Origin of the sequence: Streptomyces sp. NPDC059080, assembly GCF_042739975.1 — a bacterium.
Taxonomy (GTDB): Bacteria; Actinomycetota; Actinomycetes; order Streptomycetales; family Streptomycetaceae; genus Streptomyces; species Streptomyces benahoarensis.
Genome location: NZ_JBHYGX010000013.1, coordinates 1 through 49,760 on the forward strand (window position 1 = coordinate 1; position 49,760 = coordinate 49,760).

Annotated in this window: 43 protein-coding genes and 1 pseudogene; 11 read left to right on the top strand and 33 right to left on the bottom strand. The window is 72.7% G+C overall.

Features of this window, described 5'->3' with window-relative positions; translation table 11 throughout:
• Both ACFWWQ_RS13270 and ACFWWQ_RS13275 read right to left on the bottom strand, forming a co-directional pair.
• Nucleotides 1-1,555, bottom strand: a pseudogene (locus tag ACFWWQ_RS13270) (serine/threonine protein kinase); the annotation flags it as partial.
• A gap of 197 nt (nucleotides 1,556-1,752) precedes the next feature.
• Nucleotides 1,753-3,837, bottom strand: coding sequence for a protein kinase (locus tag ACFWWQ_RS13275; protein ID WP_384594849.1), 2,085 nt, complete (start codon nucleotides 3,835-3,837; stop codon nucleotides 1,753-1,755).
• Between the two features lie 188 nt (nucleotides 3,838-4,025).
• On the opposite strand from ACFWWQ_RS13275, the gene ACFWWQ_RS13280 reads away from it, so the two are divergent.
• A complete protein-coding gene (locus tag ACFWWQ_RS13280) occupies nucleotides 4,026-5,498 on the top strand; it encodes a serine hydrolase domain-containing protein (protein WP_384594852.1) in 1,473 nt (490 codons plus the stop codon).
• Here the strand turns inward: ACFWWQ_RS13280 and ACFWWQ_RS13285 are convergent.
• Nucleotides 5,435-7,141, bottom strand: a complete 1,707-nt coding sequence (locus ACFWWQ_RS13285; protein ID WP_384594855.1) for a glycerol-3-phosphate dehydrogenase/oxidase — start codon at nucleotides 7,139-7,141, stop codon at nucleotides 5,435-5,437. The genes ACFWWQ_RS13280 and ACFWWQ_RS13285 overlap by 64 nt on opposite strands.
• A gap of 192 nt (nucleotides 7,142-7,333) precedes the next feature.
• Here ACFWWQ_RS13285 and ACFWWQ_RS13290 point away from each other — a divergent pair, with 192 nt between their 5' ends.
• Entirely contained in the window at nucleotides 7,334-8,581 is a 1,248-nt protein-coding gene (locus ACFWWQ_RS13290) for a nucleotide sugar dehydrogenase (protein ID WP_384594858.1), read from the top strand.
• Nucleotides 8,582-8,725: 144 nt separating this feature from the next.
• Here ACFWWQ_RS13290 and ACFWWQ_RS13295 read toward each other — a convergent pair whose 3' ends face one another.
• The 4 genes from ACFWWQ_RS13295 to ACFWWQ_RS13310 form a co-directional block, all read right to left on the bottom strand.
• Complete coding sequence (locus tag ACFWWQ_RS13295) at nucleotides 8,726-9,838, bottom strand: GuaB3 family IMP dehydrogenase-related protein (protein ID WP_384594861.1); 1,113 nt, start codon at nucleotides 9,836-9,838, stop codon at nucleotides 8,726-8,728.
• Between the two features lie 289 nt (nucleotides 9,839-10,127).
• The gene (gene guaB / locus ACFWWQ_RS13300; protein WP_384594864.1) at nucleotides 10,128-11,630 is read right to left on the bottom strand and encodes an IMP dehydrogenase; all 1,503 of its coding nucleotides are present in this window, start codon (nucleotides 11,628-11,630) and stop codon (nucleotides 10,128-10,130) included.
• Nucleotides 11,631-11,784: 154 nt separating this feature from the next.
• A complete protein-coding gene (locus ACFWWQ_RS13305; RefSeq protein WP_285229389.1) occupies nucleotides 11,785-12,360 on the bottom strand; it encodes a sigma-70 family RNA polymerase sigma factor in 576 nt (191 codons plus the stop codon).
• Nucleotides 12,361-12,859: 499 nt separating this feature from the next.
• Complete coding sequence (locus ACFWWQ_RS13310) at nucleotides 12,860-13,471, bottom strand: response regulator transcription factor (RefSeq protein ID WP_003948568.1); 612 nt, start codon at nucleotides 13,469-13,471, stop codon at nucleotides 12,860-12,862.
• A 397-nt stretch (nucleotides 13,472-13,868) separates the two neighbouring features.
• Here ACFWWQ_RS13310 and ACFWWQ_RS13315 point away from each other — a divergent pair, with 397 nt between their 5' ends.
• Complete coding sequence (locus ACFWWQ_RS13315) at nucleotides 13,869-14,201, top strand: WhiB family transcriptional regulator (RefSeq protein ID WP_143941442.1); 333 nt, start codon at nucleotides 13,869-13,871, stop codon at nucleotides 14,199-14,201.
• 170 nt (nucleotides 14,202-14,371) lie between these two features.
• Here ACFWWQ_RS13315 and ACFWWQ_RS13320 read toward each other — a convergent pair whose 3' ends face one another.
• Complete coding sequence (locus ACFWWQ_RS13320) at nucleotides 14,372-15,283, bottom strand: LysR family transcriptional regulator (RefSeq protein WP_384594869.1); 912 nt, start codon at nucleotides 15,281-15,283, stop codon at nucleotides 14,372-14,374.
• A 218-nt stretch (nucleotides 15,284-15,501) separates the two neighbouring features.
• On the opposite strand from ACFWWQ_RS13320, the gene ACFWWQ_RS13325 reads away from it, so the two are divergent.
• Nucleotides 15,502-16,275 (top strand): SDR family NAD(P)-dependent oxidoreductase, encoded by a 774-nt coding sequence (locus ACFWWQ_RS13325; RefSeq protein ID WP_384594873.1) that lies wholly within the window; start codon nucleotides 15,502-15,504, stop codon nucleotides 16,273-16,275.
• A 141-nt stretch (nucleotides 16,276-16,416) separates the two neighbouring features.
• Here ACFWWQ_RS13325 and ACFWWQ_RS13330 read toward each other — a convergent pair whose 3' ends face one another.
• The 3 genes from ACFWWQ_RS13330 to ACFWWQ_RS13340 form a co-directional block, all read right to left on the bottom strand.
• A complete protein-coding gene (locus ACFWWQ_RS13330) occupies nucleotides 16,417-16,653 on the bottom strand; it encodes a DUF397 domain-containing protein (protein WP_384594876.1) in 237 nt (78 codons plus the stop codon).
• A 99-nt stretch (nucleotides 16,654-16,752) separates the two neighbouring features.
• Complete coding sequence (locus ACFWWQ_RS13335; RefSeq protein ID WP_384594879.1) at nucleotides 16,753-16,989, bottom strand: DUF397 domain-containing protein; 237 nt, start codon at nucleotides 16,987-16,989, stop codon at nucleotides 16,753-16,755.
• The gene (locus tag ACFWWQ_RS13340) at nucleotides 16,979-17,800 is read right to left on the bottom strand and encodes a helix-turn-helix transcriptional regulator (RefSeq protein ID WP_384594882.1); all 822 of its coding nucleotides are present in this window, start codon (nucleotides 17,798-17,800) and stop codon (nucleotides 16,979-16,981) included. The genes ACFWWQ_RS13335 and ACFWWQ_RS13340 overlap by 11 nt, the downstream gene beginning before the upstream one ends.
• 653 nt (nucleotides 17,801-18,453) lie before the next feature.
• Between ACFWWQ_RS13340 and ACFWWQ_RS13345 the strand changes: the two genes are divergently transcribed.
• Nucleotides 18,454-18,807, top strand: coding sequence for a hypothetical protein (locus tag ACFWWQ_RS13345; protein WP_384594885.1), 354 nt, complete (start codon nucleotides 18,454-18,456; stop codon nucleotides 18,805-18,807).
• Between the two features lie 94 nt (nucleotides 18,808-18,901).
• Here the strand turns inward: ACFWWQ_RS13345 and groL are convergent, their stop codons facing one another.
• Both groL and groES read right to left on the bottom strand, forming a co-directional pair.
• Nucleotides 18,902-20,527 (bottom strand): chaperonin GroEL, encoded by a 1,626-nt coding sequence (gene groL / locus ACFWWQ_RS13350; RefSeq protein WP_384594888.1) that lies wholly within the window; start codon nucleotides 20,525-20,527, stop codon nucleotides 18,902-18,904.
• A 103-nt stretch (nucleotides 20,528-20,630) separates the two neighbouring features.
• Nucleotides 20,631-20,939 carry a co-chaperone GroES gene (groES, locus tag ACFWWQ_RS13355; RefSeq protein WP_353592368.1) on the bottom strand — a complete coding sequence of 103 codons (309 nt, stop codon included), beginning with the start codon at nucleotides 20,937-20,939 and terminating at the stop codon, nucleotides 20,631-20,633.
• A gap of 441 nt (nucleotides 20,940-21,380) precedes the next feature.
• Between groES and ACFWWQ_RS13360 the strand changes: the two genes are divergently transcribed.
• Complete coding sequence (locus ACFWWQ_RS13360; protein ID WP_384595170.1) at nucleotides 21,381-22,817, top strand: FtsW/RodA/SpoVE family cell cycle protein; 1,437 nt, start codon at nucleotides 21,381-21,383, stop codon at nucleotides 22,815-22,817.
• A gap of 144 nt (nucleotides 22,818-22,961) precedes the next feature.
• Here the strand turns inward: ACFWWQ_RS13360 and ACFWWQ_RS13365 are convergent, their stop codons facing one another.
• From ACFWWQ_RS13365 to ACFWWQ_RS13375, 3 genes are all read right to left on the bottom strand, one after another.
• Nucleotides 22,962-23,855, bottom strand: a complete 894-nt coding sequence (locus ACFWWQ_RS13365; RefSeq protein WP_384594891.1) for a polysaccharide deacetylase family protein — start codon at nucleotides 23,853-23,855, stop codon at nucleotides 22,962-22,964.
• A 283-nt stretch (nucleotides 23,856-24,138) separates the two neighbouring features.
• Nucleotides 24,139-26,373 carry an N-6 DNA methylase gene (locus ACFWWQ_RS13370; RefSeq protein ID WP_384594894.1) on the bottom strand — a complete coding sequence of 745 codons (2,235 nt, stop codon included), beginning with the start codon at nucleotides 26,371-26,373 and terminating at the stop codon, nucleotides 24,139-24,141.
• A 16-nt stretch (nucleotides 26,374-26,389) separates the two neighbouring features.
• Nucleotides 26,390-27,052 carry a hypothetical protein gene (locus tag ACFWWQ_RS13375; RefSeq protein WP_384594897.1) on the bottom strand — a complete coding sequence of 221 codons (663 nt, stop codon included), beginning with the start codon at nucleotides 27,050-27,052 and terminating at the stop codon, nucleotides 26,390-26,392.
• A 329-nt stretch (nucleotides 27,053-27,381) separates the two neighbouring features.
• Between ACFWWQ_RS13375 and ACFWWQ_RS13380 the strand changes: the two genes are divergently transcribed.
• Nucleotides 27,382-28,611 (top strand): methyltransferase domain-containing protein, encoded by a 1,230-nt coding sequence (locus tag ACFWWQ_RS13380; RefSeq protein WP_384594900.1) that lies wholly within the window; start codon nucleotides 27,382-27,384, stop codon nucleotides 28,609-28,611.
• Nucleotides 28,612-28,741: 130 nt separating this feature from the next.
• Here ACFWWQ_RS13380 and tsaD read toward each other — a convergent pair whose 3' ends face one another.
• The 3 genes from tsaD to tsaB are packed head-to-tail and all read right to left on the bottom strand — an operon-like array spanning nucleotide 28,742 to nucleotide 31,153.
• Entirely contained in the window at nucleotides 28,742-29,911 is a 1,170-nt protein-coding gene (gene tsaD / locus ACFWWQ_RS13385) for a tRNA (adenosine(37)-N6)-threonylcarbamoyltransferase complex transferase subunit TsaD (protein ID WP_384594903.1), read from the bottom strand.
• Complete coding sequence (gene rimI, locus ACFWWQ_RS13390) at nucleotides 29,904-30,449, bottom strand: ribosomal protein S18-alanine N-acetyltransferase (RefSeq protein ID WP_384595173.1); 546 nt, start codon at nucleotides 30,447-30,449, stop codon at nucleotides 29,904-29,906. The genes tsaD and rimI overlap by 8 nt, the downstream gene beginning before the upstream one ends.
• A gap of 44 nt (nucleotides 30,450-30,493) precedes the next feature.
• Nucleotides 30,494-31,153 (bottom strand): tRNA (adenosine(37)-N6)-threonylcarbamoyltransferase complex dimerization subunit type 1 TsaB, encoded by a 660-nt coding sequence (gene tsaB, locus ACFWWQ_RS13395; RefSeq protein ID WP_384594906.1) that lies wholly within the window; start codon nucleotides 31,151-31,153, stop codon nucleotides 30,494-30,496.
• A 212-nt stretch (nucleotides 31,154-31,365) separates the two neighbouring features.
• Here tsaB and ACFWWQ_RS13400 point away from each other — a divergent pair, with 212 nt between their 5' ends.
• Nucleotides 31,366-31,935, top strand: coding sequence for a hypothetical protein (locus ACFWWQ_RS13400; RefSeq protein WP_384594909.1), 570 nt, complete (start codon nucleotides 31,366-31,368; stop codon nucleotides 31,933-31,935).
• Nucleotides 31,936-32,146: 211 nt separating this feature from the next.
• Here ACFWWQ_RS13400 and ACFWWQ_RS13405 read toward each other — a convergent pair whose 3' ends face one another.
• The 8 genes from ACFWWQ_RS13405 to ACFWWQ_RS13440 all read right to left on the bottom strand — a co-directional run bounded on the left by ACFWWQ_RS13405 (nucleotide 32,147) and on the right by ACFWWQ_RS13440 (nucleotide 39,931).
• Complete coding sequence (locus tag ACFWWQ_RS13405) at nucleotides 32,147-32,356, bottom strand: hypothetical protein (protein WP_384594912.1); 210 nt, start codon at nucleotides 32,354-32,356, stop codon at nucleotides 32,147-32,149.
• Nucleotides 32,357-32,537: 181 nt separating this feature from the next.
• Entirely contained in the window at nucleotides 32,538-33,068 is a 531-nt protein-coding gene (gene tsaE / locus ACFWWQ_RS13410; protein WP_384594915.1) for a tRNA (adenosine(37)-N6)-threonylcarbamoyltransferase complex ATPase subunit type 1 TsaE, read from the bottom strand.
• A gap of 26 nt (nucleotides 33,069-33,094) precedes the next feature.
• Complete coding sequence (locus ACFWWQ_RS13415; RefSeq protein ID WP_384594918.1) at nucleotides 33,095-34,372, bottom strand: alpha/beta fold hydrolase; 1,278 nt, start codon at nucleotides 34,370-34,372, stop codon at nucleotides 33,095-33,097.
• A complete protein-coding gene (gene alr, locus ACFWWQ_RS13420) occupies nucleotides 34,369-35,562 on the bottom strand; it encodes an alanine racemase (protein WP_384594921.1) in 1,194 nt (397 codons plus the stop codon). Before alr ends, ACFWWQ_RS13415 begins: the two co-directional genes overlap by 4 nt.
• 140 nt (nucleotides 35,563-35,702) lie before the next feature.
• Nucleotides 35,703-37,166 (bottom strand): NAD(P)H-hydrate dehydratase, encoded by a 1,464-nt coding sequence (locus ACFWWQ_RS13425; protein ID WP_384594924.1) that lies wholly within the window; start codon nucleotides 37,164-37,166, stop codon nucleotides 35,703-35,705.
• 72 nt (nucleotides 37,167-37,238) lie between these two features.
• A complete protein-coding gene (locus ACFWWQ_RS13430) occupies nucleotides 37,239-37,607 on the bottom strand; it encodes a holo-ACP synthase (RefSeq protein ID WP_384594927.1) in 369 nt (122 codons plus the stop codon).
• A gap of 49 nt (nucleotides 37,608-37,656) precedes the next feature.
• Nucleotides 37,657-39,504 (bottom strand): glutamine--fructose-6-phosphate transaminase (isomerizing), encoded by a 1,848-nt coding sequence (glmS, locus tag ACFWWQ_RS13435; RefSeq protein ID WP_384594930.1) that lies wholly within the window; start codon nucleotides 39,502-39,504, stop codon nucleotides 37,657-37,659.
• A gap of 178 nt (nucleotides 39,505-39,682) precedes the next feature.
• Nucleotides 39,683-39,931, bottom strand: coding sequence for a hypothetical protein (locus tag ACFWWQ_RS13440; RefSeq protein ID WP_384594933.1), 249 nt, complete (start codon nucleotides 39,929-39,931; stop codon nucleotides 39,683-39,685).
• Nucleotides 39,932-40,118: 187 nt separating this feature from the next.
• Between ACFWWQ_RS13440 and coaA the strand changes: the two genes are divergently transcribed.
• Nucleotides 40,119-41,108: a type I pantothenate kinase gene (gene coaA, locus ACFWWQ_RS13445; protein WP_384594936.1), complete on the top strand. Its 990-nt coding sequence runs from the start codon at nucleotides 40,119-40,121 to the stop codon at nucleotides 41,106-41,108.
• A 347-nt stretch (nucleotides 41,109-41,455) separates the two neighbouring features.
• Nucleotides 41,456-42,469 carry an esterase/lipase family protein gene (locus tag ACFWWQ_RS13450; RefSeq protein ID WP_384594939.1) on the top strand — a complete coding sequence of 338 codons (1,014 nt, stop codon included), beginning with the start codon at nucleotides 41,456-41,458 and terminating at the stop codon, nucleotides 42,467-42,469.
• A gap of 71 nt (nucleotides 42,470-42,540) precedes the next feature.
• Here the strand turns inward: ACFWWQ_RS13450 and glmM are convergent, their stop codons facing one another.
• From glmM to ACFWWQ_RS13470, 4 genes are all read right to left on the bottom strand, one after another.
• A complete protein-coding gene (gene glmM, locus ACFWWQ_RS13455) occupies nucleotides 42,541-43,914 on the bottom strand; it encodes a phosphoglucosamine mutase (protein WP_384594942.1) in 1,374 nt (457 codons plus the stop codon).
• A 161-nt stretch (nucleotides 43,915-44,075) separates the two neighbouring features.
• Nucleotides 44,076-44,588, bottom strand: a complete 513-nt coding sequence (rpsI, locus tag ACFWWQ_RS13460) for a 30S ribosomal protein S9 (protein ID WP_143940054.1) — start codon at nucleotides 44,586-44,588, stop codon at nucleotides 44,076-44,078.
• A gap of 41 nt (nucleotides 44,589-44,629) precedes the next feature.
• Complete coding sequence (gene rplM, locus ACFWWQ_RS13465; RefSeq protein ID WP_030283422.1) at nucleotides 44,630-45,073, bottom strand: 50S ribosomal protein L13; 444 nt, start codon at nucleotides 45,071-45,073, stop codon at nucleotides 44,630-44,632.
• A 392-nt stretch (nucleotides 45,074-45,465) separates the two neighbouring features.
• Nucleotides 45,466-47,094, bottom strand: coding sequence for an ABC-F family ATP-binding cassette domain-containing protein (locus ACFWWQ_RS13470; protein WP_384594947.1), 1,629 nt, complete (start codon nucleotides 47,092-47,094; stop codon nucleotides 45,466-45,468).
• A gap of 98 nt (nucleotides 47,095-47,192) precedes the next feature.
• Between ACFWWQ_RS13470 and ACFWWQ_RS13475 the strand changes: the two genes are divergently transcribed.
• Nucleotides 47,193-48,032 carry a hypothetical protein gene (locus ACFWWQ_RS13475; protein ID WP_384594950.1) on the top strand — a complete coding sequence of 280 codons (840 nt, stop codon included), beginning with the start codon at nucleotides 47,193-47,195 and terminating at the stop codon, nucleotides 48,030-48,032.
• A 126-nt stretch (nucleotides 48,033-48,158) separates the two neighbouring features.
• Here ACFWWQ_RS13475 and truA read toward each other — a convergent pair whose 3' ends face one another.
• Together truA and rplQ are read right to left on the bottom strand one after the other, a co-directional pair.
• Entirely contained in the window at nucleotides 48,159-49,010 is an 852-nt protein-coding gene (gene truA / locus ACFWWQ_RS13480; RefSeq protein ID WP_384594953.1) for a tRNA pseudouridine(38-40) synthase TruA, read from the bottom strand.
• A gap of 81 nt (nucleotides 49,011-49,091) precedes the next feature.
• A complete protein-coding gene (gene rplQ / locus ACFWWQ_RS13485; protein WP_384594956.1) occupies nucleotides 49,092-49,574 on the bottom strand; it encodes a 50S ribosomal protein L17 in 483 nt (160 codons plus the stop codon).
• Between the last annotated feature and the right edge of the window lie 186 nt (nucleotides 49,575-49,760).

Genomic DNA, 49,760 nt, shown 5'->3' on the forward strand with positions numbered 1-49,760 from the left:
GTCTCACCCCCCCGGCCCCCCGGGGGGGCGCCGGGGGGGGGGGGGGGGGGCCCGGCCCGGGGGGGGGGGGGGGCGGGGCGGGGCGGGGGGGGGGCCCCCCCCCCCCCGCCGCCGCGCGGGATTTCCGCCCGGACGGCTTCGGCGCCGGGGCGGGCCGCACGGACGGCGCCGCGCCGGAGCGGGCGGCGCCCCGGCGCGTCCGCTCCTTGCGGACCAGTTCACCGCGGCGCCGGACCACCGGCAGCCGCCGCGGATCGGCGCCCGCGCCGCGCGCGGGGAGGGTGACGAGCCCACTGTCCAGCTCGGGTTCGGTCGCCCCGCGGGTCACCTCGCGCAGTACGGCGAGGAGGGGGCCCGCCGCGGGCCGGGCGGCCGGGTCCGGGCCGAGCAGCGCCTCGACGGCGGGCCGCAGCGGGCCGCAGGCCCCGGCCGCCGCCGGGCGGTGTGCGCACACCAACCGGGCCAGCTCCGCCGCGCTCTCCTCCGGGTACGGCGGATGGCCCTGCACACAGCGGAAGAGCAGCGCGCCGAGCGCCCACAGGTCGGTGCCCGTCCCTACCTCGCGCCCGGAACCGGCACCGGCCGGAGCCGCCTGCTCCGGCGCCCACCGCTCGGTGACCGGCCCGACGAGCGCCAGCCGCATCTCCCGCACCCGCTCAGCGGCGAGCCCGCCGCTACCGGGACCGGACCCCGTAGGGGCAGGGACCGTAGGGGCGGAACCCGTACGGTCAGGGTCCGTCGGCGCCGCACCCGTAGGGGCTGGGACCGCCCGGACCACCGGGGCGGAACCCGTAGGGGCAGGGACCGTAGGCGAGGAACCCGTAGGGGCCGGGCCGCCCACCGCCACACCCGTGGGAGCCGTGCCGACGGGCTCCGCGACGGCGTCCGGCGCCTCGGCCGCCTCGGCCGTCTGCGCCGCCCCCGGCTCCCGCGCCGGAGCCGGAACCCGCACCGCGACCGGCATGGATTCCGTCCCGCACAGCGCCTCCTGGGCCGCGCCCGCCGCCAGACCGCTCAGCAGGGCGCGGCCGTCATCGCAGATCAGGACCGTATGCGCGGTGATGTTGCGGTGCACCCAGCCCCGTGCGTGCAGGGCGCGCAGCGCGGTGAGGACGTCCGCGCCGATCTCGGCGGCCCGCTGCGGCGCCAGCGGCCCGTCGGCGAGCAGCGCGGCGAGCGGGCGGGCGGCGATCAGCTCACCGGCGATCCACAGGGAACCCTCCGCCACGAAGACATCGAAGACCTGGTCGAACAGCGGATGGTCCGGCAGCTCCGCGGCCCGGGTCGCCGCCAGGAACGCGCGGCGCGCCAGCGGGTCCCGCGGATCGCGCGCCGCCTCCCGCGCCGCCCCGGCCCGCCCGGGACCGGGCCACCCGCCCGGCGCCGCGTCGGCGAACTCCGCCTCCACCACCTCCGGCAGCGGCACCTGACGCAGCAGCACCTCCTGCGAGCTGTACGTGTCGAAGGCGCGCAGCACCATGGCGCCGTCGTCACCCCCGGGCCGCAGCGGCAGGCGGTAACGCTCCGCGAGCACCCGCCCCGCGTACCGCTCCACGACGCCTCCCCTGCGTGTATGTGCCGCGCCCTCACCGCACCGGCGCCGCATACCCCCACGGGCGCCCTCCGGGCCACCCGCTCCGGACCCCGCGGGCCCGAACAGCCTTGTGAATCTCACGATACGTGCCCGGAGCGGGGGCTGCGGCCCGCTCCGGGCGAACGCTCACGGTCCGAGGAGCAGGACTCCCCGGGCCGTCAGTCCTTGACGGCGAACGTCGCGAACGCCGTGTCCCGCAGCTTCCGGCACTCCTCGCCCGACCAGGCGTCCGCCTTGCAGGTGATCATGATCGCGTAGCCGTGGCTGCCGTCCACGCGGAAGCCGCGGTCGAGCACCCGCACGTGCTGCCCGTGCGAGGTGCGGGTGAACGACCAGTCGGCGACCGTCGGGTAGTCCCGCCAGTCCACGGACTTGATGCCGATCAAGTGGTAGTCGGGCGTCGAGCTGCGCACCGCCGGCTCCTGCTGCCGCCAGGAGGCCGCCGCATCCTTGCCGGGCGAGGCGTTGAAGTCGATCTGAAGGCGCGGGAAACCGTCGCCGTCCTTGCTGAAGATGGCGCCGGAGTTCTGCCCCGAGGTGCCGGTACGGTGCCAGCCCTTGGGCATCGCCACCCGGAAGTGGAAGTCACCGTTGGCGACGTTCGCGTACCCGGCGGGCGGCTCGTCCTTCTTGCCGCCCTTGTCCTTGCCGTCGCCCTTCTTGCCGTCGCCTCCGGCGTCGGGCGTCGACGGTGCGTCACCGGACGGGGTGCCCCGGTCGCCGTCCGGCGCCCCGCCGCCGCGCGAGGCGTGCGTCTGCGCCGCGGTCGCCTCGATGTCCTTGCCCGCCGCGGCGCTGTTGCCCGGGTCTCCGCCGGACAGCGCGAACCCGAGGACCGCGGCCACGACGGCGAGGGCCACGACGACCGCGATGATGACGAGGGTGCGGCGCGGCACCACATCGGTGACCGAGGCCCGCGGCGGCCGCCCGCCACCCGAACCGGAGCCGGGACCCGAACCCGAGCCGGAGCGGGAGCGGGCCGCGGACGCCGCCGACGCCGCTGAGGAGGCGGCCGACGCCGCAGCCGCCCGCACGGTCTTCAGGGCGTCCCGCATCCGCTCCTTGGCCGCCTCGCTGTCGAAGCCGGGCCGGGCGGAGCCCGCCGCCTTCGCGGACGCGCCGCCCCCGGCCGCCGCACCGCTCCGCGGCTTCTCCGGAGCCGGAGCCGGGGCCGCAGCCTGAGCCGCAGCCGAACCCGGCGCCTGAGAAGCAGCCCCGGCCCCGGCCGCACCGGCACCCGCCTTCGGCGCCGGCCTGGGCGCCGCCTTCGGCTTCCGCTGCCGGGACTTGGCGGGCCTGGGCGCGGGCTTCGGCTTCGCCGCCGGACGCGGCTCCGCCGCTTCCTCGGGCACCACCGGCAGCGCCATCGCGCGCGTCGCGTCGAGCGGCGGCTCGGTCTTCTCCGGCGCATGGACGACCTTCTCCAGCAGCGCCCGCGCCCCGCCGTCGTCGAGCCGCCCGCCCGGGTCCTTGACCAGCAGCCCGAAGATGACGTCCGTCAGCGCCCCGGCGTGCTTCGGCGGCTCCAGCGGCTCGGTCATCACCGCCGTCAGCGTCGCGATGGCCGAGCCCTTGTCGTACGGCGGCACGCCCTCGACGCAGGCATACAGCAGACCGCCCAGGGACCACAGGTCGGCGGGCGGGCCCGGCTTGTGGCCGCGGGCGCGCTCCGGCGAGATGTACGAGGGGGCGCCGACGAGCATGCCGGTGGACGTCACCGACGGGTCGCCCTCGACCTGGGCGATACCGAAGTCGGTCAGCACGACCCGGCCGTCGTCCGACATCAGGACGTTGGACGGCTTCACATCGCGGTGCAGGATGCCCTCGCGGTGCGCGGCGCGCAGCACGTCGAGGACGGCGAGGCCCACCTCGGCGGCGCGGCGCGTGGTGAGCGGACCGTCGTCGCGCACCAGTTCGGCGAGGGAGCGGCCCTCGACCAGCTCCATGACGATCCACGGCCGGTCGTCCTCGTCGACCACGTCGTAGACCGTCACCGCGCCGTTGTTGCGGATCCGCGCGATCGCCTTGGCCTCCCGCAGCGTACGGGTGATCAGACGGCGCTTCTCGTCCTCCTCCACGCCGCCGGGGAAGCGCAGCTCCTTGACCGCGACCGTGCGGCCCAGCACCTCGTCACGCGCCCGCCAGACGGTGCCCATGCCGCCGCGGCCGAGGACTCCGGCGAGCCGGTACCGGCCGGCGAGCAGCCTGCCCTCCTTGCCGTCCATCTCGACCTCGTCGCCCACTGAATCCCCTCTGCAATCCAGCCGAGTTGGCGGCCCCGATTCCCATCGGCGCCAAACTGGCCCAACTCGGACAACCCACCCTGGCAGAGCCTTCATTCTCTCTCATCCGCGAGGGTGCGGAAGGCCCGGGGCCGTGACGTACAGTGCCGCGCGCACCCGCCATGACGGACCGGAGGACGGGAGTCCCGATGACGACGCGACGGCCGCGCCCCGCCCCCAGGGGCGTGCCCCGGCGCCCGCCCGCGCCTCCCGCGCGCCGCCACCCGCCCGCCGCGCGCCCCCTCCTGGCGGTACTGCTCGCCCTGTCCTGCCTGACGATCGGCGGCTGCGCGGCACCGCACCCCGCACCGGACCCGGCCCCGGTGCGACGGCCGCCCGACACCACCACCACCGCGTTGCGCGGCCTGGTCGCCGCGGGCGCGCCGGGCGCCGCCTCCCTGGTCACCCGGGACGGGAAGTTCGCCGCCTCGCGCTTCTCCGCCGCCGGGGTCGCCGATCTGCGCACCCGGCGCCCCATGGAGCGCCGGGACCATTTCCGGGCGGGCAGCCTCACCAAGACGCTGGTCGCCACCGTGATCCTCCAGCTCGCGGCCGAGCGGCGGCTCTCCCTGGACGACTCCGCGGCCCGGCTGCTGACGAGCGGCCACCGGACGCCGCCGGGCCTGTCCCGCGGCGTCCTTGCCCCGCTGTCCCGGGTGACGGCCCGCCAGCTCCTCGACCACACCAGCGGCCTGTTCAACTACACCGCGGACCCGGCCCTCCACCTGACCGGCCCGGGCTTCGCCGCCCACCGCTACGACACCCACACCCCCGCCGAGCTGCTGCACCGCGCACTGCGCCATCCGCCGGGCGCCGCCCCCGGCGCGCGCTACGCCTACTCCAACACCAACTACGTCACCCTCGGCCTGATCGTCGAGGCGGTCACCGGCCGCCGCTACGCCGACGAGATCCGCCGCCGGGTGCTCGTCCCCGTCGGCCTGACCGGGACCAGCTTCCCCGGCACCCGCACCACCCTGCCCCGCCCGCACGGCCGCGCGTACTTCCGCACCGGCCACCGGCAGGTCGACGTCACCGACCTGAACCCCAGCTGGGCGGGGGCCGCCGGGGAGATGGTCACCACCCTCGACGACCTCAACCGCTTCTTCGCCGCCCTCCTCGGCGGCCGCCTGCTGCCACCCCGCGAACTGGCCGAACTCCGCGACGAACGCGCCACCAAGGGCGTCTACGGCCTCGGCGTCTACGCCACCCGGCTGCCCTGCGGGGTGACGGTCTGGGGCCACAACGGCGACATCCACGGCTCGTACGCCCGGACCGGCGCCTCCCCGGACGGCCGTCACCTCGTCAGCTACCACGTCAACGCCGAGGCCCACGGCGACCGCCCCGACGACGACGCCGTCCTGACCGCGGAGTTCTGCCCGAAGCCGGGCCCGAAGCCGGGCCCGGGGCCGGACGCGGACGCCGGTACGGGCACGGCGGACCCGGCGGCGGACACGGCGACGGCGAACCCGGCGGCGAACCCGGCAACGGGCGCGCCGCGGGCCACCGCCCTCGCCGCGCCCGTCCCCGACCCCGCCCCCCAGGGCCCGTCCCCCGCCGCCTACAGCGGAACGATGTCCGGCGCACCCAGCCGCGCCGCATCGGCCGTCAGGTCGTCGGGCTGACGCTGCGATTCGCGCTCCGCCTCGACCCGCTTCTCGTAGTGCGCGACTTCCTTGTCGACCTGCGCGGCGTCCCAGCCCAGCGCCGGGGCCATCAGCTCCGCCGCCTCGCGGGCGCAGCCGGTGCCGCGGTCGAAGGTCTCGATGGAGATGCGGGTGCGCCGGGTCAGCACGTCGTCGAGGTGGCGGGCGCCCTCGTGGGTGCAGGCGTAGACGACCTCGGCGCGCAGATAGTCCTCCGCGCCCGTCAGCGGCTCGCCCAGCGACGGATCGGCCACCACCAGCTCCAGAAGCTCCTCGGTCAGCGAGCCGTAACGGTTCAGCAGATGCTCGACGCGGGCGACGTGCAGCCCGGTGCGGGCCGCGATCCGGGCCCGTGCGTTCCACATCGCCCGGTACCCCTCGGCGCCGAGCAGCGGCACGTCCTCGGTGACGCACTCCGCGACCCGCTGGTCGAGCCCGTGCACCGCCTCGTCCACCGCGTCCTTCGCCATCACCCGGTACGTCGTGTACTTGCCGCCGGCCACCACGACCAGACCCGGCACCGGGTGCGCCACGGTGTGCTCGCGCGAGAGCTTGCTCGTCGCGTCCGACTCCCCGGCCAGCAGCGGCCGCAGGCCCGCATAGACGCCCTCGACGTCGTCCCTGGTCAGCGGCGTGGCGAGGACGGAGTTCACATGCTCCAACAGATAGTCGATGTCCGCGCTGGAGGCCGCCGGATGCGCCTTGTCGAGGTCCCAGTCGGTGTCGGTCGTCCCGATGATCCAGTGCCGTCCCCAGGGGATGACGAAGAGCACGCTCTTCTCGGTGCGCAGGATCAGCCCGGTCGTGGAGTGGATGCGGTCCTTGGGGACGACCAGGTGGATGCCCTTCGAGGCGCGGACGTGGAACTGCCCGCGCTCGTTGATCAGCCCCTGGGTGTCGTCCGTCCACACCCCGGTGGCGTTGACGACCTGCCGGGCCCGCACCTCGTACGTCCCGCCCGACTCGACGTCCTCGACCCGCGCGCCGACCACCCGCTCGCCCTCGCGCAGGAAGTCCACCACCCGCGCGCCGTTGGCGACCTGCGCGCCGTACGACGCGGCGGTGCGCACCAGCGTCTCGACGAACCGCGCGTCGTCCATCTGCGCGTCGTAGTACTGCAACGCGCCCACCAGCGCGTCCTTGCGCAGACAGGGCGCGACCCGCAGCGCCCGCTTGTGGGAGAGGTGCCGGTGGACGGGCAGCCCGCGGCCGTGGCCGGACGAGAGGGACATCGCGTCGTAGAGCGCCACGCCGGAACCGGCGTAGAAGCGCTCCCAGACGTGGTGCTGGAGCGGGTAGAGGAACGGCACCGGCTTCACCAGATGCGGGGCCAGCCGCTCCAGCAGCAGCCCGCGCTCCTTCAGCGCCTCCCGTACCAGCGCGAAGTCCAGCATCTCCAGATACCGCAGCCCGCCATGGATGAGCTTGCTGGAGCGGCTGGAGGTGCCCGCCGCCCAGTCGCGCGCCTCGACGAGCCCGGTGGCGAGCCCGCGGGTCGCCGCGTCCAGGACGGTTCCGGCGCCGACGACGCCGCCGCCGACCACCAGAATGTCGAGTTCCCGTTCCGCCATCCGGGCGAGCGCCTCGGCGCGCTGCACCGGTCCCAGGGTCGCTGTCTTCACCACTGCCTCCCACTGTGATCGGGGCCACACCCCCGTCGGTCGATTCTGTCCGCGCCGACTGCCGTCACTCCCCCCTGCCGCCACCGGCGGCAACACCCCGCCACCTTGATCCACCAATTCCCATTCTGCGCGAAATGTCGACTTAGTCTACTTATGCGTCAATCGGAATCGCTCGGGAAGGGCGGCAGCAGCATGCCCGCAGACCTCGCCGTCATCGGCCTCGGCCACCTCGGCCTCCCCCTCGCCCAGGCCGCCACCGCGGCCGGCATCTCCACCGTCGGCTACGCACCCGATCCGCAGGCCACCCCGCTCACCGCGGCCGACGGCCCGCTCACCGCCACCGAACTGCGGCGGCTGACCGCCGCCGGATTCCGCACCACCGCCGACCCCGCCGCCCTCGGCCGGGTCCGCACCGCCGTCATCTGCGTCCCCACCCCGCTCGGCGCCGACCGCGCCCTCGACCGCACCGCCGTCGCCGACGCGGCCCGCACCCTCGCCGCCCACCTGCGCCCGCACACCACCGTCATCCTCGAATCCGCCGCCTACCCGGGCACCACCGAGGACTTCCTGCGCCCCCTCCTGGAGGAGGGCTCCGGCCTCACCGCCGGACGCGACTTCCACCTCGCCTGCTCCCCCACCCGCCACGACCCCGGCAACCGCACCCACCGCTACGCCAACACCCCCAAGGTCATCGGCGGCCTCACCCCCGCCTGCACGGAAGCCGCCGCCGCCTTCTACGGCCGCCTCACCGACAAGGTCGTCCGCGCCCGCGGCCCCCGCGAGGCCGAGACCACCGGGCTCCTGGAGACCAACTACCGCCACCTCAACATCGCCCTGATGAACGAGATGGCGGTCTTCTGCCACGACACCGGCGTCGACCTCTGGGACGTCATCCGCTGCGCCGAGACCAAACCGTTCGGCTTCCAGGCGTTCCGCCCCGGCCCCGGCGTCGGCGGCCACGCCGCCCCCGTCGACCCCAACTACCTCGCCTACCAAGGCCGTTCCCTCGGCTACCCGCTACGCATGGTGGAGCTGGCGCAGGAGGTCAACGACCGGATGCCCGGCTACGTCGCCCGGCGCTGCGCCACCCTCCTCAACGAGTACGGCAAGTCGGCCCGCGACGCCCGCGTCCTCCTCATCGGCGTCACCTACAAACCCGACATCGGCGACCAGGAGGGCTCCCCCGCCCGCGAGATCGCCGCCCGCCTGAGGGAACTCGGCGCCCACCTCACGTACCACGACCCGTACGTCCACCGGTGGACCGTCCTCGACCGCCCCGTCCCCCGCGCCGACTCCCTCTACGAGTCCGCCGCCGCGGCCGACCTGACGGTCCTTCTCCAGCCGCACCGCACGTACGACCTCCAGGGCCTGTCGGTGAAGGCCCAGCTGCTCCTGGACACCCGCGGCGCGACACCCACCGGCGCGGCCCACCGACTGTGACCCGGCCGGGTTCCGGGAACGCCCCGCGCAGGCCCCGGACATGCGAAGGGGCCCGGCCCACCGTGCTGGTGGTCCGGGCCCCTCCGCGTGGTCTACGACCTGCGGTCGGCGCTTGCGACGTGGGATCCCCAGGTCGTTACCGCACTACGCCGGGTCGACCGTCACCTCGACCCGCTGGAACTCCTTCAGCTCGGAGTAGCCCGTCGTCGCCATCGCCCGGCGCAGCGCGCCGAAGAAGTTCATCGAACCGTCGGGCGTGGTCGACGGGCCGAGCAGCACCTCCTCGGTGGTGCCGACCGCGCCGAGGTCCACCCGCTTGCCGCGCGGCACGTCCTCGTGGACCGCCTCCATGCCCCAGTGGTGGCCGCGGCCGGGCGCGTCCGTCGCGCGGGCCAGCGGGGAGCCCATCATCACGGCGTCCGCACCGCAGGCGATGGCCTTCGGCAGGTCGCCGGAGAAGCCCACGCCGCCGTCGGCGATGACGTGGACGTACCGGCCGCCGGACTCGTCCATGTAGTCCCGCCGCGCCGCCGCGACATCCGCCACCGCCGTCGCCATCGGCACCTGGATGCCCAGCACGTTACGGGTGGTGTGCGCGGCGCCGCCGCCGAAGCCGACCAGCACACCGGCGGCGCCGGTCCGCATCAGGTGCAGCGCCGCGGTGTACGTGGCGCAGCCGCCGACGATCACCGGGACGTCCAGCTCGTAGATGAACTGCTTGAGGTTGAGCGGCTCGGCCGCCGACGAGACGTGCTCGGCGGAGACCGTCGTCCCGCGGATCACGAAGATGTCGACCCCGGCGTCCACCACAGCCTGCGAGAACTGCGCGGTGCGCTGCGGCGACAGCGCGGCGGCGGTGACGACACCGGAGTCGCGCACCTCCTTGATGCGCTGGCCGATCAGCTCTTCCTTGATCGGCACGGCGTAGATCTCCTGCATCCGCTTGGTGGCCGCGTCACCGTCCAGCTCGGCGATCTCGGCGAGCAGCGGCTCCGGGTCCTCGTAGCGGGTCCACAGGCCCTCCAGGTTGAGCACGCCGAGGCCGCCCAGCTCACCGATGCGGATCGCGGCCTGCGGCGAGACCACGGAGTCCATCGGGGCCGCCAGGAACGGCAGCTCGAAGCGGTAGGCGTCGATCTGCCAGGCGATCGAGACCTCCTTCGGGTCGCGGGTGCGGCGACTCGGTACGACGGCGATGTCGTCGAAGGCGTATGCCCGGCGGCCGCGCTTGCCGCGCCCGATCTCGATCTCAGTCACGTGTGTGGCCTTTCCCTCTACGTATGCGGTTCAAGTATCCCCGACACGGCAAAACCCGCGGCCGGGGCACCGGCCGCGGGTTTCACGGTAGGGGCGTCAGAGACGCAGCACCCGCGCTCAGCGCCGCGAGCAGTTCGGCGCCTCGGTCGTCATCTGGCTGCACCCCCCGGGGGACAACCCCCGGACCCCCGGCCGGGGGCCCGCTCAGCGCCGCGAGTAGTTCGGCGCCTCGGTCGTCATCGCTGCACCCCCCGGGGGACAACCCCCGGACCCCCGGCCGGGGGCCCGCTCAGCGCCGCGAGTAGTTCGGCGCCTCGGTCGTCATCTGAATGTCGTGCGGGTGGCTCTCCTTGAGGCCCGCGGCGGTGATGCGGACGAAGTGGCCCTTCTCCTTCAGCTCCGGGATGTCGGCGGAGCCGACGTAGCCCATGGAGGCGCGCAGACCGCCGATGAGCTGGTGGGCCACCGAGGCGAGCGGGCCGCGGTAGGGCACCTGGCCCTCGATGCCCTCGGGCACCAGCTTGTCCTCGGAGAGGACGTTGTCCTGGAAGTAGCGGTCCTTGGAGAAGGAACGTGCCTGGCCACGGGACTGCATCGCGCCCAGCGAGCCCATGCCGCGGTACGACTTGAACTGCTTGCCGCTGATGAAGACCATCTCGCCCGGCGACTCCTCGCAACCGGCCAGCAGCGAGCCCAGCATCACGGTGTCCGCGCCCGCCGCGATGGCCTTGGCGATGTCACCGGAGAACTGCAGACCACCGTCGCCGATCAGCGGGACCCCGGCCGCGTGCGCCGCCTGCGCCGCCTCGTAGATCGCGGTGACCTGCGGCACGCCGACACCGGCGACCACCCGGGTGGTGCAGATCGAACCGGGGCCGACGCCGACCTTGATGCCGTCCGCACCCGCGTCGATCAGCGCCTGCGCGCCGTCCCGCGTCGCGACGTTGCCGCCCACGACATCGACGTTGATGTTGGACTTCACCTTGGCGATCATGTCGAGAATGCCGCGGCTGTGGCCGTGCGCACTGTCGATGACGAGGAAGTCCGCACCGGCCTCGACGAGCGCCTGCGCCCGGTCGTACGCCGCGTCGCCGACGCCCACCGCCGCACCGACGACCAGCCGGCCCTCGGCGTCCTTCGCGGCGTTCGGGTACTTCTCCGCCTTGACGAAGTCCTTGACCGTGATCAGGCCCTTGAGGACGCCCGACTCGTCGACCAGCGGCAGCTTCTCGATCTTGTGGCGGCGCAGCAGCTCGATGGCGTCCTCGCCGGAGATGCCGACCTTGCCGGTGACCAGCGGCATCGGCGTCATGACCTCGCGGACCTGACGGCTGCGGTCCATCTCGAAGGCCATGTCGCGGTTGGTGACGATGCCCAGCAGCTTCCCGGCCGCGTCGGTCACCGGCACACCCGAGATCCGGAACTTCGCGCAGAGCGCGTCGGCCTCGGCGAGCGTGGCGTCGGGACGGACCGTGATCGGGTCGGTGACCATGCCGGACTCGGAGCGCTTGACCAGATCGACCTGGTTGGCCTGGTCCTCGATGGAGAGGTTGCGGTGCAGCACACCGGCACCACCCTGACGCGCCATGGCGATCGCCATCCGCGCCTCGGTGACCTTGTCCATCGCCGCCGAGAGCAGCGGGATGTTCACGCGTACGTTCCGCGAGACCCGGGAGGCGGTGCTGACCGCGTTGGGCAGCACCTCCGACGCGCCGGGCAGCAGCAGAACGTCGTCGTACGTCAGCCCCAGCATGGCGAATTTGGCGGGCATACCGTCGACGTTGTCACTCATGACACCTTCCCCAATGCTCTTGCCTCAGCGCGGACGTCCATGCTAACGGCCCGAAGTGGTGTCTCATTCCACGAGGAATGAGGGCCTCATCACCCGTACCTTCCTACGGCCGCATCCGGCCACCGGCGTACGGTTCACGCCGCCGCGACAGGGCCTACTGCTCGGCGAGCGCCCGCAACCGGCTCAGCGCCCGGTGCTGCGCGACCCGCACCGCACCCGGCGACATCCCGAGCATCTGCCCGGTCTCCTCGGCTGTCAGCCCGACGGCGACCCGCAGCAGCACCAGCTCCCGCTGGTTCTCCGGCAGATTGGCCAGCAGCTTCTTCGCCCAGGCGGCATCGCTGCTCAGCAGCGCCCGCTCCTCGGGCCCCAGGGAATCGTCCGGCTGCTCGGGCATCTCGTCGGACGGCACCGCCGTACTGCCGGGCCCGCGCATCGCGGCCCGCTGGAGGTCGGCGACCTTGTGCCCGGCGATCGCGAAGACGAACGCCTCGAACGGCTTCCCGGTGTCGCGGTAGCGCGGCAGCGCGCAGAGCACCGCGACACAGACCTCCTGCGCCAGATCCTCGACGAAGTGCCGGGCGTCCCCGGGAAGCCGGGAGAGACGGGTCCGGCAGTAGCGCAGCGCCAACGGGTGCACATGGGCCAGCAGATCGTGCGTGGCCCGCTGATCCCCTTCGACTGCGCGTGCAACGAGATCACCGATCTCCTGCTTGCCGTCATCGCGCATCGGTCCATGGTGCCTTGGCGCGGCACCGGTCTTGGCACCGCCCTCGTCGTTGTGCACTGAACCGTTACGAGCCGCCGCGTTAGCACGCACGTCCCACGCCTCCCCCGATCGGGTTGTGCCCATGCCGACGTCGAGTCCTCGCCGGTAGCGTGTATCCGTGCTGTGAGGCACCGGGTAAGGCTTGTCCGTCATGAGGTCTCTTCTTGGCCGAGTGAGATGCCCCGGCCTCCGCCGGGGAGGAGTCACACGTCAAGGATGCGGCATCCCGTGACGTTTCGACGTCTAAGGGTTGCCCACGCCGCTCACGGACCGCCCGGCCGCCCGCGGGGCGGGACACCCGACCGGCGCCCGGCCCCCGAAACCCGGTGCGGCCCGCAGCCCGGCCGACGCTCCCCCGCACGGCCCGCGCCGCACCGCCCGTCGCACACGTGGCAAGGGGGCCACGACGATCGCCCCTCCTGCCGGAGAGAGCCGCCGCGACCCCGTTGGCCCGCTGGGGTCAGCGCACCAGACCCCAGCGGAAGCCCAGGGCCACCGCATGGGCGCGGTCCGAGGCGCCGAGTTTCTTGAACAGCCGCCGGGCGTGGGTCTTGACCGTGTCCTCGGAGAGGAACAGCTCACGGCCGATCTCGGCGTTCGAACGGCCGTGGCTCATGCCCTCCAGCACCTGGATCTCACGGGCGGTGAGCGTAGGGGCGGCACCCATCTCGGCGGAGCGCAGCCGCCGCGGCGCGAGCCGCCACGTCGGGTCCGCGAGCGCCTGGGTGACCGTGGCCCGCAGCTCGGCGCGCGAGGCGTCCTTGTGCAGATAGCCGCGGGCCCCGGCGGCGACCGCGAGGGCCACGCCGTCCAGATCCTCGGCCACCGTGAGCATGATGATCCGGGCACCCGGATCGGCGGACAGCAACCGCCGCACCGTCTCCACGCCGCCCAGACCGGGCATGCGCACATCCATCAGAATCAGATCCGAGCGATCGGCACCCCAGCGGCGGAGGACTTCCTCGCCGTTGGCAGCCGTCGTCACGCGCTCGACACCGGGAACGGTCGCAACCGCCCGGCGGAGCGCCTCTCGGGCAAGCGGGGAGTCGTCGCAGACGAGGACGGAAGTCATGACTGTCCCCCGCGGCTCTCACAGCTGCTGCGCGTCACCTTGAGCCTCCAGGCTGGTACATATCGTCACCGGTGCGCTTGACGGGCTCGGACACCTGCCCGATCACTAACTCCGCCAACCGCTTTCGCACACTCAACGACGGTCACTCGAAAGAGTTACGGGTTCGAGCATCGAATTCGGCACGCTGCGTGAGGGCCCGGACACGCAGACGGACACGGCCCGCCAGAGACGACCGGCCGCCCCGTATGAACCCTATGCCCTATTTGGCTCTCTTCCTTCCATTTACCGGCGATATGACGCTAGATTCGCAATGAGTCATATTTACATCTACTTAGACAGTAGATGTACCGTCGTCACCACCGAGCCCGATACAGCAATCGCTTCGAGGGGACACGCAATGGCAGATTTCTCCCGCCTCCCGGGCCCGAACGCAGACCTCTGGGACTGGCAGCTGCTGGCAGCCTGCCGCGGTGTGGACAGTTCGCTGTTCTTCCACCCCGAAGGGGAACGCGGCGCCGCCCGCAGCGCGCGTGAGACATCGGCGAAGGAGGTCTGCATGCGCTGCCCCGTACGGGCCGAATGCGCGGCGCATGCGCTGGCCGTCCGCGAGCCCTACGGGGTCTGGGGCGGCCTGACCGAGGACGAACGCGAGGAGCTGATGGGCCGGGCCCGGCACCGGATGGTCCCCGCGACCACGCTGGTCGGCCCCGCGAGCGTCCAGAGCGGCTGACACCGGGCAGCCGACCCGTTCAGAAGAAACGTTCCTTCAGGGCGTGGCCGCGCCTCAGCCCAGGGTGTGGCCATGCCTCGTGATGTCCTCCACCGGCAGTGGACCGCCTGCGGCAGGCTGCCCGCCGCAGGCCAGGAGCCAGATGCGGTCGGCCGCGGACCGCCGCGCCGTCAGCGGGCCGCCGCGCTCTCCAGCTGGTCGAGCATCGCGCCGACAGCCGGCACCCGGGCGAGGTCCGGCAGGGTGAGGGCGACGATCTCGCGGTGCACGGCGGGCTGCAGGCGTACCGTGCGCGCGCCCTTGGGGCGTACCGACGCGAGGGTCAGCTCGGGCAGGGCGGCGACGCCGAGGCCCGCGCCGACCAGGCCGATCACCGCCGGGTAGTCGTCGGTGGCGAAGTCGATGCGCGGGGTGAACCCGGCGCTCTCGCACACCTCGACCAGATGCGTACGGCAGCGGGGGCACCCGGCGATCCACGGTTCGCCGGCCAGGTCGCCGAAGGCGGCGGAGCCCGCGGCGGCGAGGCGGTGCCCCTCCGGGACCAGGCCCACCAGGCGGTCGGTGAGGACCGGGCGGACGACCAGGTCGTCCCAGTCGGCGCAGGCTTCCGGGGCGGCGGCGCGCACTTCCGGGTAGCGGAAGGCCAGCGCGATCTCGCAGTCGCCGTTGCGCAGCATCTCGATCGAGCGGGGCGGCTCGGCCTCGTCCAGGGAGACGCGGGTACGCGGATGGGCGGCGCGCATGGCGGCCAGCGCGGTGGGCACCAGCGTCGAGCTGCCGGAAGGGAAGGACACCAGCCGCACACGGCCGGCGCGGAGCCCCGCGATGGCGGCGACCTCCTCCTCCGCCGCGGTGAGCCCGGCGAGGATGCCGACGGCGTGCCGTACCAGCGCCTCGCCCGCCTGGGTCAGCCGCATCTCGCGGCCGGTGCGGACCAGCAGCGGAGTGCCCGCCGACTGCTCCAGGGCCTTCATCTGCTGGCTGACGGCCGGCTGGGTGCAGCCCAGTTCGCGGGCGGCGGCGGAGAACGAGCCGGTACGGGCGACCTCGCGCAGCACGCGGAGATGGCGAGCCTCGATCATGATCCCAGTATAAGTGGAACTTGGAGTTAAGGGGGAAATAAGGGTTGAGGCTTTGATCGCCCTTCTTTTCCGCCCGCCCCGTTTCCGCTCGGGTGATGCTGTAGTGGGGCTGTGGGCGGGCGCGTCCGAGCCGCCGGCCGGAGGCGCCTTCGGCGGACCGGTCGGGTGGGTGGCCGGACGGGTGCGTTCATGTCATCCGGGCCGGATAGCGTGCCCGCATGACGACTGCATTGATCACGGGAGCGACCTCGGGCATCGGGGCGGCGTTCGCCCGGCGCCTCGCGCACGACGGCCACAACCTCGTCCTGGTGGCGCGCGACGAGAAGCGGCTGCACCGGCAGGCGACCGAACTGCACGACCTGCACGGCATCGAGGCGAGCGTGCTGAGCGCCGATCTGGCCACGGAGGAGGGCATCGCCGCGGTCGAGGAGCGGCTCAGCGACCGGAAGCACCCGGTGGACCTGCTGGTCAACAACGCGGGCTTCGGCAACAAGGGTGAGTACCTGGAGGTGCCGATGGCCGATGAGCTGGCGATGCTGAAGGTGCACTGCGAGGCGGTGCTGCGGCTGACCACGGCGGCGGTGCGCGGGATGCGGGAGCGGCGGCGCGGCGGGGTCGTCAACGTCGCCTCCGTCGCGGCGTTCGTGCCGCGCGGCACCTACGGGGCGAGCAAGGCGTGGGTGGTGCAGTTCACGCAGGGGGCGGCGCGGGATCTGGCGGGCAGCGGGGTGCGGCTGATGGCACTGTGCCCCGGGTTCGTCCGGACCGAGTTCCACCAGCGGGCCGGGATGGGCACGGACAACATCCCCGGCTGGCTGTGGCTGGACGCGGACAAGCTGGTCGACGCGGCGATGAAGGACCTGGCACGCGGCCGGTCGCTCTCCATCCCCGACCCGCGCTACAAGGCCCTGATGGGCGCCGCGAAGCTGGCCCCGCGCGGCGTGCTGGGCGGCCTGACGTCGCGCACGGGGCGGAAGTTCGGGCCGAAGTAGCGGGGCGGTGCGGTGACCGGGGTGCGCGGAGGCGGGCGCCCCGGTTCTGTTCTCTCTGATCGCTGGGGACCCTGGTCCCGATGTGACGACGACGGCCCCGCCCCCGGGGCCGTCAGCTTGGGTGGCTGCGCGCAACGTCCGTCAGGTGACCGGGAACCCCCCATCCCCGACGGCGGAAACGAACGACGCCCAGCCGCCGACCGGAAAGACCAACGTGGGACCCTGCGGAGCCTTGGAGTCTCGGACCGGAACCAGCCCGGACACCGCGAAGGTCCGGGAGACCTCGACGCACTGGCCTCCGTTGGAGCCGCTGTAGCTGGACTTGAACCAGGTCGCCCCGTTCAGGTCTCCGGCTTTCCTTACTGCCTCACCGTTCACCTGGCTCTCCCCTCGTGCGCTGCTTGCCCGACCCCGGCCGGGCGCATAAACGCATCGGCCCTCGCCACGGTATGACGAGGACCGGTGATCAGGATCTGCTCAGGCCGAAAACTCACCACGCTTGACGGTGGAGACGAACGACGACCAGCCGTCGGCAGGAAAGACCAACGCGGGGCCCTGCGGGGCCTTGGAATCCCGGACGGCGACTGCCGCGTACGCGGTGCCGGTCAGGTCAGCGGCCTCCACGCACTGCGACTGGTCCGTTCCGCTGTAGCTGGACTTGAACCAGGTCGCCTCAAGCAAGTCGCCGGCGTTCATCACGGCCTTACCGGTCATGGGAGTTCCCCTTCATGTACTTCTTGATCACTTCTTGCGAGTCATCAACAGGTAGAGCGGCTTCGTAAACGGCGTCGAACGCTGCCGAGAAGGCACGTACGTCCTCCAACTGCTCCAGAAAGACGCCGCCCCTGATGTGGTCGATCGTCACCAACGAGGGCCATGGATGCCGGAAGTCCATGATCGTCATGTTGCTGGTCAAGCCTGAATGAACCGGCGCGTCCAACGGCATCACGCGGATCGAGACGTTTTCACGCTCCGACATGTCCAGCAGGCTCAGAAGCTGATCCCGCACAACGTCCGACGTGGAGCCGGAGCGGGCATGGAGAGCGGATTCATCGATCACCGTGCGCAGCGCGGCGGGGCCGGCAGTCCTCGTGAGGACCGCCTTTCGGGCTTGCCGAACTTGCACCAGAGCATCGGCGTCGCGCTGCGTCTCCACCCGGGGAGAGCTGGAAATGATGGCGTGGGCGAAGGCAGGCGTCTGGAGCATGGCAGTGATCAACTGAGGATGGTAGGCCCGGATCTGCGTCGCCTCACTCTCCAGCGCAATGCTGTCGGCGTACGCCCTCGGGAGTATGTCCGAGTAAGCGGCCCACCACGCCCGAACACCCGACTCCGCGGCCCGGCTCAACTCGCCAGCAACTTCGGGGTCATCAACTCCGTACGCCGCCAGCAGCCTTGAGATGTCCTCCGCCTTGATCTGGTACTGCCCGGTTTCGATCCGGGAAAGCCGAGTGCTCTCCCACCCGACGCAAGACGCTGCCTGCGCCAGCGTCATCGCAGATTCATTGCGGTAGCGGCGCAGCATCCCTCCAAGTCTGCGCCTCATAACCGGCGGTGGCGTCTGGGCACTGGTCATGTGCGCAGTCTGGCACAACATTGCCCACACTCCAGGCGCGAACAAGGATTCCAGTTTCCTGCGGATTCGATTCACAACATTGCGAACTCACCGCAATCATGCGCAAGATGACCGCAGGGCGCTTGACCGTATGTCACGGAGCCCTCACTGTCCGGCATGCCCTGCTGCTGCCAAGGAGTACGGCGCCTGCTGGCTTTCCACGACCGAACTCGCCACACAAGAAGACCCCCGCGACGTTGCTGGAGCGGCGAACGTCCGGGGGCTGTGGCCACCAACCCTCAGGAGGTTGACAGCGTGCTTCAGGTTATCCGAACGATCTTCGAAACGCTGCTGGTCCGGCTACTGCCCGCCCAGGGCTGCCACCGGGCCGCAGGTCCGCGTCCCGTTGGGCGTCAGGTCGGGGCGCCGACCGCGCGTCCGGCGCCCGCGTCCGGCTCCGCACCGCAAAGTGAGGACGTCCCCTTGGTACGCCCCTACGTCCTCACGCCCTCGGAACGACGGCAGGAGCACCGCGTGCGGCGGACACGGCGGCGCGAGCTGTGGTCGGCTGCGCACGGTGTCGCCGGGCCGAATCTGCTTCGCGGAGTGGAGATGGCCGCCCGATGACCCCCATGGACCACGCCCGGCTGCTGCCATGGGCCAGCCTCGACGGGAAGCCGTGCTACCTCATCGGCGGCACCGGGACCGGGTACGTCTCCCGGCTCGCCGACCGGATGGAGGCGGAGCAGATGGCGGCAGCGGCCGATCTCATCGAGGAAGCTCGCCGCACCCTCGCCTCCTGCGCGTGGACGCCCGGTGAAATCCATCTGCTGGCCTACGACTTGAACGAAGCCCTGACCGAGGTGCACCGGGTGTCGGAGGGCCGGGGCACCCGTTTGCAGCAGAGGGTGGACGACCTCGATACGGAGGGCGACGAGGACGACGACGGCGGGGGCGGCGCTTCGTCCGCCGCCTGACACCGGGCAGGGCCCCGGGCACGGCGCGAGGCCCGGCCCCCATCGGGGACCGGGCCTCGTGCGGCGCTACCGGCGCGGCCTGTTCAGGGCCGGGTCAGTGGGCGTGGCCGTGGCCGTGGCCGGCCTCGGCGGACTCGTCCTCGGCCGGCTTCTCGACGACCAGGGTCTCGGTCGTGAGGAGCAGCGAGGCGATGGAGGCGGCGTTCTCCAGGGCGGAGCGGGTGACCTTCACCGGGTCGATGACGCCGGCCTTGACCAGGTCGCCGTACTCGCCGGTGGCGGCGTTGAAGCCCTGGCCCTTGTCCTGCTCGGCGACCTTCGCGGTGATGACGTAGCCCTCAAGGCCGGCGTTCTCCGCGATCCAGCGCAGCGGCTCGACGACGGCGCGGCGGACGACGGCGACACCGGTGGCCTCGTCCCCCTCCTTGCCCAGGCCGCCTTCCAGCACCTTGGCGGCGTGGACCAGCGCGGAGCCACCACCGGAGACGATGCCCTCCTCGACCGCGGCGCGGGTCGCGGAGATGGCGTCCTCCAGACGGTGCTTCTTCTCCTTGAGCTCGACCTCGGTGGCCGCACCCACGCGGATGACGCAGACGCCACCGGCGAGCTTGGCGAGGCGCTCCTGGAGCTTCTCGCGGTCCCAGTCCGAGTCGGTGGTCTCGATCTCGGCCTTGATCTGGTTGACGCGGCCGAGCACGTCCTCGGAGTTGCCGCCACCGTCGACGAGGGTGGTGTCGTCCTTGGTGACGGTCACGCGGCGGGCGGTGCCCAGCACGTCCAGACCGGCCTGGTCGAGCTTGAGGCCGACCTCCTCGGCGATGACGGTGGCACCGGTGAGGGTGGCCATGTCGCCGAGCATCGCCTTGCGGCGGTCGCCGAAGCCGGGCGCCTTGACGGCGACGGCGTTGAAGGTGCCACGGATCTTGTTCACGACCAGGGTCGACAGGGCCTCGCCCTCGACGTCCTCGGCGATGATCAGCAGCGGCTTGGAGGCACCCGCCTGGATGACCTTCTCCAGCAGCGGCAGCAGGTCCTGGATCGAGCCGATCTTGCCCTGGTGGATGAGGATGTACGGGTCCTCCAGGACCGCTTCCATCCGCTCCTGGTCGGTGACCATGTAGGGCGAGAGGTAGCCCTTGTCGAAGGCCATGCCCTCGGTGAAGTCCAGCTCCAGACCGAAGGTGTTGGACTCCTCGACGGTGATGACACCGTCCTTGCCGACCTTGTCCATCGCCTCGGCGATCAGCTCGCCGACCTGCTTGTCCTGGGCGGACAGGGCCGCGACGGCGGCGATGTCGGTCTTGTCCTCGATGGGACGCGCGGTCGCGAGCAGGTCGTCGGAGACGGCCTTGACGGCGGCGTCGATGCCCTTCTTCAGGGCGGCGGGGGAGGCGCCGGCGGCGACGTTGCGCAGACCCTCACGGACCAGCGCCTGGGCCAGCACGGTGGCGGTGGTGGTGCCGTCACCCGCGATGTCGTTGGTCTTGGTCGCCACCTCCTTGACGAGCTGGGCGCCGAGGTTCTCGTAGGGGTCGTCGAGCTCGACCTCACGCGCGATGGTGACACCGTCGTTGGTGATGGTCGGCGCGCCGAACTTCTTGTCGATGACGACGTTGCGGCCCTTGGGGCCGATCGTCACCTTCACCGTGTCGGCCAGCTTGTTGACGCCGCGCTCCAGGGCGCGACGGGCGTCCTCGTCGAACTTCAGGATCTTCGCCATGAGTTACGTGTCCTTAACGTCGTGCTCTCAACGAAATGCGCCCCTGCCCCGGTGCTTGGACGCGGGAACCAGGGGCGCAGATCACAGCAGAATGCTGGGTGACTTACTTCTCGATGATCGCGAGAACGTCGCGAGCCGAGAGGACGAGGTACTCCTCGCCGTTGTACTTCACCTCGGTGCCGCCGTACTTGCTGTAGAGCACGACGTCGCCGACGGAAACGTCGAGCGGAAGACGGTTGCCCTCCTCGAAGCGACCCGGACCGACGGCCAGGACGACGCCCTCCTGGGGCTTCTCCTTGGCAGTGTCCGGGATGACCAGGCCAGAGGCCGTGGTCTGCTCGGCGTCGAGCGGCTGGACCACAATGCGGTCCTCGAGCGGCTTGATGGCAACCTTGGTGCTGGCGGTCGTCACGATCCGACCTCCCCCTTCGGAGATCTCACGGGGTTAACTGTCTGAGGTGGCGAGCAGATGGATCCGTCGTCGCGGGTGCCGGACCAGCTCATCGCCGTGTTTAGCACTCCCCTTCGGAGAGTGCCAATGCCGACACTATGACGCGGTTAGCACTCGGTCAAGTGGAGTGCCAGTCGAGCCGGAATCGGGTCGGCGCGGCGGCGACCGGCCGCGGGCGGGGGTTCTGGTGGGCCATACCCTGCAACGTCCCGGCCGGATACCGTGCCGAACCGGACACATCAGGGGCCGCCGTCGCAACCCGGCGCCCCGGACCTCGGTCTTCCTTCAAGGTTGCCGGGCCGGCCATCGGGGCCGGCAGCTTTGCGGATGACGGAGGAGACAGTGCGAGGAGCGAGGAGTGCGGCGCGCGCCGCCCGGGAGGAGAGCGACGTCGAGCGCACGATGACGTTCGCGGCGCTCGCCCAGGCGCCGGACCGCCGCCGGACCGAGGCCCGGATGCTCGCCTTCGCCGTCGCGATCACCGTCGGCGGCTATGCCTACACCGGGCTGTCGATGGAGGGGCGGCTGCCCGCCGGGATGCCGTGGTTCACCGCCGCCATGGTGCTGATCGCGCTGGTGCCGCACCTGGTCATCCGCCGCGTCGCCGACCGCGCCGATCCGCTGATCCTGCCGCTGGCCACGCTGCTCACCGGCATCGGCCTCGTCCTGCTGAACCGGCTGGACATCACCTACGCCCGGCTGCCGCGCCTGCAGACCGCACAGGCGGCCACCGGGCAGCTGGTGTGGACGGGCCTCGGGGTGGCGGTCTGCGTGGCGATCCTGCTCCTGCTGCGCGACCACCGGGTGCTCCAGCGTTACGTGTATCTGACGATGGCGGTCGGTCTGGTGCTGCTGATGGCACCGGCGTTCTTCGGCGCGGACCAGTTCGGCGCCAAGCGGTGGATCCTGCTCGGGCCGCTGTCGTTGCAGCCCGGCGAGTTCGTGAAGCTGATGATCGTGGTGTTCTTCGCCGGATACCTGACGGTCAACCGCAATGCGCTGGCGCTGGCCGGGCGGCGGGTGATGGGTGTCCAGCTGCCGCCCGGACGGCAGCTCGGGCCGATCTTCACGATCTGGATCATCAGCCTGCTGGTGCTGGTCTTCGAACGCGACCTGGGGACGTCGCTGATCTTCTTCGGCGTCTTCGTGATCATGCTGTACATGGCCACCGAGCGGACCGGCTGGGTGGTGTGCGGCCTGGCGATGGCGGCGGTCGGCGCGGCGGTCGTGGGGTCGGCGGAGCCGCACGTCAAGGGCCGGGTGATGGCCTGGCTGCACCCGATGGACATCTTCCTGCCGCCGGAGAAGCGGCCACCGGGGCTGATCTCGGCGCAGTCGGCGGAGTCGCTGTTCAGCTTCGGCAGCGGCGGCGTCAGCGGCACCGGCCTCGGCCAGGGCCACCCCGAGCTGGTCGGGTTCGCGGGCAACAGCGACTTCATCCTCACCACCGTCGGCGAGGAGCTGGGCATGGCCGGGGTGATGGCCGTCCTGCTGCTGTACGTGCTGCTCGCCCAGCGCGGGTTCCGGGTCGGGGTGAGCGCCCGCGACCCGTTCGGCAAGCTGCTCGCCGTGGGGCTGGCGGGCGCGCTGGTGCTCCAGGTCTTCGTGGTGGCCGGTGGGGTGACGGGACTGATCCCGCTGACCGGCAAGGCGCTGCCGTTCCTCGCCAAGGGCGGTTCGTCGCTGGTCGCGAACTGGATGATGGTCGCCGTGCTGATCCGGATCAGCGATGCGGCGCAGCGGCGCCGGGAGCCGGTGGGCGCCTTCCCGCGGCGCGGCCGGCGGCGCGCGGGACGGCGCGCGCTGCCCGCCCCGCGCGCCGGTGCGCCGGGAAGCTGACGGCCGGGGACCGTCGCGCCCCGGCCGTCGGTCGATGCCCGTACGGAGCGGGCGCCGGTGGCTGCCCGTACGGAGGGGGCGCCGGTGGCTGCCGGTACGGAGCGGGCGCCGGTGGCTGCCCGTACGCGGCGGGCGGGTGGGGGCTCAGACGTAGTCCTCCAGACGGGCGACGGCGAAGCCCTGTTCGGTGGCGGTGCGCAGGACGTTGCGGAGCAGGTCGGGCATGGTCGCCTGCCAGTCCTCGCGGCCCCGGAAGTGGCTCAGGATGATGTCGCCGGGGTGCAGCCGCCCGTCGCCGCGGCTGTAGTCGATGTGGTCGGGGAAGAACTCCTCGGCCCACAGCGGGACGACGTCGATCCCGCAGGAGGCGGCGATCTGCAGGGTCTCGCGGGTGTAGTCGCCGTAGGGCGGCCGGAAGAGCCGCGGGGTGCGGCCCATCTCGCGGGTGAGGTTCTCCTGCTGCCCGCAGATCTCCTTGCGCTGCTCGCCGGTGCTCAGACCGGGCAGGTAGGGGTGGTGCAGCGTGTGGTTGTGCACGCCGTTGCCCTGCTGCTGGGCGGTGCGGAAGTAGCCGTATCCCTTGCCGTCCTTGGCGAGATAGTCGCTGAGGAACGCGCTGTAGGGGATGTGGAGTTCCTTCGTCATCCGGAGGAACTCGGGGTCCTTCTCGTAGCCGTCGTCGAGGGTCAGGAAGACGATCTTCCGGTCGGTGGGGACGCGGGAGATGGCGATCGGGAGCTTCGGGTCGTCGCCGCGGGAGAAGACCGGCTCGGTGGCGATACGGGCCTTGACGGCGGGCGGCTCGGGCGGCTCCAGCGGCGCTTCGTCGAGGCCCCAGCGGGCGGCCGTGGCGTCGCGGCGGGCCTGGGCCCGTTCGATCAGCTTGGCCTGGGTGAGCAGGGCGCGGGCGGCGGGCGCCACGGCGGGGCGGCCGTGGGCGGGGACGTTGTCCTGGGAGGAGGTCGCGGCGGCGGAGCAGCCGACGGCGAGCAGGCTCAGGGCGCCGAACGCGGCCAGAGCGCGCGTCCGGCGCGCCACCGGGCGGCCCGGTCCTGGACACCCGGATTGCGGGAAAAGTCTGATTAGCTGCATAACGCCGGATAGTGGCAGCGCCGTTCGTCGTGCCGTCGCCCGCCACGCGGCAGGGTCAACCGACCGGCCCACGCCACCCCGCGCGCCGTCCGCCCGACGGCCCCGCCCGCCGTACGCCGGGCGGGTCATGGCAAGGCCAGGGGCGCGCCGTACGCCCCCGCACAGGGTGCGGAGGGCGCCCCGCACGGGGGGAGGTACTCGGGGCCGGGGGTGCGTATGCCCCGGGTGGTCATTCCCCAGCCGGGGGGAGAACGCGGCCGGACATGAGCAGATCCGCCAGTTCCGCACGGTAGACATCGAGCGCCGCAATGAGTTCGGTGTGCGTTTGACGCTGCTCGTCCAGGGTGTTCAGTACACGTCCGATCTTCCGCTGCTCTGCCACTGGAGGCAGCGGCACGGGCAAGTCGTACAGATCCTTCGAGGAGATCGACAGCACAGCGGTTCCTCTGGCCCGCCGACTGATCCAATTCTGCGTCTCCGGACGTTCCAGGAAGCCAAGAAGATAGTCGGCGTACAAGTGTTGGGAGGGGCGGATCCGCACGAGGTGGGTGCCGAAGAGCCAGCCTTCCTCGGCTTCCGTGACCAGAGCGCAGCGGCCCAGGGTGCCGGTGCGCGTCATCACCAGGTCTCCGGCCCGGAGTTGATAGCGCGTCATCGCCTGCGCCTCACCCCCTGTAACCCAGGTGACGCCGTCGTGCAGAATCCGATGCCCGCGCACGGCCGCAGGACGGACCATGGGAATCCCACGGACAGCGTCGTCCCCTTTGTCGCGCCGTGACCCGCCTGGGCCAACCGTAATCTCTGCCAGCTCGCCGAGCCGCCCCTGATGCCAGCCTGGCGGGAGATTCTCCCCCGGCCCGCAGTTCGCAGTGAGGGGCCATGCTTCCCGCCATGGACTCCTGAACCGTTTCAGGTCGTCGCTCAGCGCCTGCAGCCCCGCTGCGGCGGACGCCAACCGCTCCACTCGGAGAACAATGGCCTGCTCGGAGATGTGTGGGCCCACAAGCGAGGCTTCCGGAACCGTCAGGGAACGGGGGGCGAGCATATGCTCCCGGTCTCGGAGCTCATCGAGACCGAGGGCACGGCTGGGGACTGATACGGCACCGCTTGGAGCAGATTCAGTTCGCGCTGCCCCGTGGCGCCATGCAGCGTATGCATCGACTATCGCGGCTATGTCACTTTCGGACAGCTCACGCAAGGTCGGGCCAGCCATGCGGCCCAGCCCTGAGCCATCGATGAAGAAGACTTCCTCACGCTGGCTCTCCGGCCGTGTCAGCATCCAGATGCTGACGGGGATCCCCGTGGTGGCGAACAATTGCGGAGGCAGCGCCACGACACATTCAACGGCTCCATCCTCAATCATCGCGCCACGGATCTGCCGTGCGTGCCCCCCGCCGAATCCCGCACCCTCCGGCATCACCACCGCGGCCCGCCCGCCCGGTGCGAGCCGGTCCACCACATGCTGCAGCCACGCGAAGTCACCCCGCGATCCCGGAGGGCCATAACGCCAGGTCCGCTGCCCCGCGGAGATGGACAGCCGTTGCGCAAAAGGCGGGTTGGTCACGATCCAGTCGATATCGCGAGGCCACGGGTCCCCTTCCCCCGAACCCTCGATCTCCAGTCCCTGTTGAAACACCGCGTCTTCCGCCCCGTGGAGTGCGAGATTCATCTTGGCGAGATGCAGAGCATCACTGCTCGGCGTCGTACCCGTGACGCGGGGCCGGACCTCGGATTCGGCGAACTCGGTCAGGACTGCCGTAAGTATTTCCCCGGCACGGCAGAAGGGATCGTGAATACAGCGCGGCTGCGGTTTGGTGACAGTCAGCATGCGTGCCATGGTGCGGGCCACCGACTTCGGCGTGAAGAACTCTCCTCCTTCGCGCCGTCCGTACTCGCTCCGGTAGCGATGCACCAGCAAGTCGAATACAGCCGCGCACTCAGCCCGTGTCCCCGGTCCTTGCCGACCGAAGACCTCGGCTAGGGCGGCCACCTGTTCACGGCCTGCGATATCGCGGTCGAGCACGGCGCGCAGAACGGTGCGCAAAGACGTTGGCGAAGCCCGAGCCGCGGGGTCGTTTCCCCATACGTAGACCAGCGCGAGCAGCAGCAGCATGTGGTCAGCCGGAGCCAACTGCCCACGCAACCGGTCCGCCTCGGCCAGCAATCTGTGGACAAACTCCTGCGCTCTGAAGTTGCCGCCGTCCAGCCCTTCCCGGAACCGATCGCCGAAGGTCGTACCTGCCAGCTCTCCATCCCGCCGTACGTTCGCGGGTACTGTTCGCCGCCCCAGCCAAGCGGCGATTTCCTCCGCCCGGAAGACGTCGGTGACCGAGCGGCCGGATGACGGCACCGGTTCAGGAAAGTCCTGGTGCCGCCGTTCCCAGTTGGTCACAGCGGGACGTTTGACACCCGCGAGACGCGCGATGTCGGCACGGGTCACTTCACGTCGTCCAAGGTCCGTCACAAGCCCCTCCTCCAGATCAGAAGCGCGCGGCTCGGGTGCCGTCAAGCGTGGCGCGGCGGCCGGCAAGGACCTCGGGAAAGCGGTCCATCGTCTTGGCCTCAATCGCCAGCTCCGGACTGATGTAGCCGAGCATGCGGTAGATCTTGGCGTGGTCTGCCGCAAGATCACGATGGTGCACCGGTTCGTGGTGCATGATCCGGTTTCGCAGGAGGACCAGCGAGGTCAGACCGTCGTGGAGTCGCCTGCGTGGCTGGTCCAGGTAGGGAAACGCCTTGTGCAGGGTGGGGACCCACAGTCCTCGGTCGTAGCCACGGCTCAAGAGAGAGGCCCAGAAGCCGAACGACAGCTCCGCCACGATGCTGTCGGGCGTGATGGAGACCGCCCCTCTGCGCTCGCACTTCCGTGTGGCTTCCAGCACGAGGCGTTTGGCCTGCCGGTCCAGGGGAGCCTCTTCCCACCAATCCGATCGACCGTACTTCCGACTCAGCTGATCGTGAAGAGCATTGCGCAGGGCCAGCTCCAGACAGTGCAGCGGACCGTACAAAGAGCTGCAGACCTCAACGTTCCACCAGTACAGACGAACCGCAGCCAGTGACGTGCCCTGTGCTGCCACGATGTACCTGCTCAGGCGCGGCTGTGAAAGGGCACGGACCAGCCATTCCGGCAGCCTCTCGATCACGGACTTCCCCCTCTGAAAATGGCTCCGCCTGCGGAGGCCGTTGCAGGAACTGGTGTCGGTGGTAGCGTGGCCGTGAACGCCCCGGGCCCGCCTCTGCTTCAGCACGCCACCCGGGGCACGGCCTTCCGAAACCCCTGGCAGTAAGCGACTGCCAGGGGTTTCGCCTTTTCCCACTGTCTGCGGCGTCGTGGCGAACGTAGTGGATCACCCAGTAGAAGCGCAAGCGCGCAGTTCAGTGCGTAGATTTTTGTTAATGCTTTGGTTTCCCGTACGGGGAGCTCGTACGGGCCCGTCCGTCGTCCCCCGACGCCGCGAGGAATGATGGGACGGTGACCGATCCCGACTCCTTCGCCGCGCTGCTCACCCCCGAGGGGCAGGCGCTGCTGGACGCCCTGCACGACCATGACCCGGCCGATGAACTGGCCACCGCGACCCGGCTGCGCCGCGACCATCCGGCGTCGCTGGTCTCCGCCGCGCTGGGGCAGGCGCGGCTGCGCCAGCGCGCCGCGGCCAAGTTCGGGGCGGACGCCCGGCGGATGTACTTCACGCCGAACGGCGTCGAGCAGTCCACCCGTACGGCCGTCGCCGAGCACCGCGCCGCCCGCCTCGCCGCGCTGGGCGTCCGGTCCGTCGCCGACCTGTGCGCGGGCATCGGCGGTGACGCACTCGCGCTGGCCCGCGCCGGGATCCGGGTGCTGGCCGTCGACCGGGACCCGCTGGCCTGCGCCGCGGCCCGTGCCAACGCCGAGGCGCTCGGCCTCGCCGGCCTGATCGAGGTGCGCTGCGCCGACGTCACCGAGGCCGACACCGCGGGCTACGACGCGGTCTTCGTCGACCCGGCCCGGCGCACCAAGGCCCGCGGCGGCCGGATCTTCGACCCCGAGGCGTACTCCCCGCCGCTGTCCTGGGCGATCGGCGCGGCCCGCACCGCCCCGTACGCGGCGCTGAAGATCGCGCCGGGCGTTCCGCACGACGCGCTGCCCGAGGACGCCGAGACCGAGTGGATCTCCGACGGCGGCGACGTGAAGGAGGCGGTGCTGTGGTTCGGGCCCACCGGCGCGGCGTCCGGCGCCCCCGAGGCCGTCCGGCCGGGCGGCCGCCGGGCGACGCTGCTGCCCGCCGGTCACTCGCTGCTCGGCGCGGACCTCCCCGACCCGGAGCCGGGCCCGGTCGGCGACTGGCTCTACGAACCGGACGGTGCCGTGATCCGCGCCCACCTCGTCGCGGATGTCGCCCGGCAGGTCGGCGGGCGGCTCATCGACCCGACGATCGCCTACGTCACCGCGGACGCCCTGACCCCGACGCCGTACGCCACCGCCTACGCGCTCACCGACGTGCTGCCCTTCCACGTCAAGAAGCTGCGGGCGCTGCTGCGGGAGCGCGAGGTGGGCGTCGCCGTCATCAAGAAGCGCGGGTCGGCGGTGGAGCCCGAGGAGCTGCGCAAGAAGCTGAAGCTCAGCGGGCGGAACAGCTGCACGGTCTTCCTCACCCGGGTCGCCGGGGCGCCCGCGATGCTGCTCGGGCACCCGGCGGACGCGCGGGTCACGTCCCGTCGGTGAGGTCCTCGGCGTAGATCTGGGCGAGCGGCTGCGGGCCGACGTACTGCTGGCAGGTGCAGCGGCCCGCCTCCCCGCGCGCCCCGGCCGTTCCGCCGCTGCCAGCAGTACGGGGGGGCGCCGGGTGGAGCGGTCAGCGGTAGAGGTTCTCCTTGCTCAGCTCGTGGACGTGGTCGTGATCGTGGTGGCCGTGGCCGTGGCCATGCCCATGGCCGTGGTCGTGGTCGTGGCCGTTGGTGCCGGGGACGTTGGTGCCGGGGACGTGCGGTTCGGTCACCGGGAGGGACGAGTCGGCGGGCAGGTCCCAGTCGGAGGCGGCGCGGCCCCGGGCCACCATCTCCGCGCCGAGCGCCGCGACCATCGCGCCGTTGTCGGTGCACAGCTTGGGCCGCGGCACCCGCAGGGTGATCCCGGCGTCCTCGCAGCGGCGCGCGGCCATCGCCCGCAGCCGGGAGTTGGCCGCGACCCCGCCGCCGATCATCAGGTGGTCGACGCCGTTGTCCTTGCAGGCGCGGACGGCCTTACGGGTCAGCACGTCCACCACCGCCTCCTGGAAGGACGCCGCGACGTCCGCCACCGGCACCTCCTCACCGGCCGCCCGCTTCGCCTCGATCCAGCGGGCCACCGCGGTCTTCAGACCGGAGAACGAGAAGTCGTACGCGGCATCGCGCGGGCCCGTGAGGCCGCGCGGGAAGCGGATGGCCTCCGGGTCGCCCTCGCGCGCGTAGCGGTCGATGACCGGGCCGCCGGGGAAGCCGAGGTGCAGCACCCGCGCGACCTTGTCGAACGCCTCGCCCGCCGCGTCGTCGATGGTCGCGCCGAGCGGCCGGACATCGGAGGTGATGTCGGGCGCCAGCAGCAGCGACGAGTGGCCGCCGGAGACCAGCAGCGCCATCGTCGGCTCCGGCAGCGCGCCGTGCTCCAGCTGGTCGACGCAGATGTGCGAGGCGAGGTGGTTGACGCCGTACAGCGGCTTGCCGAGCGCGTACGCGTACGCCTTCGCCGCCGAGACGCCGACGAGCAGGGCACCGGCGAGCCCGGGACCGGCGGTGACCGCGATGCCGTCGAGGTCGCTCGCCGCGACCCCGGCGTCCTTCAGGGCGCGCTGGATGGTGGGAACCATCGCCTCCAGGTGGGCGCGCGAGGCGACCTCGGGGACGACGCCGCCGAAGCGGGCGTGTTCGTCGACGCTGGAGGCGACGGCGTCGGCGAGCAGCGTGTGGCCCTGGACGATGCCGACACCGGTCTCGTCGCAGGAGGTCTCGATGCCGAGGACCAGCGGTCCACCGCGAGAGTCAGCCATGGTGATCGGATTCCTTGGGACGAGGGGCGTCGGGGGCGGGGACGGCGGGGACGGACGGAGCTGCGTCCGGATCGGGGTCCGGGGCCTCGGCGTCCGGGTCGGTCGCGGTGCGGCGCATGACCAGGGCGTCGACGTTGCCGGGCTGGTAGTAGCCGCGGCGGAAGCCGAGCGGGACGAAGCCGAAACGCTCGTACAGGCGCTGGGCGCGGAGGTTGTCGACGCGGACCTCCAGCAGCACCTCGTGGCACTCGAAGTCGGTGGCGGCGGACAGCAGCGCGGTCAGCAGCCGGGCGCCGAGGCCGCTGCCCCAGTGGTCGCGGGCGGTCGCGATGGTCTGGATGTCGCCGGTGCCGTCGACGGCGGCCAGTCCGCCGTAGCCGACGATCTCCCCGCCGCTCTCGGCGACGAGGTAGCGGCGGTTGGCGGCCGGGCCGCGGGCGTGCGCCAGCTCGGACCAGAACATCCCGGCCGACCAGGCGTCCTCCGGGAAGAGCGCCCGCTCCAGGGTGAGCACGGCGTCCAGGTCCCACCAGCGCATCTCGCGCAGAACGGGGGCGTCCGCCGCATCGGGGACGGTGGTGCTCACCGGGGTGTGACCACCTTGTAGTTCGCCGGGACCTGGGCGTCGGGGCGGCGCAGGTACAGCGGCCGGGGCGGCAGGAGCTCCTCGCCGGCCGCCAGCGCGCGGGCGGCGGCGGAGGCGAGCGCGGCGCCGGACTGGTGCGCGGGGCCGTCGCGCCGTACGCCGGTGAAGACCGTGTCGTACAGCAGCGCACCGGCGCCGACGGCGGGGACGCCCGCGACCTGCCCGGCGATGTCGGCGGGGCGGTCGACGGCCGGTTCGGTCAGGCGGCGGCCGGACGCGTCGTAGCGGGCCCAGTAGACCTCCTTGCGGCGGGCGTCGGTCGCCACCACGAAGGGGGTGTCCAGGTCCGCGGCGTGGGCGAGGCCGTCCAGGGAGCACAGGCCGTGCACCGGGACGCCGAGCGCGGCGCCGAAGGAGGCGGCGGTGACCAGGCCGACCCGCAGGCCGGTGTAGGGGCCGGGGCCGACGCCGACGACCAGGTCGGTGACCGCGTCGAGCTTCACGCCCGCCTCGGCCAGCACCCGGTCGACGGCGGGCAGTAGCAGCTCGCCGTGGCGGCGCGCGTCCACCTGGCAGGACTCGGCGAGAACCCGCTCACCGTCGTGGAGGGCGGCGGTGACGGCGGGCGTGGCGGTGTCTAGGGCTAGGAGCAGCACGCCCTCAAGCGTACGGCTCGGCCGATGGTGCCTGTTCCGGTGCTACGGTCGGCGTCCAGGTCCTATCGTCATACTCCCGTCGTCGCCCGCGAGGCAGACGGGAGGGTGACGACAGGGCCTGAGTTACGGCAATCAGACCGCGAGGACGGCGGGCCGCCCCGCCCCGGCGGGCGAGCACAACGGAAGCGCGCACAGCGGAAGGTGGCACAGCGATGCCCGCCAGGAGCAGCACGATCGTCACCGCGCTCACCGCGGCGGCCGTGGTCGCGATCGGTTTCCTGGGCTACCAGGCGTCCGCGTCCGCCCCGGCCGATCTGCGTCCGCACCACAAGAGCGGCGGCACCGCCGGGAAGCACCCCGCACAGCCCGGCTCCGGCACGAAGAAGCACCGCCCGGCGGCGCCGCCGGTTCCCGAGGCGTCCGGCACCGGCAAGCGGATCGTCTACGCGCTCGGCGCCAAGCGGGTCTGGCTGGTCGGCGCGGACGGCACCGCCTCTCGCACCTTCACCGTCGCGCCGAGCCCGGTCTCCCCGCCGATGGGCACCTACGCGGTGACCTCGCGGTCGGTGAGCGTGACGGGTTCGGACGGCATCGCCATCGAGCATGTGGTGCGGTTCGCCGGCGTCGACGGCGTGGTCATCGGCTTCAGCGCGGCCGTCGACGGTTCGTCGCCCAACCCGGACGCCTCGCAGCACACCGGCGGCATCCGCGAGTCGCGCGCCGACGGCAACGCGATGTGGGGCTTCGCGGTGAACGGCACGAAGGTGGTCGTGGTCGCCTGACGGGGCGCGGCCGCACTCGCGGACTCTCCGGGTGCGGCTCTCTTCGGCTGCGGCTCTCTTCGGCTGCGGCTCTCTTCGGCTGCGGCTCTCTTCGGCTGCGGCTCTCTTCGGCTGCGGGCGGCGGGGCCGCTGATGCCCGTACATCCCCGAGCGCCTGCGCATACGGCACGGCCGACCTGTACGGCACGGCCCGCCTCTTCGCCCGTAAGGGCTATGCCGCGTCGCGCTCCGTGGCTGACGGCGTCGGGCATTCCGGCTCGGCCGGGGCGGCGTCCGGATCGGGGGCCGGGGCCTCGGGGGGCGTGGAGACGGCGGTGGCGGCGGCGCAGGACGCGAGGAGCTGGCGCATGGTGGGCGGCGCGTCGCACGCCTCACGCGCCTCGCGGCCGTGCGGTGCGGCGGAGGGCTCGTGGGCTGTCATGGTCGCCTCCCGGGCTCCTGGGGCAAGCGGCGGACGAGAGTGAAGTTAGGCAGCCCTAACCTCTTCTCCCCTCCCATGTGACCACGCCGGGGACCACGGACGCAACACGTTACCGACGGCCTGTCGGAAAACGCCGCGCACGTCACCCCGCACACCCGGCCGGGGGATGCCTCCGGGCCGGTCAGCCCGCGGTCAGCTCCGCGACGCCCGCGTCCGCCCAGCGGGCCCCGATGCCGGTGACCGTCACCGTGCGGACGTCGGCGGCGTCGCTCTCCCACCCGGCGTCCGCGGGGGCGTCCGCGCCCACCGCGCGCTCGATCACCACGTGCAGCCGGTCGTCGGACAGCTCCTCGACCTTGCCGTCGCCCCACTCCACGACCACCACCGAATCCGGCAGCGACACATCGAGGTCCAGGTCCTCCATCTCGTCCAGCCCGCCGCCGAGGCGGTACGCGTCGACGTGGACCAGCGCGGGGCCGCCGGTCAGCGACGGGTGCACCCGGGCGATGACGAAGGTCGGGGAGGTGACGGCGCCGCGCACGCCCAGGCCCTCGCCCAGGCCGCGGGTGAGCGTCGTCTTGCCCGCGCCCAGCTCACCGGTGAGCAGCACCAGGTCGCCGGGGCGCAGCAGCGCGGCCAGGCGGCGCCCCAACTCCTGCATCCGCTCGGGTGTTTCGACGGTGACACGGGTCTGTGTGGCGGTGGCACTCATGCCGCAAATGGTACGGCGCGCGACGGTCAGGCCCGCCCCTGGCGGCCCCGGCGACCCGTCGACGCGGCCCGCTCCACCAGCGCCACCAGCTCCTCGGTGACCAGCTCGGGGCGCTCCAGCATCACCAGATGACCGGCCCCGGCCACCTTCAGCAGCCGGGCGGCGGGCAGCAGTTCGGCGATGGCCTCGCTGTGGTCGGCCGGGGTGATCAGATCCCGTTCACCGGCGAGCACCAGCGCCGCGACCGTGTCGTACGCCACCAGTGCCGCCGCCTTGTCGTGGGTGGCGAAGGCCGGGTAGAACTCCGCGACGACATCGATGGGGGTGGCCTCGATGAGCCGCTCGGCGAAGCGCGCGACGCCCGGGTCGACGTCCTGCGGGGTGCCGAAGGAGTACCGCTTGATGATCCCGGCGAAGAGGTCGGCGGTGGCGCGGCGGCCCCGCTCGACGACGTCGCTCTGCGCGCCCAGCACCTTCAGCAGCCCGGGGGCGAGCCGGTGGAACGCCTTGACGCCGAACGACGGCAGCCCGAACGCCACCTCGCTCAGCCGCCCCGCGGACGTCCCGATCAGCGCGACGCCCTCGACCCGCTCGGCCACGAACTCCGGGAACTGATCGGCGAGCGCCATCACCGTCATCCCGCCCATGGAGTGCCCGACCAGCACCAGCGGCCCCTCGGGCGCCGCCGCGTCCAGCACCGCCTTCAGATCGCGGCCCAGCAGATCGATGGTGACCGGCTCGCCGCCGTCGCCCACCGCGCGGGAGCGGCCCGAGCGGCCGTGGCTGCGCTGGTCCCAGTGGACGGTGCGGACCGCGCCGCGCAGCGCGGCGCGCTGGAAGTGCCAGGAGTCCTGGTTGAGGCAGTAGCCGTGGCAGAAGACGACGGTGGGCACGGCCGCGCGGCGGCGCCGCCCGGCGAGCCGGCTGCGGAACTCCGCGGCCTGCTGCGCGGCGGCCCGCTCCGCGCGGCCGGACGAGGCGGCCGAACCCTTGGCCGGACGGCCGTGGTGCGTCGCGGCCGCGCCGTCGGCCTCGTCGATCTCGTAGTACAGCGGGGTGCCGTCCTCGGCGACGGCGGTGCCCGGGGTGCCGCGCAGCGAGCCGTAGGGGCCCGCGGCGTCCAGCGCGACACGGGCGCGGCGGCGCATCCCGCGGCCGACCGTCATCCGCTCCATCGCCACCCCGGCGGCGGCGCCCGCGGCGACGATGCCGATCGCCGCGCCCGCCAGGCCCGCGTGGCGTCCGGCCTTCGCCCAGTTGCCCGCGGACGTGGCCGCTGCCGCCGCGTCCACGCCGTCCGTCATCCGATGCCCCCCACATCGCGGCTGCCCGCCGCCGCGGGCGCGGTGGGCTCCGGCGCGCTGTCGTAGTGGATGCGCGCCACCCGGCCGCCGATCCGCGTGACGATCTCGTACGCGATGGTGCCGGTGGCCCGCGCCCAGTCCTCGGCGGTCGGCTCGCCGTCGTCGCCCGGCCCGAAGAGCACCGCGCGGTCGCCGGGCAGCGCGGTGTCGCCGTCCAGGTCGACGACGAACTGGTCCATCGCGATCCGCCCGGCGATCGTCCGCCGCTTTCCGGCGACGAACACCGGACCGCTGCCGGAGGCGTGCCGCGGGATGCCGTCCGCGTAGCCGAGCGGCACCAGCGCAAGCGTGGTGTCGTCCGCCGTCGTGTAGTGGTGGCCGTACGAGATGCCGTGCCCGGCCGGGGCGCTCTTGACCGAGGCGAGCGACGCCTCCAGCGTCATCGCGGGCCGCAGCCCCAGCTCCCGGGCCGTGCCGATCTCGGGGGCGGGCGAGATGCCGTAGATCCCGATGCCCGTGCGGACCAGGTCGAAGTGGGACTCGGGGAGGGTCAGCAACGCCGGGGTGTTGGCGATGTGCCGCACCTCCGGGCGCAGCCCCGCGGCGTCGGCGACGGCCAGCACCGCGCGGTACGCGGTCAGCTGCGCGGCGATCGAGGGGTGGCCCGGCTCGTCGGCGCAGGCGAAGTGGGACCAGACGCCGGTGACGGAGAGCAGCCCGGCACGCTCGGCGTCGCGGGCGGCGGCGGTCAGCTCCGGCCAGTCGGCGGGCTGGCAGCCGCTGCGGCCCAGGCCCGTGTCGGCCTTGAGCTGCACCCGGGCGGGGCGCCCGGCGGCGCGGACCGCGTCGGTCACCTCGCGCAGCGCCCACAGCGCGCTGACCGAGACGTCGATGTTCTGCTCGACGGCGGTGCGCCAGGGGCCGCCCGGCGTCCACAGCCAGCACATCAGCCGCCCGGTGTCACCGGCCGCGCGGAGCGCGAACGCCTCCTCGGGCAGCGCGGTGCCCAGCCAGCTCGCGCCGGCCGCGCGGGCGGCGCGCGCACAGGGCACCGCGCCGTGTCCGTAGCCGTCGGCCTTGACCACGGCCATCAGCTCTGCCCCGGGTGCGCGGCTGCGCAGCGCTCGCACATTCGACCGCACGGCGGCGAGGTCGATGGCGGCGCGGGCCCGCGTTGCTCTCTCGTTCATCCCCTCCAGTGTCTCAGGCGCCGCCCCGCGGGCCCGGGGTACGTCCGGCGAAGCGGGGCGCGCGGGCCCCGGCCGGCCGGCGCGGACCGGCCGCGGGACGGCGTCCGCGAGGGATGTGGGGCCCGGCGCGGGCAAGGTCGTCAGCGCCCCGCCCCGCCCGGTCGCGGCGTGCGCCGTCCGACGTCCCGCCAGGCCGCGGCGAGCCGCCCGGCGACCTGCGTCGCGGTGACCGGCGCACCGTCCGGACCGGCGGCGAAGCGCGCCGCGAGGCCGTGCAGATACGCGCCCGCCGACGCCGCGGCACGCGCCGGAAGACCGGCGGCGAGCAGCGATCCGGTCAGGCCCGACAGCACGTCGCCGCTGCCCGCGGTCGCCAGCCAGCCGGTCCCGGTGGGGTTGACCCGTACGGGGCCCGCGGCGTCCGCGACCAGCGTCGTCGAGCCCTTGAGCAGCACCGTCGCGCCGAACGCCGCGGCCAGTTCACGGGCCGCCCGCAACCGGCCCGCCTCCACCGCGGCGCGGTCCCCGCCGAGCAGCGCGGCGGCCTCCCCGGCGTGCGGCGTCAGCAGGGTGCCCGCGGTCCGGGCCCGTACCCGCTCCGGTGTCAGGAACCGCAGCCCGTCGGCGTCCACCAGCACCGGCACCTCGGCGGCGAGCACGTCGTCCATGGCGTCCGCCTCGTCGCCGAGGCCGGGGCCGATCACCCATGCCTGGACCCGGCCCGCGCGGTGCGGCGGACCGGCGTGCACCAGGGTTTCCGGGAAGCGCGCGAGGACCGCGTCGGCGGCCGGGCCGACGTACCGGACGGCGCCCGCGCCGCCGCGCAGCGCACCGGCGACCGCCAGCACCGCCGCGCCCGGGTAGCGCGCGGACCCGGCGACCACGCCGACCACGCCGCGCCGGTACTTGTCGCTCTCCGCCGACGGCACCGGCAGCAGCCGCGCCACGTCCGCGTGCTGGAGCGCCTCGGCGGCGGGCTCCGCGGCCGGCGCGAGGCCGATGCCGACGTGGTGCACCACCCCGGCCCGCTCCCGCGCCGGGTCGATCAGCAGCCCCGGTTTGTACGCCCCGAACGTCACCGTGACATCGGCGCGGACCGCCTCGCCCGGGACCTCGCCGGTGTCCGCGTCCACGCCGCTCGGCAGGTCGACGGCGACGACGGTGGCCGACTCGGCGGCCAGCGCGGCCAGTTGGGCGGCGCGGGGACGGAGTCCGCCGCGTCCGCCGATGCCGACGATGCCGTCGACCACCAGGTCGGCGCGGATCACGGCGCGCTCCGCGTCGGCGACGACGGTGCCGCCGGCCGCCCGCAGCGCCGCCAGACCCCCGGCGTGCGCCCGCTCCGGCGACAGCAGGACCGCGCCGACCGCGGCGCCCCGGCGCGCCAGCCGCGCCCCGGCGTACAGGGCGTCACCGCCGTTGTCGCCGCTGCCGACCAGCAGCACCACGCGGGAGCCGTACACGCCGCGCGCCCCGCTCAGCAGCCGCACGCAGACCGCCGCGAGCCCGGCGGCGGCCCGCTGCATCAGCGCCCCCTCGGGCAGCCGCGCCATCAACTCCCGCTCCGCCGCCCGCACGTCCGCCACGCTGTACGCAGTCCTCATGGGGCCAGTCTCACACCGGGGCCGGACCACGGCACGGGCGGCGGAGCGGACGGGGCAGGCGGAGCGGCCCCGTCACCCCTCCGCCACCACCACCGCCGACGCCACGCCCGCGTCATGGCTGAGCGAGACGTGCCAGGCACGGACGCCCAGTTCGGCGGCGCGGGCGGCGACGGTGCCGCGGACGCGCAGGCGGGGCTGGCCGCTGTCCTCGACGTACACCTCGGCATCCGTCCAGTGCAGCCCGCCGGGCGCGCCGAGCGCCTTGGCGACGGCCTCCTTCGCGGCGAAGCGGGCCGCCAGGGAGGCGGTGCCGCGCCGCTCCCCGCTCGGCAGCATCAACTCCGCCTCGATGAACAGCCGCCGCGCCAACTCGGGCGTACGCTCCAGTGCCGCCCCGAACCGGTCGATCTCGGCGACGTCGATCCCCACCCCGATGATCACCGGCACACCCCGCCCAGGGGGCGCGCCGGGCGGTACCGCTGACGGCGGCTCACTCCACCGTCACCGACTTGGCGAGGTTGCGCGGCTGGTCGACCTCGTTGCCGCGGGCGGTGGCCAGCTCGCAGGCGAAGACCTGGAGCGGGACGGCCGAGACCAGCGGCTGGAGCAGCACCGGGGTGCGCGGGATCCGCACGAGGTGGTCGGCGTAGGGCACCACCGCCTCGTCGCCCTCCTCCGCGATGACGATGGTGCGGGCACCGCGGGCCCGGATCTCCTGGATGTTGGAGACGATCTTGTCGTGCAGCACCGACCGGCCGCGCGGCGACGGGACGACCACCACGACCGGCACGTCCTCCTCGATCAGCGCGATCGGACCGTGCTTCAGCTCACCCGCCGCGAAGCCCTCGGCGTGCATGTACGCCAGTTCCTTGAGCTTGAGCGCACCCTCCAGCGCCACCGGGTAGCTGACGTGCCGCCCCAGGAACAGCACGGTGTTCTTGTCGGCCAGGCCCCGGGCCAGCTCCCGCACCGGCTCCATCGTGCCCAGCACCTGCTCGACCTGGGTGCCGATCGCGGCCAGCTCCCGCACGACCTCGCGGATCTCGTCGCCCCACTTCGTCCCCCGGACCTGGCCGAGGTAGAGCGCCACCAGGTAGCAGGCGACCAGCTGCGTCAGGAACGCCTTGGTCGAGGCGACCGCGACCTCCGGACCGGCGTGCGTGTAGAGCACCGCGTCCGACTCGCGGGGGATGGTCGAGCCGTTGGTGTTGCAGATGGCGAGGACCTTGGCGCCCTGCTCGCGGGCGTGCCGCAGCGCCATCAGCGTGTCCATCGTCTCGCCGGACTGGCTGATCGCGATGACCAGCGTGCGCGGCCCCATGATCGGATCGCGGTAGCGGAACTCGCTGGCCAGCTCGGTCTCGCAGGGGATCCGCGTCCAGTGCTCGATCGCGTACTTCGCGATCATGCCCGCGTGGTACGCCGTCCCGCAGGCGACGATCACGACCTTGTCGACCTCCCGCAGCACCTCCTGCGGGATCCGCACCTCGTCCAGCGACAGCACCCCGGACTCGTCGATCCGGCCCAGCAGCGTGTCGGCGACCGCCTTGGGCTGCTCGGCGATCTCCTTGAGCATGAAGTAGTCGTAGCCGTCCTTCTCGGCGGCGGACGCGTCCCAGTCGACGTGGTACGCGCGGACCTGCGCGGCCGCCCCGTCGAAGTCGGTGACGGTCACACCCTCCCGGCGCAGCTCCACGACCTGGTCCTGGCCCAGCTCGATCGCCTCACGGGTATGCGCGATGAACGCCGCCACATCGGACGCAAGGAACGCCTCGTCCTCGCCGACGCCGACCACCAGCGGGGAGTTGCGGCGCGCGCCGACGACCACGTCCGGCGCGTCGGCGTGCACCGCGACGAGGGTGAACGCGCCCTCCAGACGGCGGCACACCTGCCGCATCGCCTCGGCCAGGTCGCCGCAGGACGAGTACGCCTCGGCCAGCAGATGGGCGACGACCTCGGTGTCCGTCTCGGACGTCAGCTCATGGCCGCGGTCGGTCAGTTCGGCGCGGAGCGCGGCGAAGTTCTCGATGATGCCGTTGTGAACGACCGAGACCCGCCCGGCGTTGTCCAGATGGGGATGGGCGTTGGCGTCCGTGGGCCCGCCGTGGGTGGCCCACCGGGTGTGCCCGATGCCGGTCGTCCCCGCCGGCAGCGGACGCACCGCCAGCTCCTTCTCCAGATTGGCGAGCTTCCCGGCCTTCTTCGCCGACGCCAGCCCGCCGTCGGCCAGCACCGCGACGCCCGCCGAGTCGTACCCGCGGTACTCCAGTCGGCGCAGTCCGGCCAGCACGACGTCCAGGGCGCTCTGTCCACCCACATAACCCACGATTCCGCACATGGGGGCAGCGTACGCGCCGGGCCCACGCGCCCCCGCGCCCGGCAGCCGCGCGGCCACATCCGGTGCGCCGACGGGCCGGATCCGGGCACCGCGCGAGCGGATCCGGACCCGGCGCACGGGCCCGGCCGTGCGCCCCCGGGGACCCGGCAAGCCCGCGGCACGCCCCCGCGCCCGGCTCTCAGTACCCGCGCTCCAGCCGCTCCGCCGCCTGCCGGACCGTGTCCAGGAGCTCCTCCTCGGCCGCCGCGTCCGTGCACGCCGGGGACTCGTACCGCTCCAGGAACCCGGCGAGATCCTCGTCCAGGTCCACCTCCGGCAGCTCCTCGGCCAGCTCGGCGTGGACCAGGGCGGCGAACGAGGCACGGGCCGCCACCACCTCCCCGCCCCGGCGCCGCCGCAGTACGCCCCTGCCCTGCCGTCCACCCATCCCGACCACCCTCCCCAGCCCGCTCCGGGCCCTGCACCGCGCCGTCCACCCGGGGCAACCCGGTCCATGCTCGAAGACGGCGACCGGCAGCCAACCGTTCCCGCCCCGCGCGCCCTCTTCCGCCCGCCCCCGCGCCCCCGGGCGCCCCCGCGCCCCCCGCCCCGGCCCGCCCCCGCACAATGAACCCGTGGCCCAGACGACCGATCCGCAGCAACGACGCCGCGCCGAGCGCTCCCCGTACGTCGATCTGACGCGTACGGAGTGGAGCGCGCTGCGGGAGAAGACCCCGCTGCCGCTCACCGCCGAAGAGGTCGAGCGGCTGCGCGGTCTGGGGGACGTCATCGACCTCGACGAGGTCCGCGACGTCTACCTCCCGCTCTCCCGGCTGCTCAACCTCTACGTCGGCGCCACCAGCAATCTGCGCGGCGCGCTCAACACCTTCCTCGGCGACGCGGGCGGCGGCCACGGCGCGCAGCCGGGCACCCCGTTCGTCATAGGCGTGGCGGGCAGCGTCGCGGTCGGCAAGTCGACCACCGCGCGGCTGCTCCAGGCGCTGCTGGCGCGCTGGCCCGAGCACCCGCGTGTCGAACTGGTCACCACCGACGGCTTCCTCCACCCCAACGCCGAGCTGCACCGCCGCGGTCTGATGTCCCGTAAAGGGTTCCCGGAGTCGTTCGACCGGCGGGCGCTGACCCGCTTCGTCGCCGATGTGAAGTCCGGCCGCGCCGAGGTCACCGCGCCCGTCTACTCGCACCTCATCTACGACATCGTGCCGGGCGAACGGCTCACCGTGCACCGCCCCGACATCCTGATCGTGGAGGGCCTGAACGTCCTCCAGCCCGCGCTGCCCGGCAAGGACGGCCGCACCCGCCTCGGACTCGCCGACTTCTTCGACTTCTCCGTCTACGTCGACGCGCGGACCGAGGACATCGAGAAGTGGTACCTCGGCCGCTTCCGGAAGCTGCGGGAGACCGCGTTCCAGGACCCGTCCTCGTACTTCCGCCGGTACACCCAGGTCTCCGAGGAGGAGGCGCTGGAGTACGCGCGGAAGATCTGGCGGACCGTCAACAAGCCCAACCTGGAACAGAACGTCGCCCCCACCCGCGGCCGCGCGGGCCTCGTCCTCCGCAAGGGCCCCGACCACAAGGTCCAGCGGCTGTCGCTGCGGAAGCTCTGACCGCACGCCCACGGACGGCCCCCGGAGGCACCCGCGCCCGGCGGACCACCAGCCGGCAAGCCGTCACCCCGGCCCTCAACTCCCCGTGCACACCCGGCGATTGGCCGCGTCCCGCGTCTTGTCACCGGCGCCGCCCCCGCCCTACCGTCAGGTAACACGGTCCGTGCACGGATCTTTCCGGACCGTGGCCCGCACGACGCGGACCGACGCCGTACGCACCCCCCGTACCCGCCCCCCGTACGCCGTCCGGCACTCCGCGGCATGCCCTTGCGCGCTCCCCCTCGTTGACAGTCCGCCGGCCGCTCCGGCCCGCCCGGAGCCGGTCAGCCCTCTCACCAGGAGCCCCCATGACCCGTGCCTCCTCCCCCCGCCGGACCGTCCGCCACCGCCCGCCGCGCCGGGCCGCAGCCGCCGCGCTCTGCCTCGCCGCGGCCGGACTCGCCCCCGCCGCACCCGCCCATGCCGCCCCCGCCCAGGCGCCCGCCACAAAGACCCCCACGAGGACCCCCACGAGGACCGCCGCCCTGCCCATCGGCGACCTCGGCACCGCCGTCCACCACTTCCTCTTCAGCCCGGACGCCGTCGCGGGCGCCAACGACTGGAACTGCAAACCCGGCGCGGCGCACCCCTACCCCGTCGTCCTCGCACACGGCACCCTCGCCAACGCGGGCGCCAACTGGGTCGCCCTCGCCCCCACCCTCGCCAACCAGGGCTACTGCGTCTACGCGCTCAACTACGGCATGAACCCTCTGTCGGCGGGCCGGGTCGGCGGCCTCACCGACATCGGCGACTCGGCGCGGCAGCTCGACGCCTTCGTCGACAAGGTGCTCGCCGCCACCGGCGCGAAGAAGGCCGACATCGTCGGTCACTCCCAGGGCGGCATGATGCCCCACTACTACCTCAAGCGGCTGGGCGGCGCCGCGAAGGTCCGCACCCTCGTCGGCATCGCGCCCAGCAACCACGGCACCACCCTCGACGGCCTCCTCACCCTCAGCAAGCAGATGAACGCCCTCGGCTTCGTCAACAACATCCTCGACACCGCCGGGCTCACCGGCCTCAAGCAGCAGGAGGCCGACTCCGACTTCCAGAAGGAGCTGTGGAAGGACGGCGACACCGTGCCCGGCGTCCGCTACGTCGTGATCGCCACCCGCGAGGACACGGTCGTCACCCCGTACACCAACGGCTTCCTGTACGGCGGCGACGTCACCAACGTCACGCTCCAGGACCAGTGCCCCGACGACAGAACCGGCCACGCCGGCCTCTTCCTCGACGGCCCCACCCTCCAGAACGTCGTCAACGCCCTCGGCCCGAACGACCCGCACTTCACCCCGGAGTGCCGCGACTACGGCCCGGCTCTCTGAGCCGCGCCCTCCACGCCCGCGCCCCCGGCCGCAGTAGCGACCGGGGGCACGGGATGCGTACGACGGCGGGCTCAGCCCAGCGCCGACTTCACCGCGTCGGCCAGCCGCTCCGCGACCGCCCGCGCCTGCTCGATGTCGGCCGCCTCGACCATCACCCGCACCAGCGGCTCCGTACCCGACGGACGCAGCAGCACCCGGCCGGTCGCGCCCAGCTCCCGCTCCGCCTCGGCGACCGCCACGGTCAGCGCCGGGGAGGTCGCGACCTTCGACTTGTCGACGTCGGGGACGTTGATCAGTACCTGCGGCAGCCGCTCCATCACGGCGGCCAGCTCGCCCAGGCCCCGGCCCGTCGCGGCGACCCGCGCGGCCAGCATCAGGCCCGTGAGCGTGCCGTCGCCGGTGGTGGCGTGGTCCAGCACGATGACGTGCCCGGACTGCTCACCGCCGAGCGCGAGACCCTGCCCCTTCATCTCCTCCAGGACGTAGCGGTCGCCGACCGCGGTCGCCACCATCTCGATCCCGGCCCGCTCCATCGCCAGCTTGAAGCCGAGGTTGGACATGACGGTCGCGACGACGGTGTTCTTCCGCAGCGTCCCCGCCTCGCGCATCCCGAGCGCGAGGACGGCGAGGATCTGGTCGCCGTCGATCTCGTTGCCCGCGCGGTCCACGGCCAGGCAGCGGTCCGCGTCGCCGTCGTGCGCCAGGCCCAGATCGGCGCCGTGCTCGACGACCGCGGCGCGCAGCAGCCCCAGGTGGGTCGAGCCGCAGCCGTCGTTGATGTTGAGGCCGTCCGGGTCCGTGCCGATGGCGACGACGTCCGCACCGGCGCGCGCGAACGCCTCCGGCGAGACCTGCGCCGCCGCGCCGTGCGCCCCGTCGATGACGACCTTCAGGCCGTCGAGGCGGTTGGGCAGCACCCCGACGAGGTGCGCGACGTAGTTGTCGAAGCCCTCGTCGTAGGCGGAGACCCGGCCCACCCCGGCGCCGGTCGGCCGCTCCCACGGCTCACCGGAGGCGTGCGCCCGGTACGTCCGCTCGATGCGGTCCTCCAGCTCGTCGGCGAGCTTGTGGCCGCCGCGGGCGAAGAACTTGATGCCGTTGTCGGGCATCGGGTTGTGGCTCGCGGAGAGCATCACGCCGAGGTCCGCGCCGAGCGAACCGGTCAGATACGCCACCGCCGGGGTCGGCAGCACGCCCACCCGCAGCACGTCCACCCCGGCGCTCGCCAGCCCGGCGACGACCGCCGCCTCCAGGAACTCACCGGAGGCCCGCGGGTCCCGCCCGACGACGGCCACCGGCCTGCGCCCCTCCAGGGCGCGACCGTGCCCCGACTCCTCCTCTGCGAGTACGTGCGCCGCAGCGACCGACAGACCGAGCGCCAGCTCCGCCGTCAGATCCGCATTGGCGACACCGCGCACCCCGTCCGTTCCGAAGAGTCGTCCCACTGGTGTCCTCCGCATAGATGAGCTTGAACCAGAGCATTGCGTCCAGGTATACGCCCCCGGACGCCCGGATGAGGCGCTGGTCCCGGATAGCCGAACGCCCCGGCTGCACGGAAAGTGCCGACCGGGGCGTTCGCCACGTGCTGCGCGCGCAGCAGGCGTGATTAGCGCTTGCTGTACTGCGGCGCCTTGCGGGCCTTCTTGAGACCGGCCTTCTTGCGCTCGACCGCACGGTCGTCACGCTTGAGGAACCCGGCCTTCTTCAGGGCACCGCGGTTGTTCTCGACGTCCGCCTCGTTCAGCGCACGGGCGACGCCCAGGCGCAGCGCACCGGCCTGGCCGGAGATGCCGCCACCGGAGATGCGGGCCACGACGTCGTAGCGGTTGTCGAGCTCCAGCACCTTGAAGGGCTCGTTGACTTCCTGCTGGTGCACCTTGTTGGGGAAGTAACCCTCAAGGGTGCGACCGTTGATCTTCCACTGACCGGTGCCCGGAACGATCCGGACGCGGGCGATGGCGTTCTTGCGACGGCCCAGGCCGGCGGCCGGCTGCGGGTCGCCGAAGCGGGAGGCGAGGGACTCGGAGGTGTACTCACCCTCCACGACCTCGGTCTCGGTGGTGTATTCCTCGACGGCGTCTTCGTTCTCGATGACGGTCTCGGGAGTGGTCTCGGCCACGATGCTCCTCAGATTCTTTTCGTCTTAGGGGGTGGCCGGACTTACTGCGCGACCTGGGTGATCTCGAACGGGACCGGCTGCTGAGCAGCGTGCGGGTGCTCGGCGCCCGCGTAGACCTTCAGCTTCGAGAGCATCTGACGGCCGAGGGTGTTCTTGGGGAGCATGCCCTTGATGGCCTTCTCGACGGCCTTCTCGGGGTTCTTGTCGAGCAGCTCGTCGTACCGGACGGAACGCAGACCACCGGGGAAACCGGAGTGGCGGTAGGCCAGCTTCTGGCTGCGCTTGTTGCCGGACAGGTGCACCTTGTCGGCGTTGACGATGATGACGAAGTCACCGGTGTCAACGTGCGGCGCGTACACCGGCTTGTGCTTGCCCCTCAGAAGGGACGCGGCCTGAGAGGCCAGACGGCCCAGGACAACGTCCTGCGCGTCAATGACGTGCCACTGGCGCTGGACATCGCCGGGCTTGGGGCTGAACGTACGCACGGTCGTAGCCTTCGCTTCTTCAGTGATGGGGTCTCCCACTCCTCCGGAGGAGGCTCAGGAGACGGGGTCCTGTACTGGCACCTCGGTCGATCGGACCGGCAGTGCGGCGCTACGGGTGACGCAACCCGATCGTCCGCCGCCGGTTCATCGGCCCGGTGGCCGGCGTAAGGGCCCCTCACGTGAGATAGAGCAAGCCAATACGCATAACGAACTGGCAGAATACCGGCCCGCCCCCGGCCGGGTCAAAACGCGGCTCGAACCGGTGGACGACCCCGGGATGCCGCCGGGGACCCCGGCCCGGTGCCCCCGCGGCCTCCCCCTACGGGCCCCGGCCCCGTACGGACCGGCTTCCCCGCTCGCACGGGCCGTACCCGTACGCGCTCCGGCCGCCCTCACCGCTCCCGCGCCACGCGCCCCTCGCCCCACACCGGCTCCGTCGTCTCCCGGACCACGCCGTCCGCGCCGAACACCAGGAAGCGGTCGAAGGAGCGGGCGAACCAGCGGTCGTGCGTCACCGCCAGCACCGTGCCGTCGAACGCGTCCAGGCCCTCCTGCAACGCCTCGGCGCTGTCCAGGTCGAGGTTGTCGGTCGGCTCGTCCAGCAGCAGCGCCGTCGCGCCCGCCAGCTCCAGCAGCAGGATCTGCAGCCGCGCCTGCTGCCCGCCCGACAGCCGCTCGAACCGCTGCTCCGCCTGACGCTCCAGCTCGTACCGGCGCAGCGCACTCATCGCCGCGCCCCGGTCCTTGGCGTGCTCCGTCCAGAGGATGTCGAGCAGGGTGCGGCCGGTCAGCTCCGGGTGGGCGTGGGTCTGCGCGAAGTACCCGGGCACCACCCGGGCGCCGAGCTTCCACTGCCCGGTGTGCGTGACCGGACGCTCCGCGTCCTGGGCCAGCAGCCGCAGGAAGTGCGACTTGCCGGAGCCGTTCGAGCCCAGCACCGCGACCCGCTCGCCGTAGAAGACCTCCAGCGAGAACGGCTTCATCAGCCCCGTCAGCTCCAGGTCCGCGCAGGTCACGGCCCGTACGCCGGTGCGGCCGCCGCGCAGCCGCATGGTGATCTCCTGCTCCCGCGGCGGCTCCGGCGGCGGCCCGGCCTCCTCGAACTTCCGCAGCCGGGTCTGCGCCGCGTGGTAGCGCGAGGCCAGCTCATGGCTGTTCTCTGCGGCCTGCCGTAGGTTCCGCACCAGCTTCTTCAGCTGCTCGTGCTTCTCGTCCCAGCGCCGCCGCAGCTCCTCGAAGCGCGCGAACCGCTCCTTGCGCGCCGCGTGGTACGTCGCGAAGCCGCCGCCGTGCACCCAGACGTCCGACCCGGCGGGCCCCGGCTCCACGCTGACGATCTTGTCGGCGGCGCGCGCCAGCAGCTCCCGGTCGTGGCTGACGAAGAGCACCGTCTTCTTCGTCCGCCGCAGCTGCTCCTCCAGCCACCGCTTGCCCGGCACGTCCAGATAGTTGTCCGGCTCGTCCAGCAGCAGCACCTCGTCGGTGCCGCGCAGCAGCGACTCCAGCACCAGCCGCTTCTGCTCACCCCCGGAGAGCGTCCGCACCAGCCGCCACTGCGCCTTCTCGTACGGCATCCCCAGCGCGGCCGTGGTGCACATGTCCCAGACCGTCTCGGCCTCGTAGCCGCGCGCCTCCGCCCAGTCGCTGAGCGCCTGCGCGTACGCCATCTGCGCGGCCTCGTCGTCGACCGTCATCACGGCCTCCTCGGCCGCGTCCACCGCCTCCGCCGCCGTCCGCAGCCGCCGCTGTGCGACGGAGACCAGCAGGTCACGCACGGTCCGCTCGTCCCGTACCGACCCCACGAACTGCGGCATCACCCCGAGGCCGCCACCGACCGTGACCGACCCGCCGTGCGGCGTCAGCTCCCCGGCGAGCAGCCGCAGCAGCGTCGTCTTGCCCGCGCCGTTCGCCCCCACCAGCGCCACCGACGAGCCCTCGCCGACACGGAACGAGACGTCCCCGAGCAGCACCCTCCCGTCCGGCAGGTAGTACTCCAGATGCCCGGCTTCCACATGTCCCATGGACCGGATTGTCGCCGCCCGCCGCCGTATTCCCCAACCGGATTACGGGGACGGGAGCACCGGTTCCCGCACCGCACCGGGTCGCTAGGATGCGCGGCATGAGCTTTGGGCATGGGGGGCCGTTCGACGGCCCAGGGGGATCCGGTTCCACCCCGGACTGGGAGGCACTCGCCGAGCAGAGCGAGGCGGGCGCCCGGCGCAAGCGCTGGCTGATGATCGGCGGCGGTGCACTGGCCGCCCTCGCCGTCGCGGGCATCGTCGTGACCGCCATGCTCGTCGGGGGCACCTCCGGCAACAAACACCCCGATGACGTGGCCGCCTCCGGCTCCGGCACCCCGGAACCGCACCCGTCCTTCTCCGACGTCTCGGTCCCCCCGCCGCCCAACCCGCGGGACTACATCACGGACCGTACGAAGGACCGCGCCCCGCTGACCACGGCCGCCCTCTTCCCCGACAAGGCCATGGTCATCGGCGAGCACACCTATCCACGCACCGCGGAGTCCGCGTCGAAGGACTGCACCGCGGGCACCCAGGGCGCGCTCGGCTCACTGCTGAAGCACAACGGCTGCGAGACGCTGCTGCGCGCCACCTACACCAAGGACGGCGTCGCAGTCACCATCGGCATCGCCGCCCTCGACTCCGCCGACGCCGCCGAACGTGTCAAGGCGAAGGCCCAGGGCAACCTCGCCCCGCTCGCCGGAGGCCACGTCGGCGAGGAGTTCTGCCGCGGCACCGCCTGCCGGATGACCGCCAACGCCACCGGCCGGTACGCGTACTTCACCATCGCCGGGTACCTCAACGGCGAGCGCGTCACCGAGAAGTCCACCCCCGCCCTCCAGATCGGCCGGGACGGCGAGTCCTACGCCTTCGCCCGCATCATCCAGCGCGGCAAGGACCAGGCGGCGAAGGCCGCCCAGACGCAGGACCAGCAGGGCTGACCAGCAGGGGCGGGCGCCCGCGGTGCCCGGCCCGGTACCGGGCCGGGCCCGCAGCTCAGCCCCGCGCCCGGCCTCACACCCGGTCGGCGCCCCCGGGCGGGCCCGCGAGCCGCAACCGTCCCGCGCTCAGCAACACCCCGCCCCCGGCAGCGTCCGCCGGTTCCGCGCCTCCAGATTCCGCGCCATCAGCCGGTCGTCGGCCGGGTAGCCGACCTCCTCCAGCGTCAGCCCGTGCGGCCGCACCACATGCACCGCCGAGTCCCGCACGCCCGCGGCCAGCACCTTCCCCGGCCAGTCGACCGGCCGGTGCCCGTCCCCGACGAACAGCAGCGCGCCGACCAGCGAACGCACCATGTTGTGACAGAACGCGTCCGCCTTCACCGTCGCCGTGACGATCCCGTCCGCGTCCCGCACCCAGCTCAGCTCCTGAAGCGTACGGATCGTCGTCGCCCCCTCACGCCGCTTGCAGTACGCCGCGAAGTCGTGCTCCCCCAGCAGCGCCTGCGACGCCGCGTTCATCGCGTCCACGTCCAGCGCCCAGTCGTGCCACAGCACATGGCCGCGCAGCAGCGGGTCCACGCCCCCCGGATGATCGGTGACCCGGTACGCGTACCGCCGCCAGACTGCCGAGAACCGCGCGTTGAAGCCGTACGGCGCCTCCGCCGCCCGCCACACCCGGACATCCTTCGGCAGCCGCCCCGCCAGCCGCCGCAGCAGCCGGTCACCGTGCTCGGCCCACAGCTCCGCGGGCAGATCCACATGCGCCACCTGCCCGCGCGCGTGCACCCCGGCGTCCGTCCGCCCGGCCACGGTCAGCTCATACGTCTCGCCGGAACGGGTCACCGTCCGCAGCGCTTCCTCCAACTCGCCCTGGACGGTGCGCCGTTCGCGCTGCTTCGCCCAGCCGGAGAACTCCGCGCCGTCGTACGAAAGATCCAGCCGCACCCGGACGTGCCCGGGCTCCACCTCATCGCTCACCCGTCGATCCTCTCAGAGCACGGCAAACGGAACGGGCCCGCTCCCCGAAGGGAACGGGCCCGCCCGCGGGACTCAGCGGCCTCAGGCGTCCTTGGACTCCTCGGCCGGCGCCTCGGTCGCCTCGGCGGCGTCCTTCTTCAGCGCGTCTTCCTTGACCGCACGCTTGGTGGCGGCCTCGGCCTCACCGGTGGCCTGCTGGGCCACGGTCAGCGCCTCCACCAGCTCGATGACGGCCATGGGAGCGTTGTCGCCACGGCGGTTACCGATCTTGGTGATGCGGGTGTAGCCACCCGGGCGGTTCTCGAACCGCGGGGCGATCTCGGTGAACAGCGTGTGCACGATGCTCTTGTCCGAGATCAGCTGCATGACCTGGCGGCGGTTGTGAAGGTCGCCCTTCTTCGCCTTGGTCACGAGACGCTCGGCGTACGGGCGCAGACGGCGGGCCTTGGCCTCGGTCGTCGTGATGCGGCCGTGCTCGAAGAGCGCGGTGGCCAGGTTGCGCAGCATGAGACGCTCGTGCGCCGCGCTGCCGCCCAGACGGGCACCCTTGGCGGGCTTCGGCATGGTGTTTCTCCTTCATTGCTGCACCGGCCGTATCAGGTACCGGTGTCAGTTCCCACGAGGCGGACGCCCCGCGGAAGATTACGCACGGCCGGGGGGGGGGGGGGGCGGCGCCCCCCCCCGGGGGGGGGGGGGCGGGGGGGGGCGGGGGCCGCACACCCCCCGCACCGCGCGCGCGCGCGCGCGCGC

Coding starts and splice junctions, on each gene's coding strand:
- ACFWWQ_RS13475 (WP_384594950.1), top strand. CDS start 47,193: ATGAGCTTTGGGCATGGGGGGCCGTTCGACGGCCCAGGGGGATCCGGT.
- tsaE (WP_384594915.1), bottom strand. CDS start 33,068: ATGAGTGCCACCGCCACACAGACCCGTGTCACCGTCGAAACACCCGAG.
- ACFWWQ_RS13405 (WP_384594912.1), bottom strand. CDS start 32,356: ATGACAGCCCACGAGCCCTCCGCCGCACCGCACGGCCGCGAGGCGCGT.
- ACFWWQ_RS13425 (WP_384594924.1), bottom strand. CDS start 37,166: ATGAGGACTGCGTACAGCGTGGCGGACGTGCGGGCGGCGGAGCGGGAG.
- ACFWWQ_RS13310 (WP_003948568.1), bottom strand. CDS start 13,471: ATGACTTCCGTCCTCGTCTGCGACGACTCCCCGCTTGCCCGAGAGGCG.
- glmS (WP_384594930.1), bottom strand. CDS start 39,504: ATGTGCGGAATCGTGGGTTATGTGGGTGGACAGAGCGCCCTGGACGTC.
- ACFWWQ_RS13340 (WP_384594882.1), bottom strand. CDS start 17,800: ATGCTGCGCCGCTACCGCAATGAATCTGCGATGACGCTGGCGCAGGCA.
- ACFWWQ_RS13345 (WP_384594885.1), top strand. CDS start 18,454: ATGACCCCCATGGACCACGCCCGGCTGCTGCCATGGGCCAGCCTCGAC.
- rplQ (WP_384594956.1), bottom strand. CDS start 49,574: ATGCCGAAGCCCGCCAAGGGTGCCCGTCTGGGCGGCAGCGCGGCGCAC.
- rimI (WP_384595173.1), bottom strand. CDS start 30,449: ATGCGCTGGTGGGACCTGGACGCCGTGCTCACCCTGGAGCGGGCGCTC.
- ACFWWQ_RS13450 (WP_384594939.1), top strand. CDS start 41,456: ATGACCCGTGCCTCCTCCCCCCGCCGGACCGTCCGCCACCGCCCGCCG.
- ACFWWQ_RS13280 (WP_384594852.1), top strand. CDS start 4,026: ATGACGACGCGACGGCCGCGCCCCGCCCCCAGGGGCGTGCCCCGGCGC.
- ACFWWQ_RS13325 (WP_384594873.1), top strand. CDS start 15,502: ATGACGACTGCATTGATCACGGGAGCGACCTCGGGCATCGGGGCGGCG.
- ACFWWQ_RS13335 (WP_384594879.1), bottom strand. CDS start 16,989: ATGACCGGTAAGGCCGTGATGAACGCCGGCGACTTGCTTGAGGCGACC.
- ACFWWQ_RS13315 (WP_143941442.1), top strand. CDS start 13,869: ATGGCAGATTTCTCCCGCCTCCCGGGCCCGAACGCAGACCTCTGGGAC.
- ACFWWQ_RS13415 (WP_384594918.1), bottom strand. CDS start 34,372: ATGACGGACGGCGTGGACGCGGCGGCAGCGGCCACGTCCGCGGGCAAC.
- alr (WP_384594921.1), bottom strand. CDS start 35,562: ATGAACGAGAGAGCAACGCGGGCCCGCGCCGCCATCGACCTCGCCGCC.
- ACFWWQ_RS13305 (WP_285229389.1), bottom strand. CDS start 12,360: ATGCGCGATGACGGCAAGCAGGAGATCGGTGATCTCGTTGCACGCGCA.
- ACFWWQ_RS13290 (WP_384594858.1), top strand. CDS start 7,334: ATGCCCGCAGACCTCGCCGTCATCGGCCTCGGCCACCTCGGCCTCCCC.
- tsaD (WP_384594903.1), bottom strand. CDS start 29,911: ATGGCTGACTCTCGCGGTGGACCGCTGGTCCTCGGCATCGAGACCTCC.
- ACFWWQ_RS13470 (WP_384594947.1), bottom strand. CDS start 47,094: ATGGGACATGTGGAAGCCGGGCATCTGGAGTACTACCTGCCGGACGGG.
- ACFWWQ_RS13360 (WP_384595170.1), top strand. CDS start 21,381: ATGACGTTCGCGGCGCTCGCCCAGGCGCCGGACCGCCGCCGGACCGAG.
- ACFWWQ_RS13400 (WP_384594909.1), top strand. CDS start 31,366: ATGCCCGCCAGGAGCAGCACGATCGTCACCGCGCTCACCGCGGCGGCC.
- ACFWWQ_RS13440 (WP_384594933.1), bottom strand. CDS start 39,931: ATGGGTGGACGGCAGGGCAGGGGCGTACTGCGGCGGCGCCGGGGCGGG.
- guaB (WP_384594864.1), bottom strand. CDS start 11,630: ATGAGTGACAACGTCGACGGTATGCCCGCCAAATTCGCCATGCTGGGG.
- ACFWWQ_RS13320 (WP_384594869.1), bottom strand. CDS start 15,283: ATGATCGAGGCTCGCCATCTCCGCGTGCTGCGCGAGGTCGCCCGTACC.
- groL (WP_384594888.1), bottom strand. CDS start 20,527: ATGGCGAAGATCCTGAAGTTCGACGAGGACGCCCGTCGCGCCCTGGAG.